This is a genomic window from Citrobacter sp. RHBSTW-00029 (assembly GCF_014104295.1).
In the GTDB taxonomy this organism is placed as follows: domain Bacteria; phylum Pseudomonadota; class Gammaproteobacteria; order Enterobacterales; family Enterobacteriaceae; genus Citrobacter; species Citrobacter youngae.
In genome coordinates this window covers 2,233,102-2,290,772 of sequence record NZ_JABXRT010000001.1, presented here as the reverse complement: position 1 = coordinate 2,290,772, position 57,671 = coordinate 2,233,102, and the positions used below count along the sequence as shown (strand labels likewise).

Annotated in this window: 53 protein-coding genes, 2 tRNA genes, 2 pseudogenes and 1 riboswitch (1 of these 58 running past the window's edge); of the genes and pseudogenes, 32 read left to right on the top strand and 25 right to left on the bottom strand. The window is 52.9% G+C overall.

Annotated elements, in window-relative coordinates; translation table 11 throughout:
• The 15 genes in view from HV041_RS11370 to pduA are tightly spaced (at most 24 nt apart) and all read right to left on the bottom strand, a layout consistent with a single transcriptional unit that may run on beyond the window.
• Positions 1 to 160, bottom strand: partial view of a 1-propanol dehydrogenase PduQ gene (locus tag HV041_RS11370; protein WP_048212003.1) — the 5' end (the start) only. 953 nt of this gene lie to the left of the window's left edge; only the first 160 of its 1,113 coding nucleotides appear in the window; it begins with the start codon at positions 158 to 160; its stop codon lies beyond the left edge, outside the window.
• A gap of 10 nt (positions 161 to 170) precedes the next feature.
• The gene (pduP, locus tag HV041_RS11365) at positions 171 to 1,556 is read right to left on the bottom strand and encodes a CoA-acylating propionaldehyde dehydrogenase PduP (protein WP_121584489.1); all 1,386 of its coding nucleotides are present in this window, start codon (positions 1,554 to 1,556) and stop codon (positions 171 to 173) included.
• Positions 1,553 to 2,560: a two-domain cob(I)yrinic acid a,c-diamide adenosyltransferase PduO gene (gene pduO / locus HV041_RS11360; RefSeq protein ID WP_048212001.1), complete on the bottom strand. Its 1,008-nt coding sequence runs from the start codon at positions 2,558 to 2,560 to the stop codon at positions 1,553 to 1,555. The genes pduP and pduO overlap by 4 nt, the downstream gene beginning before the upstream one ends.
• 8 nt (positions 2,561 to 2,568) lie before the next feature.
• Positions 2,569 to 2,844, bottom strand: coding sequence for a EutN/CcmL family microcompartment protein (locus HV041_RS11355; RefSeq protein ID WP_048212000.1), 276 nt, complete (start codon positions 2,842 to 2,844; stop codon positions 2,569 to 2,571).
• Between the two features lie 3 nt (positions 2,845 to 2,847).
• On the bottom strand, positions 2,848 to 3,339 hold the full coding sequence (gene pduM, locus HV041_RS11350; RefSeq protein WP_048211999.1) for a microcompartment protein PduM: 492 nt from the start codon (positions 3,337 to 3,339) through the stop codon (positions 2,848 to 2,850).
• Positions 3,336 to 3,968: a phosphate propanoyltransferase gene (locus tag HV041_RS11345; protein ID WP_048211998.1), complete on the bottom strand. Its 633-nt coding sequence runs from the start codon at positions 3,966 to 3,968 to the stop codon at positions 3,336 to 3,338. Before HV041_RS11345 ends, pduM begins: the two co-directional genes overlap by 4 nt.
• Positions 3,968 to 4,438, bottom strand: a complete 471-nt coding sequence (locus tag HV041_RS11340) for a BMC domain-containing protein (protein WP_048211997.1) — start codon at positions 4,436 to 4,438, stop codon at positions 3,968 to 3,970. Before HV041_RS11340 ends, HV041_RS11345 begins: the two co-directional genes overlap by 1 nt.
• 24 nt (positions 4,439 to 4,462) lie before the next feature.
• Complete coding sequence (pduJ, locus tag HV041_RS11335) at positions 4,463 to 4,738, bottom strand: propanediol utilization microcompartment protein PduJ (protein ID WP_001057752.1); 276 nt, start codon at positions 4,736 to 4,738, stop codon at positions 4,463 to 4,465.
• A gap of 19 nt (positions 4,739 to 4,757) precedes the next feature.
• Positions 4,758 to 5,108: a glycerol dehydratase reactivase beta/small subunit family protein gene (locus tag HV041_RS11330; protein ID WP_048211996.1), complete on the bottom strand. Its 351-nt coding sequence runs from the start codon at positions 5,106 to 5,108 to the stop codon at positions 4,758 to 4,760.
• Positions 5,098 to 6,930: a diol dehydratase reactivase subunit alpha gene (locus HV041_RS11325; RefSeq protein WP_048211995.1), complete on the bottom strand. Its 1,833-nt coding sequence runs from the start codon at positions 6,928 to 6,930 to the stop codon at positions 5,098 to 5,100. The genes HV041_RS11330 and HV041_RS11325 overlap by 11 nt, the downstream gene beginning before the upstream one ends.
• A gap of 15 nt (positions 6,931 to 6,945) precedes the next feature.
• A complete protein-coding gene (gene pduE / locus HV041_RS11320; RefSeq protein WP_048211994.1) occupies positions 6,946 to 7,464 on the bottom strand; it encodes a propanediol dehydratase small subunit PduE in 519 nt (172 codons plus the stop codon).
• 14 nt (positions 7,465 to 7,478) lie between these two features.
• The gene (pduD, locus tag HV041_RS11315) at positions 7,479 to 8,153 is read right to left on the bottom strand and encodes a propanediol dehydratase medium subunit PduD (RefSeq protein ID WP_005128021.1); all 675 of its coding nucleotides are present in this window, start codon (positions 8,151 to 8,153) and stop codon (positions 7,479 to 7,481) included.
• A 10-nt stretch (positions 8,154 to 8,163) separates the two neighbouring features.
• On the bottom strand, positions 8,164 to 9,828 hold the full coding sequence (pduC, locus tag HV041_RS11310; protein WP_005128020.1) for a propanediol dehydratase large subunit PduC: 1,665 nt from the start codon (positions 9,826 to 9,828) through the stop codon (positions 8,164 to 8,166).
• Positions 9,829 to 9,846: 18 nt separating this feature from the next.
• Positions 9,847 to 10,659 (bottom strand): propanediol utilization microcompartment protein PduB, encoded by an 813-nt coding sequence (pduB, locus tag HV041_RS11305; protein WP_048211993.1) that lies wholly within the window; start codon positions 10,657 to 10,659, stop codon positions 9,847 to 9,849.
• Complete coding sequence (pduA, locus tag HV041_RS11300) at positions 10,659 to 10,940, bottom strand: propanediol utilization microcompartment protein PduA (protein WP_003030255.1); 282 nt, start codon at positions 10,938 to 10,940, stop codon at positions 10,659 to 10,661. Before pduA ends, pduB begins: the two co-directional genes overlap by 1 nt.
• A gap of 525 nt (positions 10,941 to 11,465) precedes the next feature.
• Here pduA and pduF point away from each other — a divergent pair.
• From pduF to ldtA, 23 genes are all read left to right on the top strand, one after another.
• Entirely contained in the window at positions 11,466 to 12,275 is an 810-nt protein-coding gene (gene pduF, locus HV041_RS11295) for a propanediol diffusion facilitator PduF (protein WP_048211992.1), read from the top strand.
• Positions 12,276 to 12,477: 202 nt separating this feature from the next.
• The gene (gene pocR / locus HV041_RS11290; RefSeq protein WP_048211991.1) at positions 12,478 to 13,389 is read left to right on the top strand and encodes a regulatory protein PocR; all 912 of its coding nucleotides are present in this window, start codon (positions 12,478 to 12,480) and stop codon (positions 13,387 to 13,389) included.
• 332 nt (positions 13,390 to 13,721) lie between these two features.
• Positions 13,722 to 13,897, top strand: a riboswitch (cobalamin riboswitch).
• A gap of 87 nt (positions 13,898 to 13,984) precedes the next feature.
• Positions 13,985 to 15,364, top strand: a complete 1,380-nt coding sequence (locus HV041_RS11285; protein ID WP_048211990.1) for a cobyrinate a,c-diamide synthase — start codon at positions 13,985 to 13,987, stop codon at positions 15,362 to 15,364.
• Entirely contained in the window at positions 15,361 to 16,320 is a 960-nt protein-coding gene (gene cbiB / locus HV041_RS11280) for an adenosylcobinamide-phosphate synthase CbiB (RefSeq protein ID WP_121584490.1), read from the top strand. Before HV041_RS11285 ends, cbiB begins: the two co-directional genes overlap by 4 nt.
• A 10-nt stretch (positions 16,321 to 16,330) precedes the next feature.
• Positions 16,331 to 16,963 (top strand): cobalt-precorrin-8 methylmutase, encoded by a 633-nt coding sequence (locus tag HV041_RS11275; RefSeq protein WP_048211988.1) that lies wholly within the window; start codon positions 16,331 to 16,333, stop codon positions 16,961 to 16,963.
• On the top strand, positions 16,960 to 18,099 hold the full coding sequence (gene cbiD / locus HV041_RS11270) for a cobalt-precorrin-5B (C(1))-methyltransferase CbiD (RefSeq protein ID WP_048211987.1): 1,140 nt from the start codon (positions 16,960 to 16,962) through the stop codon (positions 18,097 to 18,099). Before HV041_RS11275 ends, cbiD begins: the two co-directional genes overlap by 4 nt.
• Entirely contained in the window at positions 18,093 to 18,698 is a 606-nt protein-coding gene (locus tag HV041_RS11265) for a cobalt-precorrin-7 (C(5))-methyltransferase (protein ID WP_048211986.1), read from the top strand. The genes cbiD and HV041_RS11265 overlap by 7 nt, the downstream gene beginning before the upstream one ends.
• Positions 18,688 to 19,257, top strand: coding sequence for a decarboxylating cobalt-precorrin-6B (C(15))-methyltransferase (locus tag HV041_RS11260; RefSeq protein WP_048211985.1), 570 nt, complete (start codon positions 18,688 to 18,690; stop codon positions 19,255 to 19,257). Before HV041_RS11265 ends, HV041_RS11260 begins: the two co-directional genes overlap by 11 nt.
• The gene (locus tag HV041_RS11255) at positions 19,250 to 20,023 is read left to right on the top strand and encodes a cobalt-precorrin-4 methyltransferase (RefSeq protein WP_005123046.1); all 774 of its coding nucleotides are present in this window, start codon (positions 19,250 to 19,252) and stop codon (positions 20,021 to 20,023) included. The genes HV041_RS11260 and HV041_RS11255 overlap by 8 nt, the downstream gene beginning before the upstream one ends.
• Positions 20,004 to 21,059, top strand: a complete 1,056-nt coding sequence (gene cbiG, locus HV041_RS11250; RefSeq protein ID WP_061067717.1) for a cobalt-precorrin 5A hydrolase — start codon at positions 20,004 to 20,006, stop codon at positions 21,057 to 21,059. Before HV041_RS11255 ends, cbiG begins: the two co-directional genes overlap by 20 nt.
• Positions 21,059 to 21,784: a precorrin-3B C(17)-methyltransferase gene (locus tag HV041_RS11245; RefSeq protein ID WP_048211983.1), complete on the top strand. Its 726-nt coding sequence runs from the start codon at positions 21,059 to 21,061 to the stop codon at positions 21,782 to 21,784. Before cbiG ends, HV041_RS11245 begins: the two co-directional genes overlap by 1 nt.
• On the top strand, positions 21,781 to 22,566 hold the full coding sequence (locus HV041_RS11240; protein WP_121584491.1) for a cobalt-precorrin-6A reductase: 786 nt from the start codon (positions 21,781 to 21,783) through the stop codon (positions 22,564 to 22,566). Before HV041_RS11245 ends, HV041_RS11240 begins: the two co-directional genes overlap by 4 nt.
• Positions 22,567 to 22,576: 10 nt before the next feature.
• Positions 22,577 to 23,371 carry a sirohydrochlorin cobaltochelatase gene (locus HV041_RS11235; protein WP_116360208.1) on the top strand — a complete coding sequence of 265 codons (795 nt, stop codon included), beginning with the start codon at positions 22,577 to 22,579 and terminating at the stop codon, positions 23,369 to 23,371.
• Positions 23,368 to 24,081, top strand: a complete 714-nt coding sequence (locus tag HV041_RS11230) for a cobalt-factor II C(20)-methyltransferase (protein ID WP_005123035.1) — start codon at positions 23,368 to 23,370, stop codon at positions 24,079 to 24,081. The genes HV041_RS11235 and HV041_RS11230 overlap by 4 nt, the downstream gene beginning before the upstream one ends.
• Complete coding sequence (cbiM, locus tag HV041_RS11225) at positions 24,078 to 24,815, top strand: cobalt ECF transporter S component CbiM (protein WP_048211980.1); 738 nt, start codon at positions 24,078 to 24,080, stop codon at positions 24,813 to 24,815. The genes HV041_RS11230 and cbiM overlap by 4 nt, the downstream gene beginning before the upstream one ends.
• A 2-nt stretch (positions 24,816 to 24,817) precedes the next feature.
• Positions 24,818 to 25,099 (top strand): energy-coupling factor ABC transporter substrate-binding protein, encoded by a 282-nt coding sequence (locus tag HV041_RS11220; RefSeq protein WP_003030289.1) that lies wholly within the window; start codon positions 24,818 to 24,820, stop codon positions 25,097 to 25,099.
• Positions 25,086 to 25,763 carry an energy-coupling factor ABC transporter transmembrane protein gene (locus tag HV041_RS11215; protein ID WP_116360207.1) on the top strand — a complete coding sequence of 226 codons (678 nt, stop codon included), beginning with the start codon at positions 25,086 to 25,088 and terminating at the stop codon, positions 25,761 to 25,763. The genes HV041_RS11220 and HV041_RS11215 overlap by 14 nt, the downstream gene beginning before the upstream one ends.
• Before the next feature lie 8 nt (positions 25,764 to 25,771).
• A complete protein-coding gene (locus HV041_RS11210) occupies positions 25,772 to 26,587 on the top strand; it encodes an energy-coupling factor ABC transporter ATP-binding protein (RefSeq protein ID WP_061067720.1) in 816 nt (271 codons plus the stop codon).
• Positions 26,584 to 28,104 (top strand): cobyric acid synthase, encoded by a 1,521-nt coding sequence (locus HV041_RS11205; RefSeq protein ID WP_116360206.1) that lies wholly within the window; start codon positions 26,584 to 26,586, stop codon positions 28,102 to 28,104. The genes HV041_RS11210 and HV041_RS11205 overlap by 4 nt, the downstream gene beginning before the upstream one ends.
• Positions 28,101 to 28,646, top strand: a complete 546-nt coding sequence (cobU, locus tag HV041_RS11200) for a bifunctional adenosylcobinamide kinase/adenosylcobinamide-phosphate guanylyltransferase (protein ID WP_048211976.1) — start codon at positions 28,101 to 28,103, stop codon at positions 28,644 to 28,646. The genes HV041_RS11205 and cobU overlap by 4 nt, the downstream gene beginning before the upstream one ends.
• A complete protein-coding gene (gene cobS, locus HV041_RS11195; RefSeq protein ID WP_061067722.1) occupies positions 28,643 to 29,386 on the top strand; it encodes an adenosylcobinamide-GDP ribazoletransferase in 744 nt (247 codons plus the stop codon). Before cobU ends, cobS begins: the two co-directional genes overlap by 4 nt.
• Before the next feature lie 24 nt (positions 29,387 to 29,410).
• Positions 29,411 to 30,475, top strand: a complete 1,065-nt coding sequence (gene cobT / locus HV041_RS11190; RefSeq protein ID WP_048211974.1) for a nicotinate-nucleotide--dimethylbenzimidazole phosphoribosyltransferase — start codon at positions 29,411 to 29,413, stop codon at positions 30,473 to 30,475.
• Positions 30,476 to 30,593: 118 nt separating this feature from the next.
• Complete coding sequence (gene ldtA / locus HV041_RS11185; RefSeq protein WP_048211973.1) at positions 30,594 to 31,520, top strand: L,D-transpeptidase; 927 nt, start codon at positions 30,594 to 30,596, stop codon at positions 31,518 to 31,520.
• A gap of 23 nt (positions 31,521 to 31,543) precedes the next feature.
• Here the strand turns inward: ldtA and HV041_RS11180 are convergent, their stop codons facing one another.
• The 4 genes from HV041_RS11180 to HV041_RS11165 form a co-directional block, all read right to left on the bottom strand.
• A complete protein-coding gene (locus HV041_RS11180) occupies positions 31,544 to 32,233 on the bottom strand; it encodes an ABC transporter ATP-binding protein (protein WP_121584492.1) in 690 nt (229 codons plus the stop codon).
• 10 nt (positions 32,234 to 32,243) lie between these two features.
• Positions 32,244 to 33,932, bottom strand: a complete 1,689-nt coding sequence (locus tag HV041_RS11175) for an iron ABC transporter permease (RefSeq protein ID WP_121584493.1) — start codon at positions 33,930 to 33,932, stop codon at positions 32,244 to 32,246.
• Entirely contained in the window at positions 33,916 to 34,953 is a 1,038-nt protein-coding gene (locus HV041_RS11170) for an extracellular solute-binding protein (protein ID WP_048211970.1), read from the bottom strand. Before HV041_RS11170 ends, HV041_RS11175 begins: the two co-directional genes overlap by 17 nt.
• Positions 34,954 to 35,188: 235 nt before the next feature.
• Positions 35,189 to 36,061, bottom strand: a complete 873-nt coding sequence (locus HV041_RS11165; protein ID WP_121584494.1) for a LysR substrate-binding domain-containing protein — start codon at positions 36,059 to 36,061, stop codon at positions 35,189 to 35,191.
• Positions 36,062 to 36,168: 107 nt separating this feature from the next.
• Here HV041_RS11165 and HV041_RS11160 point away from each other — a divergent pair, with 107 nt between their 5' ends.
• The 5 genes and pseudogenes from HV041_RS11160 (at position 36,169) to HV041_RS11140 (ending at position 40,554) form a co-directional block, all read left to right on the top strand.
• Complete coding sequence (locus HV041_RS11160; protein ID WP_121584495.1) at positions 36,169 to 37,347, top strand: MFS transporter; 1,179 nt, start codon at positions 36,169 to 36,171, stop codon at positions 37,345 to 37,347.
• A gap of 151 nt (positions 37,348 to 37,498) precedes the next feature.
• Positions 37,499 to 37,708 (top strand): 4-oxalocrotonate tautomerase family protein, encoded by a 210-nt coding sequence (locus HV041_RS11155; RefSeq protein ID WP_061067728.1) that lies wholly within the window; start codon positions 37,499 to 37,501, stop codon positions 37,706 to 37,708.
• A gap of 75 nt (positions 37,709 to 37,783) precedes the next feature.
• Positions 37,784 to 38,809, top strand: a complete 1,026-nt coding sequence (locus HV041_RS11150) for an AbrB family transcriptional regulator (RefSeq protein WP_121584496.1) — start codon at positions 37,784 to 37,786, stop codon at positions 38,807 to 38,809.
• Positions 38,810 to 38,908: 99 nt separating this feature from the next.
• Positions 38,909 to 39,007: pseudogene (locus tag HV041_RS11145) on the top strand (type II toxin-antitoxin system PemK/MazF family toxin); the annotation flags it as partial.
• A gap of 461 nt (positions 39,008 to 39,468) precedes the next feature.
• Positions 39,469 to 40,554 carry a hypothetical protein gene (locus tag HV041_RS11140; RefSeq protein ID WP_226813995.1) on the top strand — a complete coding sequence of 362 codons (1,086 nt, stop codon included), beginning with the start codon at positions 39,469 to 39,471 and terminating at the stop codon, positions 40,552 to 40,554.
• Between the two features lie 897 nt (positions 40,555 to 41,451).
• On the opposite strand, the gene HV041_RS11130 is transcribed toward HV041_RS11140, so the two are convergent.
• The 5 genes from HV041_RS11130 to HV041_RS11105 form a co-directional block, all read right to left on the bottom strand.
• Positions 41,452 to 42,333 carry an integrase domain-containing protein gene (locus HV041_RS11130; protein WP_121584498.1) on the bottom strand — a complete coding sequence of 294 codons (882 nt, stop codon included), beginning with the start codon at positions 42,331 to 42,333 and terminating at the stop codon, positions 41,452 to 41,454.
• A gap of 940 nt (positions 42,334 to 43,273) precedes the next feature.
• Positions 43,274 to 43,495: a helix-turn-helix transcriptional regulator gene (locus HV041_RS11125; RefSeq protein ID WP_121584500.1), complete on the bottom strand. Its 222-nt coding sequence runs from the start codon at positions 43,493 to 43,495 to the stop codon at positions 43,274 to 43,276.
• Positions 43,492 to 43,953: a hypothetical protein gene (locus tag HV041_RS11120; RefSeq protein WP_121584501.1), complete on the bottom strand. Its 462-nt coding sequence runs from the start codon at positions 43,951 to 43,953 to the stop codon at positions 43,492 to 43,494. The genes HV041_RS11125 and HV041_RS11120 overlap by 4 nt, the downstream gene beginning before the upstream one ends.
• A gap of 793 nt (positions 43,954 to 44,746) precedes the next feature.
• A complete protein-coding gene (locus tag HV041_RS11110) occupies positions 44,747 to 46,009 on the bottom strand; it encodes an integrase arm-type DNA-binding domain-containing protein (RefSeq protein WP_121584502.1) in 1,263 nt (420 codons plus the stop codon).
• Between the two features lie 165 nt (positions 46,010 to 46,174).
• Positions 46,175 to 46,250: transfer RNA gene (locus HV041_RS11105), tRNA-Asn, on the bottom strand.
• A gap of 160 nt (positions 46,251 to 46,410) precedes the next feature.
• Between HV041_RS11105 and HV041_RS11100 the strand changes: the two genes are divergently transcribed.
• The 3 genes from HV041_RS11100 (at position 46,411) to HV041_RS11090 (ending at position 49,497) form a co-directional block, all read left to right on the top strand.
• Positions 46,411 to 47,898, top strand: coding sequence for an EmmdR/YeeO family multidrug/toxin efflux MATE transporter (locus HV041_RS11100; protein ID WP_121584503.1), 1,488 nt, complete (start codon positions 46,411 to 46,413; stop codon positions 47,896 to 47,898).
• 99 nt (positions 47,899 to 47,997) lie between these two features.
• Positions 47,998 to 48,073: transfer RNA gene (locus HV041_RS11095), tRNA-Asn, on the top strand.
• Between the two features lie 161 nt (positions 48,074 to 48,234).
• A complete protein-coding gene (locus HV041_RS11090) occupies positions 48,235 to 49,497 on the top strand; it encodes an integrase arm-type DNA-binding domain-containing protein (RefSeq protein WP_121584511.1) in 1,263 nt (420 codons plus the stop codon).
• A 257-nt stretch (positions 49,498 to 49,754) separates the two neighbouring features.
• Here the strand turns inward: HV041_RS11090 and HV041_RS11085 are convergent.
• A pseudogene (locus HV041_RS11085) lies at positions 49,755 to 50,642 on the bottom strand (integrase domain-containing protein).
• 1,457 nt (positions 50,643 to 52,099) lie between these two features.
• Here HV041_RS11085 and HV041_RS25190 point away from each other — a divergent pair.
• On the top strand, positions 52,100 to 57,355 hold the full coding sequence (locus HV041_RS25190) for an autotransporter outer membrane beta-barrel domain-containing protein (protein WP_182294217.1): 5,256 nt from the start codon (positions 52,100 to 52,102) through the stop codon (positions 57,353 to 57,355).
• The last annotated feature ends 316 nt before the right edge of the window (positions 57,356 to 57,671 follow it).

Here is a 57,671-nt window from a genome sequence, read left to right as displayed (position 1 = left end):
GATTATCCGCGGGCAGCGTATTTCGCAGCTTTTCAATCAAGGGAGAACGCGCGAGAAAACTATCGCAGATAACCCAGATGTGCTTATTTTTGAAGCGCTTGAGCACATCCAGACTTCCCTGGCCGCTGTACAATCGAGTTTGCAGTGAAAAGCTTTTCATAACGGCCCCATTAGCGAATAGAAAAACCGTTGGTGAGCACACAACGACGAGAGCGTGCGAAAGTTCGCGCTGACGTTGTGCCTTCACCGGTTGGAGTAGCGATAGTAAAGGTGGTAAAGCCTTCACCGCCGACACCAATACCGGCGTAAGAGGGGCCATTTTTCACAAAGATTGAGGTCTGAAGGGTGCGGGCGGCAAGATTCAGACGTGACACGTTTTGTGAATGCATGATGGCAGTGTGATGCAGTCCCTCTTCAACTTTCAGTGCCAACGCCAGTGCACTGTCAAAATCCTTTACGCTCACGATGGGCAGCATTGGCATCAACTGTTCGCTGGTGACCCATGGATCGTCAGCATTGACGATGCCAATCAACAGGCGAGGTGTTTTTGCCGGAACCGGTATGTCCGCAGCTTCAAGCAGGGCTGCTGGACTCTTTCCAACCAGTTTTTTATTGGCTATGCCTTCAGGCAGACAGGCGGCGCGCAGTTTGTTGATGTCTTCGTTGTGCAGAAGTAACGCGCCAAAAGACTGCATTTGTTGGACCAGTCGTTCAGCAACAGCATCGACAACAATCAGGCTTTTCTCAGCAATACAGGGCAGGTTGTAATCAAAGGATGCGCCGTTGATGATATCTTCCGCCGCCTTAACCAGGTCGGCAGTTTCATCAACAATACAGGGCGGATTTCCTGCACCTGCGCCAATGACTTTTTTCCCGCTTTTCATACCCATAGCAACAATGCCAGGGCCGCCGGTAATCGCCAGAACTGCGATTTTAGGGTGTGCCATCATCTGCTGGGTAGCCTCAAAAGTGGGTTCTGTGACCGTGACGACAAGATTCCGGATCCCGCAGCAGCGGAAGGCTATATCTTCAATCATGGCAATCAGTTTCAGTGATACTGCTTTTGCGCCAGGGTGCGGGCTAAAATAAACGCTGTTTCCCGCGGCCAACATACTGATGCTGTTATTGATGATGGTTTCCGTCGGGTTGGTACTTGGCGCAACGGAGCCAATCACACCAAATGGAGAGTACTCAAACAACACCATGCCACCGTCACCGGTTAGCGCCGTGGTAGTGAGGTCTTCGATTCCCGGGGTGTTGTCCAGCGCGGCTTTGTTTTTGAGGAATTTATCCTCTTTGTTGCCCATTCCGGTTTCGGCAGCGCTCTCGGCGGCCAGTGAAGCCAGGTGAGGCGTCAGTTCTTCTCGCAGGGCATTGATGATGGCGCTGCGGGTTTTCAATGGACACTGCTGATAACGCAGAAAAGCCTGATACGCGGCATCAATTGCTTCGTTAACGGAAGGAAAAATTCCATTACCCTTAACTTCTGCTTTTACCGGGGCGAGTTGTTCACTCAAAATGTTACGAATAAGCGTTTCAAGTTCTGAAGTATTCATTGATGTGTTCTCACGTTAATCGCCGCAATGGCCGTTTCTGCAATGTCCATATCCTGCTCAACGCTTCCCCCGCTGATGCCAAGACCCCCAAGGAGTAAACCCTCTCGCCATAATGCGTACCCGCCACCGAAGGTGACGACTTTTCCCTGCATATGGCTTTCCAGACCGTAAAGCGCGGCCCCTGGTTGCACCGCTGATGTCAGCTCGTGCGTGGCGGTTTTCATCGCCACGGCGGTCCAGGCTTTTTTCGGTGCCAGTTCGCTACTGACGAGCAATGCGTCAGGCATGCGCCAGGTCACCGTTTGAGTTCCGTTCGCATCAACAATGCAAATGACGACCGGAACCTGAATTTCTTCTGCTCTCGCCACCGCCGCGCGAGTCAGTTGGTGGAGCTCCTGAAAAGACAGTGACATAGTCGGCTCCTGGGTGGCTGATGTGCGGATGGCTGCGAGATAGCGCTCCGTCACTTTCTGAATAATGTGGCTTTGATGGGCGTCATGATCTTCTGCTCGTGCAAGCGCATATAAGCAGTCGGACAGGCGATTGATGTAACGCATCAATACATGTCTGACGGAGATCTCTGTGGAGAGTTCGACCAGTCGCCGCTCTGCGCGGCGAGCCAGTGTGCGGGCGAAGTGTAGTCGGCTGGCGGCTTCGCTGCGGCCTGGTAAAATAAAGCTGCGTAGGGGCGGTACTCTCCCCATCGCGGTATCGATGGCGGCTTCCAGTGCAGCAATTTCTTCTGAGCTGATGTAGCGCTGTTCTGGCGTTGGCTGTTCGCTTTCGCTTGCCAGTTCGGCGCTGAACCAAAAAAGCTGCAGCTGAATATTTTCAAGCAACTGGCGGTGCTGCGGGTTTTTCGCCGCGCAAACGCACAGGCTAAGCGCTGCATTAAGCTCATCCAGCGTACCATAAGCCTCGACGCGCGGATGCGTTTTACTCACGCGTTGTCCGGTAAAGAGAGCTGTTGTACCGGCATCGCCCGTTCGGGTATAAATCGCCATAGTTCCTCCTAACGAGAAAGCGTGTCGACAATGCCGACGATAGCCAGGTCGATGGCCTCATTCGGGCCGGAAAAAACGTGTCTGGCGCTGGATCCACTGCTGAGTAACACCAGTTCGCCCGTTCCTGCACCGACTGAGTCAACCGCGACTTCATCTCCGGTAGCGGGGGAGGCGGGGAGCTCTCCGTCAGCACTCACCCGACGTACCAGCAAGAGTTTTTTTCCCACCAGTGATGGGGATTTTTGCGTGGAAACCACAACGCCTGTAACCCGGGCCAAATGCATAGCTCACTCCTGCTTAATTAATTGGACATTTCGCGTACCGACAGCTTCCTGAGCCAGAGCCGTCACGACACATCGACGGCGTAGTACCAGTACACCACCCTTCAATTGGGCGACGTCGGCGTAGCTGAGAAGCGTTTCAGGATGCAGCACGATGATTCGTCCCAACTCGTCACTGAACTCCAGCGGCAGACGCGCGAGCTTTTTCACGGGGAGTGCCGGTAGCAGCCGATGCTGTAGAGAGATTTTTACGCGAAGCCCGCATGCCAGCGCCTCGTGGATTGTTACCACTGCGACACTGGACGGACTGCAATCTGCAATTTTTTCCAGTAAAGGCAGGTCTGCCTGAAGGAGGTGCAGTGACGAGTACTGACAACATAATGTCCGGGAATCGATTTCCCGTAACTGTGCGACGCTCAGCGTGATGGTACTTTCCGCGCGTTTTTTTAATCGGGAAACAACCTCCTCGATAATGCGTTGCAGCAGTTCGTTGTTCATCGTGAGGTCACCAGTGTGGCAAATGCCTGCGGATTATCAGCGCCTGCTGCATTGGCTTCGTCTGTATCGATATGCATCTCAAGGCGCATATCCGGCGAAACACGTACGGCGACGTTATCGAAAATCAGTCGGCGTTCATCGCCATTGATTGCCACGGAGACTTTATCTCCATGAGAGACACGCAGTATCAGCGCATCCAGCGGCGACATATGGATATGTCGCTGGGCAACAATAACCCCGGAGGGTAACTCCAGTTCAGCAAAGGGGCTGATAAGACGAATGCCAGGCGTACCCTGAATATTGCCGGACATGCGCAGCGGCGCAGCGATACCTAATGTGCGGGCGTCGGTACGAGATATCTCCACCTGGCTAGTACTACGCAGTGGACCAAGCAGACGCACATTCTTTAACTGACCTTTCGGTCCGACCAGCGTGACGGTCTGATCTGCGGCATATTGTCCGGGCTGCAACAGACCCTTTTTCTCGCTAATCGGCTGATTAGGAAACAGGCGAGTGTAGTCCTCGGCGCAAAGGTGGATGTGGCGATTCGAAATCCCGAGAGGGATAGGGCGTTCACGCATTTCATCCAGTATTTTACTGACCGTTGTTTCCAGTTGCTGTTTATCCATTACGCTTCACCTCGTTTACCAGAGTGCAGACAAAGAGTGCGCGGCTCGCCCTTTTGACGGGGACAAGCAGGGTCAAGACACAGATTGCAGCTAATCAACTCTGCCTGTTGCGCGGCTTCAGGTAATGCAATTTCTGTAGCCATCTCTTCTTGCTCTTGCGATAGATAAGGTATCGGTTCTGGTGCTGGCTCTGGCTGCACGGGCACACTGTGGGAAAGAATGCCTTCTCCGGGCCTGGAAATGACCCTGTGCGCGACCAGTCCATTTCGCAATTCTGCTAAATTAGCACCGGTGGATATAGCCGCCTGAACGGAGGCCACATCCCCGATTATCTTGATCACCGTCCAGCCTGAGCCGTTGGTTTTTTCGAGGCCCACCAGCGTGATGGAGGCGGCTTTCGCCATGACGTCCGCGCAACTGATGGCTAATGCCAGACCACTAACTTCAAGTAATCCCAGTGATTGCTTCACGCTGTGCTCCTTGTTTGCAACGACTTATGCAGATTTAGGTAAAATGGCTTCAACGTCGCTATGCGGACGCGGGATAACGTGGCAGGATTTCACCTCGCCAACGGCGCTTGCTGCTGCGCTTCCTGCATCTACCGCTGCTTTTACGGCGCCGACATCCCCGCGGACCATCACGGTGATCAGGCCTGAACCAATTTTTTCGTAACCAACCAACTGCACGTTTGCGGATTTCACCATGGCATCAGCGGCTTCAATAGCGCCGACAAGCCCTTTTGTTTCAACCAGTCCCAGTGCGTTATTCATACTGCTTTTCTCCTGTGGATTATGAGTGGCATTCGCGGAACGGAATGCCTTTAACCAGCCGCGCAGCGTTATTGCCAATGCTGCGGCGATCATGGCTATTTTGTTGATACGTCAGCGTAAAAAGTGGCGCTGATGTAGGTAAGTTTTTGTAGTGCACGACCAGTTTTTCATGACTGCAGCCAATGCCAACCAGCAATGGTGATTGGCAGGCAGCCAGCCATGCATTGTGGATAACGTCAGTTGAATGGCTCTCCTGAATCACAAAGGGGATCCCTTCTTCCTCAATACCCAGCAGCACGTCATTCCAGACTTCAGCGCAGCCGGTAGTAGTGAAGATAACAATGGCTGGCGTGGTGAGATTACTTTCCATGAGCGAATGCCTTGTACCAGGAGAGAATCAACCCTGTGGCAACCGCATTGCGCGGACCTTCGGTGCCACGAATGTTGCCGCGCCCGGCAACGAGGCGATAATGAGCCAGTGCATCGGTGACCAGTTGCGGAACTTCGAAGTCCAGCGAGGAACCGCCAACCAGCACGACAAAAGGAATGTCCCGAATATTCCCGGTCGGACTTACCTGACGTAGCGCTCTGAGCGCGTTGGTGACGAAAACGCGCTCCTTGGCGCTGCGGCGAATGGCGCGAACTTTCTCCAGCGCCAGTTCGCCCGGCAGTGGCACCAGTTCATCGGGTTTCACCACGCACACGCGGGCAAACACCGTTGGCGGGAGCGGGGTGGGGAAGAACTGGACGCTGCCGTCTTCGTGGCGAAGATGGAACAAGCTTTCAACTTTCGCCAGCGGGTATTTTTTAATTTCTTCAGCGAGATAACGATCATCCAGCCCCAGTTCTCGGGCAATGATCATTGTGACCATATCGCCGGCCCCTGCCAGATGCGTGGCAATAATTTCGCCTTTCGGGTTGATGATAGAGGCGTCAGTAGATCCGGCCCCAAGATCCAGAATAGCCAGTGGACGTGTAGTACCCGGTGTGGTTAAGGCACCCAGAATAGCGGCTTCGGCTTCAGCACCACCAACCTGCACATCAATGTTGAGTTTTTGCGTTATTTCCTGGGCAATCATCGCCATTTGCAGGCGATCTGATTTCACCATAGAAGCAATACCAACGGCCTGTTCCAACGAAAACTCGCCGGCAAGTCCCCCGGTCACGCTGACTGGGACTGAAGTATCAACTGCCAACAGATCCTGAATAAAGATTTCATGACTGGGTTTGTTGGTTAATTCAGCCATTGTCTGGCGTACGTGCTCCAGCATGCCACCAATATTGGTTCCCGCCTCTCCGGTGACGTTATCCAGTTTCGGGCATTCGCCAACCGCTTTCATAATCGCGTCGGCACCTGCCGCGACGTCGACGCGTACTGTTCGTCCTTGCGATTGCAGTTCCAGGTTTCCGGCAGGTATTGCACGAGCTTTCACATCACCTGACGGCGTTTTCACCACTACCGCAGAGCGGTTGCCAATCAGTGCGCGGGCCATGGGGACAATGTTCTTGGTCTCCTCTGCGCTAAGGCTAAAGACAGTCGCGATTCCGTACGGGTTGGAAAGGGTTTCGATAACCTTGCCTGGAACAGCGACCTCAATAGCGGCCAGCATACCCAACGGGATGCGGTCGATATGAAGCACTTCATCGACGATGGGCAGGGGATGAGTCAGACGATTGCTGACCAACACGCCATCGTCCTGCTGCAAAATAACGCCAGTTAACTGGTACCCGGCGCGGACGGAGGCATTTATCATCGTGGCGACATCGGCGAAATCAAATGCAGATGACACTACCAGAATATAGGGCGTATCCGCCGGACGACTAAGCAGGTCTTCCGGCGTAATCGTGATGCCGACGCCTAACCCGACGCCGCCTGGCGTTTTAGGGTTATGACCGATCATAGTGGACTCAGTGATGATGGTTTCGGTGATCGTTTCCATCGCCACGTCGCCAATGACCGGAGTAGCTTCGTTAATACGGATGAGCGCAATATCGCTGACATTGATTCCGGCGTTTTTAGCCGCCAGCGTAAGCGCCTCCTGAATGCCAAACACATTACGCAATGTGCCCTTAATCCCGGTGGTTTCCGCCAGCGCACTGCTGGTGATGCTCAGTGCGCCAGACTCATCCAGGGTAGCCAGAGCGACTTCCGTGGATGAGTTGCCTATGTCAATGCCAGCTATATATCGCATGATCCTGTCCCTGAGTTAGTCGTCGCCTTTGAGTTTTTTACGCTCAACGTACAGCGCTGCCGCTTCACGAACGAAAGCTGCGCAGATCTTTGCCTGATAACGATTTTCGAGATCGTCGGCGATGGCCATCAGCTCGTCTTTCGTTGAGCGGTACGGGCGCAGTGCGTTGTAGATCTCAAGAATACGGTCGTCAGGTACGGCGGTTAGCTCAGCGGCGCGCTCGAAGTTCATCGCCAGCCTGTCACGTCCGGCATCCTTGGCGATTTCCGCCTGGAGGCGCAGCGTTTCAGGGGTGATGCGCATGTCTTGCGCCGTCACTTTATTGCTCAGAACATTTTCGAGCGTGAAGTCATCCAGGGTTTTGTTGGTTGCGGTTTTTACCCACTCAGGATGTTTATTCGCGAGAGGGTAGTCCGAGACTTTCGCGGTATGAGCTGATGAACTCGCCGTGGTCGGAGTTGCGGACTCTCCCTGCAGGCTGTTCATCCGGCTCAGCACATCCCGAACCATCGATTCAATTGCGTCGGTATTCATGGAGTTATCCTTTATCAAAGCGCCACGCGCAGTTCCTGCGGGTTTTTGCCCGTCACGACGTATTTGGTCTCTTTAATGTGCAGAATGGCTGATTTCGCCTGGTACTTAGGACGAGCCATCTGGTCATTCAGCGTAGGGACCGGTTGCGGAGATTCACGCTTGGCATAACGCGCGGCGTTTTTACCGATCTGACGGTAGGTTTCCAGCGTCAGAAGCGGCGCCTGAGGGAACAGCTCCAGGTTAGAAAGCGGCGGTAATCCCTGCTGATGAATAACCGTGGTGCCTTTTGACTGGATGCCGATAGAGATCCCGGAGCCACTCAGGCGGTTACCTTCCACGGCAACAAACGCCACATCAGAGGATTTAAAGCAGCGGATAACGCGCGCTTTAATGCCTTCTTCTTCAATACCGGCAATCACTTCGCGTAAGATATTTTTGTGCGGTATACCGACGATATTGACGGTTTGCGACAGACCAAACGCTGGCCCTACGGCAATAATCACTTCATCCTGCTGCTGGCCCTGTTTGGCTTCGCCAATCTCAGTCAGAAAACTGTCGCCTTGTACCGCTGCAGCCTGTGGTGCGCTAGCCGCTGTCGTTGAGCGGAATGAGACAGGTTTGTCGCTGGTTTGCATTTCAGACAGTACGTCTTCAATTATCTGGCGCAGCAGCTTTTCATTGATTTCCATTTTTCACCCCTTAGCCAAGTTCGTTGGGATCAAGTGCGCCAGGGATGTTTTTGATCTCTTCCCAGCGTTCGCCTTGCAGGCGATAACCTGTTGCCGGACCGGCATAGTCATTGACGTCATTTACTGCGGACAGCACCTGTCCGTCGCCAACGATAATGGCGGAGGTATGCAGATAATCCCCGGTTAACTTGGCTTTCTGGATGTTGAGCATGTCCTGAGCGACATCGGTAAACCCGCCCTGAGCAAGAGCTTTCACCACTTCCAGACCGTTACGGTTTTTATTGATGATCTCTTGCGCAAATTTGATGTCTTCAACGATGTTACGCTCTGGCATATCTTTTGAACCGTGGGCGTAGGTCGCGGCCTCGACTTCTTCGTCGGTGATTGGCGGTAATCCCATCCCGGCGAATACGGCCTGCAGTGCGCGAGCTGCTTTATTGCGAATGGCGATAACGTCTTCTTCACGCACCGGACGCAGACCACCGTCGACTTTCAGATCGCGCTGGATGACGTTGTAATCGTCAAAATCTTCGGCATCCTCGTTGGAACCGGCGAACATGTTGTCGTAGTTCGGAACAGCGGAATAACCAGATGAAATGAAATCTGTACCCGGCAAGAATTGCATCAGCAGACGAGCAGTACGACGCATATCGGAGTGGGTAAAGGTCTGGTCATTACTGGAGGCACACTCCAGATCCAGTGACGAGCAGATCAGGTTTTCTGCCAGCACCGCGCGAATACCCGATGGCACGGCTGAAGGTACGCCAATGCAACTTACTGAACCGTTTTGCAAACCCTGAACGCCAGCTGCCTTGGTGATGTAAATGCAGCGCGCTTCCAGATAAAGCATCGATTTGCCTTCGGCGTAGCCCATCTGAACTTCTGAACCGGAGCCAGACGTGAAGCGCATTTTCAGGCCGCGTGAAGCGTAAGAAGAGGCCAGAAAACCTTTTGACCATGGCGTGTCGTCACCGTCTGTAAAGACGGGTTCAGTACCGTAGACGGAGATGGTTTCTGCGTAGCAGGTGTGGCCCAACATGCCGAGTTTCAGCTCGGTGGCTTCTTCCAGAGAACACTGAGTTAACACACCTGGGCGTCCAACCTGCGAACCTACCAGCAGTGCAATCGCGTTAAACGGCGCGTAACGTGCAACAGCAACGGTCGTTTCCTGCTCATCAAAGCCACGCCAGGCACCCTCTGCAGCATCGGCGGCAATCTGTACCGGGTTATCTTTGACGTTAGTCACGTGCGCTTGTTGAGATGGGGTACGGCGGGCACGCATTTTCTGCATGGCCATCATCATCTCAACGACGTTCATGTGTGAAACCACTTCCACAATTTTCGCTGGCGTCATTGCCGTGGTCAGAGGAACAATGTCCATACGCTTGACGTTGGGGTCGCAAAGCATATTGGCGAGTTTAACCGAGTCCATCGCCATCACCTCTTCAGCGCGAGCCAGGTTAATGCCGTAGCGCGCGATGAAGTGGTCAATCAGATCAAATTCACTGGCGGATTTGCCGTCCAGTTCAGTGACCATCCCGTTGACGATTTTAATCGACGGCTTAGGGTCGTTCGGGCTTTCCATCGCAATGAAGCCTTCTTCGATCCACTCCTTAACGAAGCCGTCCTGATTCACAGGGCGTTTCGCCAGTGCTTCAAATCTTTTCGATCTCATGAATCAGCCTCACTGATATCAGATATAGGACGGACGGTCGTTTTTGGGATCTGAGCCGAGGGTCGCCAGCACGGTTTTACCGATTTCACGGGCTGAGATAACAGCCTGACGCACGGCCCCTGAGTCACCGGAAATGACCAAAATGGCTTCGTTGCTGAAACTGGTGCCATGGGCGGGGGAGCTGTAGGCCACCACTTCAACATTGGCGGATTTCAGCGCCGTATCGGCCATCAGGACACCTACGGATGCGGGTGCGCCGACGATGACGCCACAAGCACGACCAATCGGTGCGCCAAAGGCTTTTTCCAGCGCGTAGCTGGCGCGTGCGGTGTATTGCATCTCGATGTGACCGGCTTCGTTGGCATAAACGTCGCCAAAGGTGCGATCCAGCTCTTTCAGCGCAACTTCAATCCCGCGCTTCACGTCAGAAACGTCATTACCGCCGAGAATTATTAGCGAACCATGACCAGCGCCGCCTTTGGTATCACGCGGCAACTCGATGCTGACGACTTCAGTATTTGTGGCTTTCACCGCTTCATCAGCGGCCATGATGTGTGGACCCGCACCAGTACGTGCGCCAAGGATGCCAATGGAGCGATAACGCTTTTCAAGTTTCATCGCGTCCAGTAAGGCGCTATCTACGTTGGCGATCACCAGACCGACGGTGTCGCCAATCGCAGTACCGACAAATTCCGTTAAACTGCAGCTCTTCTCTGCCATAGCCGTTTCTCGTGTTGGAGGATTATTTTCAGGGATAGCCTGCTGTTCTGGCGTTGCCACACGAGCAATCACCTGCGCCATGATCTGTTCAACCAGCTCATTGCTGCTCATTAGCTAATTCCCTTCGGTAAGATTTTTTCGACATCGGTATGAGGACGTGGAATGACGTGTACGGCTTTCACTTCTCCCACGTTACGGGCCGCGGCGGCACCGGCATCTGTTGCTGCTTTAACCGCGCCGACATCACCGCGGACAATGACTGTTACCAGTCCCGAACCAATTTTTTCGTAGCCGACCAGCATTACATTGGCTGACTTCACCATTGCATCTGCGGCCTCTATGGCTGCAGTTAAGCCTTTGGTTTCTACCATTCCTAACGCTTCTTGTTGCATAAAGACCTCGCCTGGGTTGTCCCGATTTTCATGACTATAAAAAGAAGCGAGGAAAAAGAATGGCTGACTTGAATGTATGAGAGAAAAAATAGTGAGGAACTGGTGATATAAAATTGCTGTTAATTATTTTATTGTGTTGTTTTTATTGATCATTTTTAGATTTGTTGATGTGATTATTTGGTTATGTTAATTCCATATTTACACTTTTGAACGTGACAGGTGAAATATCATTTGCTATGCGGGGAAAATGAATTTGTGACGGTTATCTGAAAACAAGATTATGCTATTGGCAATATTTTATTATTTCTAAAATGTACAAATAATAGAGAAATTCCCCGTCATTTGGCTTTGTTTAATAAAAGTGATGGCAAGAATTTGCTATCGCAACACGATTTTTAAAGTCATACCGCCCGCAGATTGCCAACAATTTGCCGACATGGCTTTTTATAGTAAGCCTCGAAGTATTCTACTTGCCAGCAAGGAGTCCGCTGGTAAAGACACGAACTCTGCTTAGAAGGTGTCACAATGAACGATTCACTAAAAGCGCAATGCATTGCCGAGTTTTTGGGTACCGGGTTGTTTTTGTTTTTTGGCATTGGATGCCTGAGCGCCCTGAAAGTAGCCGGTGCCAGTTTAGGGTTATGGGAGATCTGCATTATATGGGGACTGGGGATCTCTCTGGCAGTTTATCTGACAGCAGGGATCTCAGGTGCACATCTCAATCCCGCTATCACCATTGCACTGTGGTTGTTTGCCTGTTTTCCAGGTCGTAAAGTGTTGCCGTACTCCATTGCTCAGGTGGCTGGTGCCTTTGGTGGCGCTCTGCTCGCCTATTTGTTGTATGGCAGTTTGTTTATCGAGTACGAAACCGCCCACCACATGGTGCGGGGTAGCCTCGAAAGTTTGCAGCTTGCCAGCATATTTAGCACTTATCCTGCCGCTGCACTCAGCGTCTGGCAGGCTGCACTGGTGGAAGTTGTGATTACCTCCATTCTGATGGGGATGATCATGGCGCTCACCGATGATGGCAATGGGATTCCCCGGGGGCCGTTGGCACCACTACTGATCGGTATTCTGGTTGCCGTTCTTGGGGCATCGACCGGACCGCTTACCGGATTTGCCATGAATCCGGCTCGTGATTTTGGGCCAAAATTGTTCGCATGGATGGCGGGCTGGGGGGATGTCGCGATGACTGGGGGGCGTGATATTCCTTACTTTATTGTCCCGATCGTGGCACCTATCATTGGCGCTTGTGCGGGGGCAGCAATTTATCGTTACTTTATTGGCAAAAACTTACCGTGTAATAGCTGTAAGCTGGAGGAAAATGAGCGTTAGCTTCACGGAAAATGTTTATTTTTGAAATGTAATAACTGTTTTCGTGATCAGGTTTCCTGAACCGCTTAAAAAGTCTCCCAAGAATGGGAGACTTTTGTTATGTTCGAATACGCCTTTTATCATTGCTCTGGATAGCGAGATGAAAAGCAGATGTAAATAATGTGTTTTATTTATAACAATAAATTAACTGAGAGGTTTTATCATGATTTCTGCGAGTGCCCTGAACTCAGAACTTATTAATAAAATCGCACAGGATTTTGCGCAGGCCACCAGTCTGGCTGTTGTGGTTGTCAATATTCACGGTGATGAAATTTCTGAGCTTTTTAATTTCACTCCTTTTTGCCAGTTGATGCGCCAGCATCCTCAGCATAGTACACGATGTCGTATGAGCGATCGCTGTGGGGGACTGGAAGCTTCAAAATCCGATCAACCCTGCATTTATCGCTGCCATGCCGGACTTACCGACTTCTCCATTCCGCTGGTCATTGCGGGACATCTGGTCGGGTTTGTCTTATGTGGCCAGGTGCGCCTAAGCAATGACGTGGGGCTGGTGGATATTCTGAACGTGGACGACCGTTGGCAAGCCGATCCCGAACTGGTGAGTGAATTTCGTAATGTACCGGAAATGGACTATTCGCGGGTTATTGCTTCCGCGGATTTGCTAAAGCTCATTGTAGAAAATTGTCTTAAAAAACAACTGAATTTCGTCGTAATCAAAGACAATCCGCAGCAGTCAGAACCGGTACGCGCTAACCGCAGTACCAATCCGCATGACAGTAAAATGAAAAAAGCCCTGCGCTATATTGATGCGCATTTATCAGACGAGCTGCGTCTGGAAGATGTTGCCTCTCACGTTTATCTCAGTCCTTACTATTTCAGCAAATTGTTCAAAAAATATCAGGGGATAGGGTTTAACGCATGGGTAAATCAACAGCGAATGGCAAGTGCCAAAGAGTTGCTTTGTCATAGCGACTGGAGCATCGCCAGTATTGCGCGAAATTTAGGCTTTTCACAAACCAGTTATTTTTGCAAAGTATTCCGTCAAACGTACCAGGTTACGCCGCAGGCTTTCCGTCAGCAAATAAATGTCACCTCATCTGAAGAGACAGCTTAAATAGCAATAATTTGCTATTGCCGATTTTTGATATCGTACGCTATGTCAGTCATTATAAAATGAAAAATAACTACAGCAGTCAATAAATTGTCATAGCGCAACAAAATAATAGTATTTGAGGGATAAACTGCACCAGTTTTTATTTTTGTGATGAGATACAGTGTCTGAGTGAAAGACTTTCTTTATTCTTTAATGACGCTTTCATTCAAAAAATGAACATATGAATAAACGGGTTGAGGCCATAACATTGGTTGAATGTACCCGGCAAGATATTAAATTGAATTATTGTCATGAGGTCGTGAATTTGCCTCAAGACACAGAGCCAAATTAAATCGGCTCTTGAACTGACAGGTTTGCCACATTTGTGGTAGGGAAGGGGGTGAGAATCCCCCGCAGCCCCCGCTGCTGTGATGCTGACGACCCCGTATAGACCACTGATCGTAAGATTGGGAAGGACGGGCGAGGACGACGCTAAGCCAGAAGACCTGCCTGTCGGTGACTACCAACAACTTCGGTGGGAAGTGGGTTGCGCAGATGCATACAGTCGAGAGACTGGGTATCTATACACCCCTACCACCCTGAACAGGATCAGGGTATGGCGGCCAGTTTTCACGCATTTGTTCTTGCAGGTACCGGTAGCGGCTGTGGCAAAACCACGGTGACGCTGGGCTTGTTGAGCCTGATGAAAAAGCGCGGTTTACGCGTCCAGCCATGCAAAGTCGGTCCTGATTACCTTGATACTGGCTGGCACACCGCGGTGTGCGGCACGGCTTCCCGTAATCTTGATAGCTTCATGCTACCCACCTCTACACTGAATGCCTTATTTTGCGAGCAGATGCAGCACGCGGATATTGCCGTTATCGAAGGCGTTATGGGGTTATATGACGGCTATGGTACAGACCCTGATTACTGCAGTACTGCGGCGATGGCGAAACAGTTAGGTTGCCCGGTCATCTTGCTGGTTGATGGTAAGGCGGTTTCCACTTCGATAGCCGCCACGGTGATGGGATTCCAGCATTTTGATCCCAGTCTGAACATTGCAGGCGTGATTGTTAATCGGGTCAACAGCGAAACACATTACCAGCTACTCAAAGTTGCCATTGAGCGTTACTGCTCCGTGCCTGTATTAGGCTACGTTCCCCGCATGGAGGGCGTCGCGCTTCCTGAACGTCATCTGGGTTTAGTTACCGCTCGTGAGTCAGTTATCAACCAGCAGCCGTGGCAGGATTTTGCCGCGACGCTGGAACAGACGCTGGATATCGACGCGTTGTTGGCATTAAGCCAGTTAAACACCCTTCCTGTTGGCGAATGGCCCGCGCTACCGGCAGCAGACGCAGGGGTAGGGCTAACGCTGGCCATCGCTGATGACGAGGCGTTCAACTTTTATTATCCGGATAACATTACATTACTGGCGCGTACGGGCCTCAATATTGTTCGTTTTAGCCCGCTGCATGATACCTGTTTACCAGACTGTCAGATGATTTGGTTAGGCGGCGGATATCCGGAACTGCATGCTGCGGCTCTGGCCCGTAATGTCACCATGCTGGAGCAACTGCGAGCGGCGCATCAGCGTGGCGTCGCTATTTATGCAGAGTGCGGAGGGTTGATGTATCTCGGTAGCTCGCTGGAGGACAGCAACGGCGATTGCTGGCTAATGGCGGATATCATTCCAGGACACAGCAAAATGGGCAAACGGCTGACCCGGTTTGGCTACTGCGAGGCACAAGCCACACAGCAAACATTGCTGGCAACGGCCGGTGAAGTCCTGCGCGGGCATGAATTCCACTATTCCGACTTTACCCCTGAAACCCCGGCGGTGATGAATTGCCGCAAGGTGCGTGATGGCAAAACGCTGCAGGCCTGGTCAGGTGGATGGCAGGTCGGAAATACCTTCGCCAGTTATCTGCACGTTCATTTTGCCCAGCGCCCCGAAATGCTCAATCACTGGCTGGCCGCTGCGAGGAATGCGCTATGACGATACTCGCATGGTGCGTTGCCTGGCTGCTGGATTTTATCATTGGTGATCCGCAGAACTGGCCTCACCCGGTGCGCTGGATTGGCAATCTGATTTCTGCCGTGCAACGCGTTGTTCGTCGTTACTGCCATAGCGACCGCGCGCTTCGCATTGGTGGTGCAGTGATGTGGATTGTGGTGGTTGGACTGACCTGGGCTGTGTCCTGGGGGGTACTGGCGCTGGCGCAATCAATTCATCCCTGGTTTGGTTGGGTCGTTGAGGTGTGGATGATTTTCACTGTGCTGGCGGGGCGTTGTCTGGCAAATGCTGCGCTGGATGTAGAGCGTCCATTGCGTGCCAATAATCTTGCCGAAAGTCGGGAAAAACTCTCCTGGATTGTGGGACGTGATACCTCACAGCTGCAACCAAAACAGATCAACCGCGCCGTGGTGGAAACCGTGGCGGAAAACACCGTTGACGGCATCATCGCGCCGTTGTTCTTCCTCTTACTGGGCGGTGCGCCACTGGCGATGGCCTACAAAGCGGTGAATACCCTCGATTCAATGGTGGGGTACAAACATGAAAAGTACCGTGCTATCGGCATGGTCAGCGCCCGTCTGGACGATGTCGCTAACTTTATTCCGGCAAGACTGAGCTGGCTGTTGCTGGGTGTGGCGGCGTTTTTATGCCGCCAGGACGGCGTACGCGCTTTGCAGATTGGCTGGCGTGATCGCTACAACCATAGCAGTCCAAACTGCGCATGGTCGGAAGCTGCTGTGGCCGGCGCATTAGGTATTCGCCTGGGGGGACCCAATGACTACTTCGGCGAGCGCGTTGAAAAACCGTGGATTGGCGATCAACAACGAGACATTTCTGTAGACGACATTTCCCAAACGATTCGATTGATGTGGGTAGCATCGACCCTGGCACTGGCGCTTTTTATTGCGCTGCGCTGGCTGTGGCTCGGTGTCGCCTGAGGACAACAAAATGCACTATATCCAGCAGCCTCAAGCAATTGAGGCCAAAAGTTTCGACATCATTGGTGAGATTATCAGTGAAACCCGCCCGGACTATCAGTTTGCCAGTCCGTTGCATGAAGCCATCATCAAGCGGGTGATCCACACCACCGCGGATTTCGACTGGCTGGACATTCTGTGGTTTTCCAGCGATGTGCTGGAACAGTTTTGCGCTGCATTGAGTCGCCCGAGCGTGATTTATACCGATACCACGATGGCGCTTTCCGGGATCAACAAAAACCTGCTGGCAAAATTCGGTGGCGAATGCCGCTGTTACATCAGCGACCCACGTGTGGTGCGGGCAGCAAAAGAACAGGGGATCACTCGTTCAATGGCTGCAGTCGACATTGCCGTGAAGGAAGAGGGCGAAAAACTGTTTGTCTTTGGCAACGCGCCAACCGCGTTGTTCCGACTGCTGGAACATGATGCACCTGTCAGCGGTGTGGTTGGCGTACCGGTAGGATTTGTTGGCGCGGCGGAGTCGAAGGATGCCCTGACACAAAGTCATCTGCCCGCCATTGCCGCATTAGGTCGCAAAGGTGGCAGTAACGTCGCCGCCGCTATCGTCAACGCCATGCTTTATCACATGCAGGGGGCGCGATGAGCGACCAGTCCTTCGACACGCCAGTGTGGCACAACGGTAAAGCGCTGCGTAAAGGATACACCACGGGATCGTGTGCGACGGCGGCGGCAAAAGTCGCTGCGTTGATGGTGCTGCGCCAGCATCTGATCCATCAGGTTTCCATTGTGACGCCTTCCGGGGTGACGTTATGCCTGAACGTGGAGTCACCGCATATCGAAGGGCAGCAGGCGATTGCCGCCATCCGCAAAGATGGTGGCGATGATGTGGACGCCACGCATGGGATGCTGATCTTTGCCCGCGTGACGTTAGACGATAGCAAAGAGATCGTCTTACAGGGCGGTGAAGGTGTCGGTACGGTGACCCGTAAAGGGATTGGTTTGCCGGTGGGCAGTTCGGCGATTAACCGGACACCTCGTCAGACCATTGAGTCCGCAGTACGTGAAGCGATTGGACCAAATCGCGGGGCAAAAATTGAGATTTTTGCGCCTGAAGGTGAAGAACGGGCGCAAAAAACCTACAACTCGCGGCTGGGGATTCTGGGCGGTATTTCGATCATTGGTACCACGGGCATTGTTACGCCGATGTCAGAAGAGAGCTGGAAACGTTCGCTATCGCTGGAGCTGGAGATCAAACGCGCGGCAGGGCTGGATCGCGTAGTACTGGTACCGGGTAATCACGGCGAACGTTTTGTGCGTGAGCAAATGGGGATCGACACACAGGTTGTGGTCACTATGAGCAACTTTGTCGGTTACATGATTGAAGAAGCGGTACGCCTGGGATTCCGCCAGATCGTGCTGGTCGGCCACCCCGGCAAACTTATCAAAATCGCGGCAGGGATCTTCCATACCCACAGTCATATCGCTGATGCCCGCATGGAAACGCTGGTGGCTCACCTCGCATTACTTGGCGCGCCGTTGGAACTACTGACGCTGGTCAGCGACTGCGATACCACCGAGGCGGCGATGGAACACATCGAAGCGTATGGTTTCCAGCACATTTATGACCATCTGGCCAGGCGCATCTGTATGCGCGTCCTGCAAACGTTGCGTTTTACCAAAAATCCCCCGACCTGCGACGCCATCATGTTCTCTTTTGATAACCAGGTGCTGGGGAGCAATCGCCCGATCGCCGAGATCGCTGAGGAGATGCAATGTTAACCGTTGTAGGGATGGGGCCCGCAGGGTTGCATTTGATGACGCCGGTGGCGCGCGATGCGGTTGCAATGGCCGATGTGCTGATCGGTGGCAAGCGACATCTGCAGCAGTTCCCGGATTTTGCCGGTGAGCGGTTTGCTCTTGGCGCCAATATTCCGGAGCTATTGAACTGGATAGGCGAACATCAGGCGCAAAACGTGGTGGTGCTGGCATCCGGCGACCCGCTGTTCTACGGCATTGGCACGCGGATGGTGGCGCATTTTGGTATTGAAAATGTGCGCATTATTCCCGGCATTAGCGCGGTGCAGTATCTGTGTGCGCAAGCTGGTATTGATATGAACGACATGTGGCTCACCAGTAGCCATGGTCGCAGTGTCTGTTTTGATGAACTGGCGCGACATAACAAGGTTGCGATGGTGACCGACGCGCTGTGTGGTCCGCGTGAAATTGCACAGCAGTTGGTTGCCAGAGGCAAAGGACATCGCTGGATGGTGATTGGCGAAAACCTGGCGATGGACAATGAGCGTATCCACTGCCTGCCTGTGAGCAAAATTACAGCCGACTATGACATGAATGCAGTGGTGATACTCGATGAAAGATGAGCTTTTTCTACGTGGAGAGAAAGTGCCGATGACCAAAGAAGCGGTACGCGCACTTGCCCTCTCAAAACTTGAATTACACCGCGCCAGTCACCTGATTGATATTGGTGCCGGAACCGGCAGCGTGTCGATAGAAGCCGCGCTGCAATACCCAGGATTACGCGTGACGGCAATTGAGCGTAATCCGGATGCGCTCAGGCTGCTGGACGAAAACCGTCAGCATTTTGCCTGCGCAAATATCGACATTTTTCCAGGTATCGCGCCGATGACTATCGCGGAAAAAGCTGATGCCATTTTTATGGGCGGCAGCGGCGGCCATTTGACCGAACTGATTGACTGGTCAATGCGTCAATTGCATCCCGCAGGGCGGTTGGTGATGACATTTATCCTTCAGGAAAACCTCAACACCGCGCTGGCTCATCTGGACCGTCCTGGCGTACAGGGCGTGGATTGCCTGCAACTGCAGGTTTCCTCACTTACCACGCTGGGTAGTGGTCACTATTTCAAACCGAATAACCCCGTATTTGTTATCGCCTGTCAGAAGGAAGGAACCCATGTCTGAGATTTTTGATCCCCGTAGTGTGTGGTTTGTTGGCGCAGGTCCTGGCGATCGCGAGCTGATTACCCTCAAAGGGTACCGGTTGCTCCAGCAGGCACAGGTAGTTATCTATGCCGGATCGCTGATTAACACTGAATTACTGGAATATTGCCCGGCCGGAGCGGAATGTCATGACAGCGCCGAACTGCATCTGGAGCAGATCCTTGATCTGATGGAAGCGGGTGTGAAAGCCGGTAAAACCGTCGTGCGTTTGCAAACCGGTGATGTTTCCTTATATGGCTCCGTGCGTGAGCAAGGCGAAGAGTTGACTAAACGCGGGATCGACTGGCAGGTGGTGCCTGGCGTTAGCGCATTCCTGGGCGCGGCTGCGGAGTTGGGCGTCGAGTATACCGTACCGGAAGTGTCGCAGAGTTTGATCATTACCCGTCTGGAAGGTCGCACGCCGGTACCGGAACGTGAACAACTGGAGTCGTTTGCCAGTCACCAGACATCGATGGCGATTTATCTTTCCGTCCAACGTATCCACCGGGTTGCTGAGCGTCTGATTGAAGGCGGTTACCCGGCGGCCACGCCAGTGGCGGTGATCTACAAGGCAACCTGGCCGGAAAGTCAGACCGTGCGCGGTACCCTGGCAGATATTGGCGACAAAGTTCGCGACGCAGGGATCCGTAAAACGGCGCTCATTCTGGTCGGTAATTTCCTGGGCTCGGAGTATCACTACTCCAAACTCTATGCGGCGGATTTTAGCCATGAATACCGTAAAGCCTGAATCACTTGCGCTATTTTGCCTGACCCCCGGCGGCGTTGTGCTTGCTAAACGTCTGGCGGCGATGCTGCCGGTAACCTGTTTTACCAGTGAAAAGCTGCTGGAGGAGGGGTTTATTCCCTTCGAAAACGGCTTTGCTAATACCGCCCGCGAAGCGTTTGCGAATTACTCGGCGCTGATTTTTATCGGGGCGACCGGCATTGCGGTGCGCGTGCTGGCCCCGCTGGTCAACGACAAATTTTGCGATCCGGCAGTGGTGGTCATTGATGAACGTGCCCAGCATGTCATTAGCCTGCTCTCCGGTCATGCGGGAGGAGCTAATGCTCTGGCGCGTTATCTGGCGGGGATGCTGGGGGCCGACCCGGTCATTACCACCGCGACGGATGTTAACGATATGGCGGCGCTGGACACGCTGGCGTTTCAGTTAAATGCCCGTATGAATGATTTCCGCTCGGCGGTCAAAATTGTTAACCAGATGCTGGTCAGCAACAAACGGGTTGGTCTGTGGTGGGACGACGAACTGGCACAGGACGTCAGCCATTGCGACCGCCGTGGATTTATCACGGTGACCGACCTCAATCAGCTTCCTGAACTGGATGCGCTGATTTGTATTACCTTGCGCAACAATCTGCCTGAGCTGCCAGTTGTGCACTGGAAGCTGGTACCGCAGCGAGTGGTTGCCGGAATTGGCTGTCGTCGGGATACGCCGTTTCCACTGTTAGCAGCGCTACTGGCACGTCAACTCGAAGCACAGCGCTTCGACCCGCTGGCGTTAAAAGCCATTGGCAGCATCACGCTGAAAAAAGACGAACAAGGGCTTATCCAGTTGGCCTCCTGTTGCCGCGTGCCTTTCGAAACCTTTACCGCTGACGCGCTGCGTGAGCATGAACACCGTTTTCCGGCCTCATCGTTTGTTCGCAAAACGGTGGGTACAGGAAGCGTTTCCGGTCCTGCAGCCTGGCTGCTGAGCCACGGACAACTGTTAGGCGAGACCCTGCGAGAACAGGGCGTCACGATCACTTTGGGAGTTTCACACTGATGTTAAGCGTAATTGGAATTGGCCCTGGCTCGCAGGCAATGATGACCATGGAAGCCGTTGAAGCATTGCAGGCAGCGGAAATCATCGTGGGTTATAAAACCTACACCCATCTGGTAAAAGCGTTCACAGGCGACAAGCAGGTGATCAAAACCGGGATGTGCAAAGAGATTGAACGCTGTCAGGCAGCGATCGAACTGGCGCAGGCGGGTCACAACGTGGCGTTGATCAGCAGCGGTGACGCTGGGATTTATGGTATGGCCGGGCTGGTACTCGAACTGGTCAGCAAGCAAAAGCTGGACGTTGAGGTCCGGTTGATACCTGGCATGACCGCAAGTATTGCCGCCGCTTCTTTGCTGGGTGCGCCGCTAATGCACGACTTCTGCCACATCAGCTTAAGCGATCTGTTAACGCCATGGCCGGTTATCGAAAAACGCATTATTGCTGCCGGTGAAGCTGACTTCGTTATCTGTTTCTACAACCCACGCAGCCGGGGTCGCGAAGGACATCTGGCGCGTGCATTTGAACTGCTTTCCGCCAGCAAGAGCGCACAAACGCCGGTTGGTATTGTGAAGTCAGCCGGACGTAAAAAGCAGGAAAAATGGCTGACCACGCTCGGTGATATGGATTTTGAACCGGTGGATATGACCAGTCTGGTGATCGTGGGCAATAAAACAACCTATGTTCAGGACGGCCTGATGATCACGCCACGAGGTTATGTGCTGTGAATTATGGTGATGTGCTGGTCATGGGCGGCACCAGCGACGCGCGCATGCTGTGCCAGCAACTGGATGCGGCAAACGTGGCTTACACCCTGTCAGTTGCGACCCCGACGGGAAAGCAGCTTGCGGGAGACATCAAAGGTCAGGTGCGCTGCGGGCGTCTGGAACGTGAGCAAATGATTGCCTGGCTTCAGGAAAATCGGACGCGCTGGGTGATCGATGCCTCGCATCCTTACGCCGAGGTAGTGAGCCGCAACATCATGAATGCCTGCGAAGCGGCGGGCGTACTGCTGAGTCGCTATCAGCGCCCTGAACAGTTAAGCGGTTTAACCCACCCGCACCTGTATACCGTACAGAGCATTCAGCAAGGCAGCGAGGTTGCGCGGCGCTTCGGTGACCGCGTGCTGCTGACGACCGGCAGTAAAGATCTGGCCATCTGGCGCGAAGAGTTGCCTGAAAAAACGTTGCTGGCGCGCGTCCTGCCTGTACCCGAAGTCATTCAGCAATGCGCGGACCTGGGATTTGGCGTCGGTGAGATCTTTGCGCTGTGCGGACCGTTTAGCGCCGAGTTCAACGCTGCGTTTTATCGCCAGTGTCAGGCTGATGTGGTGATCACTAAGGCATCAGGCGCGGAAGGGGGTTATCAGGAAAAAGTGCAACCCTGTCTGGAGGCCGGTATCCCCTGCATCGTGATTACACGCCCGGCACCGTTGGTGACGGGAGAAGAATTACTGGAAAGTCAGGCTGCCTTTGCGGCGCGTTTAACGCGCTGGCTGGCCGCGGCTTAAGGAGTTAGAGATGAAAAAGGCGCTTCTGGTGGTCAGCTTTGGCACCAGCTATCACGACACCTGCGAGAAGAATATTGTGGCCTGTGAGCGCGATCTTGCAGCCAGTTGCCCTGACCGCGACCTGTTCCGGGCGTTTACCTCAGGGATGATTATCCGCAAGCTCAAGCAGCGTGACGGCATTGAAATCGACACGCCGCTGCAGGCGCTGCAAAAGCTGGCGGAGCAGGGGTATCAGGATGTCGCGATTCAGTCGCTGCACATCATCAACGGCGACGAATACGAAAAAATTGTCCGCGAAGTACAAAGTATGCGCCCGCTGTTTTCTCGCCTGACGCTGGGTGTACCACTACTGAGCAGCGTTGAAGATTACGCACAGCTGATGCTGGCGCTGCAACAGCAGATGCCGGCGCTTGGCGAAAATGAAAAAGTGGTCTTTATGGGGCACGGGGCCAGCCATCACGCCTTTGCTGCCTATGCCTGTCTTGACCACATGATGACGGCGCAGCGCTTCCCGGCTCGCGTAGGTGCCGTGGAAAGCTACCCGGAAGTTGAGGTGCTGATCGAAAGTTTATCTCAGGAAGGGGTGACGGCGGTGCATCTGATGCCGCTGATGTTAGTTGCTGGTGATCATGCCATCAATGATATGGCCTCCGACGAAGACGATTCGTGGAAAACATTGTTTAATGCGGCCGGGATACCGGCTACGCCATGGCTCAGTGGACTGGGTGAGAACCCGGCGGTTCGCGCCATGTTCGTGGCACATTTACAGCAGGCGCTTAATGTTGCGCTGGAGGAAGCAGCATGAGCGGAAAACTGTACGCATTAAGCACCGGGCCTGGTGCTGCCGATCTGATAACCGTGCGCGCAGCACGCACGCTTGGGGCGCTGGATATTCTTTATGCGCCAGCCGGGCGTAAAGGTGGCGATAGTCTGGCGTTGTCGATTGTGCGGGAGTATATCGGTGAGCAGACCGAGGTTCGCTGCTGCCATTTCCCGATGAGTGCCGACAGTGCTGAAAAAGAGGCCGTCTGGGATGAGGTCGCTGCTGCGTTGGTACAGGAAGTGGAAGCGGGTAAACAGGTAGGTTTTATTACCCTCGGCGACGCCATGCTGTTCAGCACCTGGGTCTTTTTACTGCAGCGCATTGGTTCGCCTGACTGGTTAGAAATCGTCCCGGGCGTGACCTCTTTCGCTGCGATTGCCGCGCGTTCGAAAACTCCGCTCGCCATGGAGCAACAATCGCTGGCAGTGGTCTCCTGTACCGCGCCGGAAGCTGAAATTCAGCAGGCGTTAAAGCAGCATGACAGCCTGGTGCTGATGAAAGTGTACGGTCGTTTTGCGCGCATCAAAGCGCTGCTGCAACAAGAAGGCTTGTTGGACTGTGCACTGATGATGTCTGAAGCCACGCTGCCGGGCGAGCAGTGCTGGCGCCATCTCGACGAGGTGAGCGACGATCAGCCGCTGCCTTATTTCTCGACCATTCTGGTCAACAAACAGTGGGAGTATGCACAATGAAGCTTGAACAACAGCTAAAACAGCTGTCTTTCAGCGGGTTGGCAGCGGCGCTATTACTGATGATTGTTCCTGAGCAAGCGTTCGCGATGCACATTATGGAAGGCTTTTTGCCACCGATGTGGGCGCTGGCATGGTGGCTGCTGTTTTTGCCCTGCCTGTGGTACGGGCTGGTGCGCCTGCGCCAAATCGTGCAGGAAGATAACCACCAGAAAGTTTTACTGGCACTGTGCGGCGCCTTTATTTTTGTGCTGTCGGCGCTGAAAATTCCTTCCGTTACCGGAAGTTGTTCACACCCTACCGGCGTAGGCCTGGCAGTTATCCTGTTTGGACCAGGCGTAGTGGCCATCCTCGGGGCAATCGTTTTGCTGTTCCAGGCTCTGCTGCTGGCGCACGGTGGTTTGACGACGCTTGGCGCTAACGGTATGTCGATGGCGGTAATCGGCCCGGTTGTTGGGTATATGGTGTGGAAGTTGGCCTGTCGCGCGGGGTTCCGCCGTGATGTTTGCGTCTTCTTGTGTGCGATGCTGGCGGATCTTGTTACCTATTTCGTCACCTCAGTGCAACTGGGCGTGGCGTTCCCGGATCCGTCTGCTGGCGCTACCGGTTCAATCATTAAGTTCATGGGAATTTTCTGTCTGACGCAGATCCCCATCGCGATTGCGGAAGGGTTACTCACCGTGCTGATTTACGATCAGCTAACCAAACGCCAGTTAATAACCGCACAAGGACATTAACGATGAAAAAGACGCTGATTATATTGGGCATGGTAGTGGCGCTGGTGATCCTGCCGTTCTTTATCAACCACGGTGGTGAATACGGCGGCTCGGACGGTGAGGCGGAGAGTCAGATTCAGGCTATTGCCCCGCATTATGAGCCGTGGTTCCAGCCGTTATATGAACCGGCAAGCGGTGAGATTGAAAGCCTGCTGTTTACGCTCCAGGGATCGCTGGGCGCAGCCGTAATTTTCTACATATTGGGTTATACCAAGGGCAGGCAACGTCGTGATGACCGGGCTTGACAGGCTTAGCTATCAAAGCCGCTGGTTTCATGTCTCACCGGTGCGGAAATTTCTGCTCTGGCTAATGATGATGATTCTGGCCTTTACTCTGCCCCCGCTGGGGCAGGGTATCGAGATGTTGCTGATAGCGGCGCTCAGTTGCTGGCTGCTGCGGGTTTCTTTCTGGCGCTGGTGTCGCTGGATGGCGCTACCATTTGGCTTTCTGCTGGTGGGCGTCGTGACGATTTTGTTTAGCGTCAGTCGCGACCCGCATAGCTTACTGGCCAGCGTACCCGTGGGCAGCTACTGGTTGGGCGTTAGCGCCCCAGGACTTGTCACCGCCAATGAAACCTTCTGGCGCAGCCTGGCTGCGCTGGCGGCAACGTTCTGGCTGGTGCTGAATTTACCGTTTCCGCAGTTAATTATCCTGCTCAAACGTGCACATGTCCCACGACTGATGACCGAGCTGATTCTGCTGACCTGGCGCTTTATTTTTATCCTGTTAGACGAGGCACTCGCCATTCATCGCGCACAAACGCTGCGTTTTGGTTATCGTAGCTTGCCATTAGGCTATCGCTCGCTGGCGATGCTGGTGGGATTATTGTTTACCCGCGTGTTGATCCGTTATCAGCAAATGACCACCACACTGGATATCAAACTGTATCAGGGTGATTTTCACCTGTAAGGAAAAGTATGCTTGCCACCTCAGCGCTTTGGTTTCGCTACCAGGATGACCCGATTCTCAAAGGGCTAACGCTGGACTTTTCTCAACATGCCGTCACCGGACTGGTGGGGGCCAATGGCTGTGGGAAGTCCACGCTGTTTATGAACCTGAGCGGTTTACTGCGCCCACAACAGGGGGCGGTGATGTGGCAAGGAAAACCACTGGATTACAGCAAGCGCGGCCTGCTGGCGCTACGTCAGCAGGTGGCAACGGTATTTCAGGACCCCGATCAGCAAATCTTTTATACCGACATCGACAGTGACATCGCCTTTAGCCTGCGCAATCTCGGGGTGGACGAGGCTGAAATTGCCCGTCGGGTGGACGATGCCTTGACGCTGGTCGACGCCCAGCATTTTCGCCATCAGCCCATTCAGTGTTTAAGCCACGGGCAAAAAAAACGCGTAGCGATAGCCGGGGCGCTGGTGCTGCAAGCGCAGTATCTGTTACTGGATGAACCCACCGCCGGTCTCGACCCATCAGGGCGTACGCAGATGATCGAGATTATCAAACGCATTGTGGCGCAAGGAAATCATGTGGTTATTTCCAGCCATGATATTGATCTCATCTATGAAGTCAGCGATGCGGTGTATGTTTTACGTCGCGGAGAAGTGCTGACGCACGGTACGCCGGGTGACGTGTTCGCCCGTACCGATCTTATTGAACAAGCCGGGTTAACTCAGCCATGGCTGGTGAAATTGCACACCGAGCTGGGCTTCCCGCTGTGTAAAACAGAGGCTGAATTTTTTAGTTGTATGCGAGAGAACGCACTGAAGGAGGCGTCATGACGCAGGCGATAATGTTGCAGGGAACGGCATCTGATGTGGGTAAAAGCGTGTTGGTCGCCGGGCTGTGTCGAATTTTTTATCAGGATGGGCTGCGTACCGCGCCGTTCAAATCGCAAAACATGGCGCTGAACTCTGGTATTACGCCAGAGGGCAAAGAGATGGGCCGCGCGCAAATTTTTCAGGCTGAAGCCGCTGGCATTACGCCAGATGTGCGTATGAATCCGGTGCTGCTTAAACCGACCAGCGACCGTAAAGCGCAGGTTGTGCTGATGGGCAAAGTGGCAACCGATATGGATGCGGTCAGTTACCACGAGTACAAACCGCGTCTGCGGGATCAAATCCTGTCAGTTTATAACAGTCTGGCGCAAGAGTTCGATGTGCTGGTGCTGGAGGGGGCGGGAAGCCCGGCCGAGATTAACCTGCGCGATCGCGATATCGTCAATATGGGCATGGCTGAAATGGCGCAATGTCCTGTCATTTTGGTGGCGGATATCGACCGTGGCGGGGTGTTTGCCTCCATTTACGGCACGCTGGCGCTATTGCACGATCATGAACGCGCCAGGGTCAAAGGGGTGATCATCAATAAATTTCGCGGCGATGTGGCGCTGCTGTATTCCGGTATTGAGCAAATTGAAGCGCTGACCGGGGTGCCGGTACTGGGCGTCATGCCATGGCTGGATGTGGATCTGGAAGATGAAGATGGCGTTGCGCTGCAAAAGGGCAAATATTTGCGCACTGATAAACGCGACATCGACATCGCCGTGGTGCAAATCCCGCACATTTCTAACTTTACTGATTTCAATGCGCTTGCCGCACAGCCGGATGTGCGCGTGCGCTATGTGCGCCAGCCTGAAGAACTGGCGGGGGCCGATCTGGTGATTCTGCCCGGCAGCAAAAATACGCTGGGCGATCTTGTGTGGCTGCGTGAGAGCGGAATGGCGCACGGCGTCGTGCAATTGCATCGTAATAATGTGCCGGTGGTGGGGATTTGCGGCGGCTATCAAATGCTCGGCGATACGATCATCGATGAAGTGGAGTCAGGGCTTGGCACGCTGCCGGGTCTGGGCTTGCTCAATACCGTCACCCATTTTGCCCAGCACAAAACCACCACTCTGGTTGAGGGAAAAATGTCCTCCTCGCTGCCTGACTGGCTGGCGGGCGCGGCAGGGTTATCCGTTCGTGGTTACGAAATCCATATGGGCGAAACGACGTTAACCGAAGAATGCCGGTCGGTGATGACGCTGCGCAAAGACGGCGGCAATGTGGCTGACGGCGCGGTTACGCCGGATGGCCTGGCGTTTGGTACTTATCTTCACGGTGTGTTCGACAGCGATGAATTTACCCGGGCGCTGGTTAATGGCCTGCGCGTACGTAAAGGGTTAGCACCGCTGGATTCCACCTTCCATTACGCGCAATATAAATCGCAGCAGTTTGATCTGCTGGCGGATGCGATGCGGCAACACATCGATATTGAGAAAATTTATACCATCATGCAGCAACACCGGGAGCCCGTATGATGATTCTGGTTACCGGCGGTGCGCGTAGCGGCAAGAGTCGACATGCGGAAGCGCTGATCGCGGATTCTCCAAACGTTTTGTATATCGCGACTTCGCAGATCTTTGATAAGGAGATGGCGGCGCGAATTCAGCATCATCGCGATGGACGCCCTGCGCACTGGCGTACAGCTGAACGCTGGCAACATCTCGATGAACTGATAACGGCAGAAAACGATCCGCAGGAAGCCATTTTGCTGGAGTGCATTACCACGATGGTGACCAACCTGCTGTTTGCACTGGGCGGTGACAGTGACCCGGATAGCTGGGATTACGCGGCGATGGAGCAGTCGATCGAGGATGAGATCCGTTCGCTGATTGCTGCCTGTCAGCGCTGCCCGGCAAAGGTTGTGCTGGTGACCAACGAAGTGGGAATGGGGATTGTTCCGGAGAACCGTCTGGCACGGCATTTTCGCGATATTGCAGGACGCGTGAATCAGCGACTGGCGGCAGCAGCCGATGAGGTCTGGCTGGTGGTATCAGGAATTGGAGTCAAAATTAAATGAGTAAGTTGTTCTGGGCAATGCTCTCTTTTATCAGTCGCTTGCCCGTTCCTGCTCGCTGGTCGCAAGGACTGGATTTCGAGCACTATTCACGTGGCATTGTTATGTTCCCGCTGATTGGCGTGGTGCTGGGCGGGCTTACGGGGCTGGTCTTTATGGCGCTACAGGCCTGGTGCGGTATCCCACTGGCGGCGCTGTTTGCAGTGTTGACCCTGGCGCTACTGACCGGCGGTTTTCATCTTGATGGCCTGGCGGATACCTGTGACGGTATTTTCTCTGCCCGTCGACGCGAACGGATGCTGGAGATCATGCGCGACAGCCGGCTGGGAACCCACGGCGGACTGGCGCTAATTTTCGTGTTGCTGGCAAAAGTGCTGGTAGTGAGCGAACTGGCTTTGCGTGGCACACCGATGTTGGCGGCGCTTGCTGCGGCTTGTGTCGCCGGGCGGGGCTGTGCTGTTTTGCTGATGTATCGACATCGTTACGCGCGCGAAGAAGGGCTGGGCAACGTCTTTATCGGCAAAGTCTCCGGGCGTCAAACCTGCGTCACGTTGGGATTTGCGGCGATCCTTGCCGCCGTACTACTTCCCGGTATGCGTGGTGTGGCAGCACTGGTCGTTACGTTGGTGGCGATCTTCATTCTTGGGCAGTTATTAAAACGCACGTTAGGTGGGCAAACCGGCGATACGCTGGGTGCGGCCATTGAACTTGGCGAGTTGGTTTTCCTGCTGGCTCTGCTTTGAGTCAGTCAACATACTGGAACCCTTATGCAGACTTTATCCTCTTTACTTCACGCGATCCCTTCTCCCGATAGCGCTGCAATGTTGCGCGCGCAGCAACATATTGATGGCCTGCTTAAGCCGCCGGGAAGTCTTGGGCGACTCGAATCTCTCGCTGTGCAACTGGCCGGTATGCCAGGCCTGAAGGGTGTGCCGCATGTGAATGGCAAAGCGATGCTGGTGATGTGTGCCGATCATGGCGTGTGGGATGAAGGGGTTGCCGTTTCGCCTAAAATCGTCACGGCTATTCAGGCTGCTAATATGACGCGTGGGACGACCGGCGTTTGCGTGCTGGCTGCTCAGGCGGGGGCAAAGGTACATGTGATTGATGTCGGCATCGATGCTGAACTCATTCCCGGCGTGGTGAATATGCGCGTGGCGCGCGGCTGCGGTAATATTGCTCAAGGCCCGGCAATGCGCCGTTCTCAGGCCGAGGAACTGCTGCTGGAAGTTATCCGTTATACCCATGAGCTGGCCAGGGATGGCGTAACGCTGTTTGGCGTCGGTGAACTTGGTATGGCCAATACGACCCCCGCGGCGGCAATCGTCAGCGTATTGACCGGCAGCGATGCCGAGGATGTGGTCGGTATCGGCGCTAACCTGCCGCTCTCGAGGGTAGGCAATAAGGTTGATGTTGTACGGCGAGCCATTGCCGTCAATCAGCCGGATCGCAATGACGGTATTGATGTGCTGGCAAAAGTGGGTGGTTTTGATCTTGTCGGTATGGCGGGGGTGATGTTAGGTGCGGCGTCTTGCGGTCTGCCGGTCATCCTGGATGGTTTCCTGTCTTATTCGGCGGCACTGGCTGCCTGTCAGATAGCGCCGGAGATTAAACCTTATCTGATCCCGTCGCATTTCTCCGCCGAGAAGGGCGCTCGTACTGCACTGGCGCACCTGGAACTGGAGCCGTATCTCAACATGGGAATGCGTTTAGGCGAAGGCAGTGGTGCCGCGCTGGCGATGCCCATTGTTGAAGCGGCCTGCGCGATGTATAGCAATATGGGGCAGTTAGCTGCCAGTAATATTGTATTACCGGATGGCAAAGAAGCGTAGCCGCTCACGACCCCGCTTTATGGCGGGGGTTTTTATGTGCATTCTCGTCGTAACCCCCTAAAACAGATAAAAAAGCTATACTTAATGGATATCTGCTGCGACGAAGGAAAGGAAAAAGATGCGTCGTGTAAAACTGCTGTGTGCTCTTGTTATGCTGCTCGCGAGTCAGGGATCGCAGGCGGTGAGCTACCCATTGCCTCCTGAGGGCAGCCGTCTGGTGGGAAGCCCTTTGACGATAACGATTCCCGCTGGTAATACTCAGCCCCTGGAGGCTTTTGCCGCACAGTATGGACAGGGATTGAGTAATATGCTCGAAGCCAATCCTGGTGTGGACGTATTTCTGCCAAAGTCGGGTTCCACACTGGTGGTGCCACAACAGTTGATATTGCCTGATACCGTACGTGAAGGCATCGTCATCAACGTCGCAGAAATGCGGCTCTACTATTACCCTGAGGGTGCTAATACGGTAGAGGTATTACCTATTGGTATTGGGCAGGCCGGGAGGGAAACTCCGCGCAACTGGGTCACAGCGGTCGAACGTAAACAGGAAGCACCAAGCTGGACGCCCACGGCAAATACCCGGCGGGAGTATGCTGCTCGTGGGGAAAGCTTACCGGCGTTTGTGCCTGCCGGGCCTGACAATCCGATGGGACTGTACGCTATCTATATCGGCAGGTTGTACGCCATCCATGGTACTAATGCCAACTTCGGTATTGGGCTACGCGTGAGCCAGGGCTGCATCCGTCTGCGTAATGACGACATCAAATACCTGTTTGATACTGTGCCAGTTGGCACGCGTGTTCAGATTATTGACCGACCGGTAAAATTCAGCACCGAGCCAGACGGTAGCCATTGGGTTGAGGTTCATGAACCGCTGTCCCGCAATCGCTCCGAATATGAATCTGACAGAAAGGTTCCGCTGCCCATCACCCCCGTTTTGCGTACTTTTATCAGCGGGAATGACGTGGATGTGAATCGTGGGAATCAGGCGCTGGAACGCCGTTCCGGGATGCCGGTGAATATCAGTCTGGTGCAGACACATTAGCGATGCCACTACGCGGCTCTTTCTTAGCCCTGACTATGGTGGGCCGCTTTTTTAAGCTGATACTGACCCATTTTCACAAAACCGATATGGTCCGCCATCAACTGAGCTTCGTGCTCGCTGTGGGTAACCAGCAGCGCGGTCTGGCCTGCGGCGCGTAAAATATCCCGAACCTCATTACCAAGGCGCTCGCGTGTGCGCTTATCCAGGCTGGAGAAGGGCTCATCCAGCAGTAAAATTTCTGGGTGTGGCGCCAGCGCGCGGGCTAACGCGATGCGCTGCTGCTGCCCGCCAGAAAGTTCATGAGGGTAATGGTTAGCATGACTGTGCAATTCCACCATTTTCAACAGCTCCGTCACTCTGGCCTGTTGCGCTTCACGTGGCATACGCCGTAAACCGAAGGCGACGTTTTGTTGTGCGGTCAGATGGGGAAATAAGGCGTATTCCTGAAAGACCATGCCGACATGACGTTTTTCCGGGGGCAAATGAACGCCGGGACCAGCGATACGCCGCTCTGAGACATAGATCTCTCCACACAGCAGTCGTTCAAAACCGGCAACTGCACGCAACACCGTTGTTTTCCCGCAGCCTGAAGCACCAAGCAGACAGGCAATTTCTCCTTTGCGTACCGACATTGAGAATCCGCTCAGGACCGGTTGCTGGCTGTTGCCGTAGGCAACGTGCACGTCCTGGAGTCGTAATGCGATTTCTGACATTGTTGCTCTCTTAACCACGGCGAGTCATCTGGTGACGCACCAACAATATAACGGGCAGTGTACCTGCTAAAACAATCATTAGCGCGGCGATAGCACCTTCTTCATAGGTCCCGCGGGCCGCTTCTGCATACAGCAGAGTGGCCAGCGTTTCGAAATTTACCGGGCGCAACAGCAGCGTTGTTGGCAGTTCTTTCATCGCATCGGCAAAAACCAGCAATGCGCTGCTCACTAATGCCGGACGCAGTAACGGAAAATGAACGCGGGCAAATGTTCCGGCACCGTTTTCGCCGAGCAATCGTGAAGCCTGTTCGAGTGACGGCGGGATGCGGCCCAGACCGGAGTCCAGCGCGCCGATGGCAATTGCCTGGAAACGCATCGCGCAGCAAATGACCAACAAAATACCGGCAGACATCAGCGGTAACCCGCGAATATCCAGTAAGTCGGCCAGCCAACGATCGACAGCCATCGCTGGGGGCAAAAAACCAATCGCCAGAATCGTTCCGGGCACCGCATAACCGAGGGAGGCCAGACGCATCACGCCACGACGAAAGCCAGGCATCGCGTTGTCTGCTGCGCTATGGCGTGCGCTCCAGGCCACCAGCAAGCTGACGCAAATCACCACCAGCGTGGTGCCTGCTGCCAGCAAGAGCGTATTTTGTAATGCTGAAAGCAACGAGGCGGAAAGGGGGCTCGTGTCCCCTAAGCGTTTGGCACTTTCCCACATCAAAAAGAGAACCGGGGCCACAAAGCCCAATATAACCGGTAGCGAAATGACCGCGCCGAGTAGCCAGCCACGCCAGCCGGGCACGCGAGTGGGTTGGATTTCCCGCAGGCTTCGGCTGCTGAATCCTTGCTTTCTGCGCCCGTAAAATTCCAGCGTCAGAATGAAGAAGATAAACATCAGCATCATGCAGGCGATTTGTGCGGCGGCGGATAAATCAGAGCGAGAGATCCACGTGGTGTAGACGGTAACGGTTAACGTTTGTACGCCGAGGAACTCCGATGCACCAATATCGTTGAGCGTTTCCAGAAGTGCCAGGCTGATGCCGACAGCCAGTGCCGGGCGCGCCATTGGCAGGGCGACCCGGAAGAACGTCCCGGCAGCGCTGCATCCCAGCGTGCGGGCAGCCTCAAGTAAATGGGCCGGTTGACTGATAAAGGTGGCGCGGGTCGTCAGGTAGACGTAAGGATAGAGCACTAAACCGAGCAAAATAATCGCGCCGGAAAGCGAACGCAAATCCGGTAGCCGGAACTGCCGTGGACTGTCAAAGCCCAGCAGGAAGCGGATAAAGGTTTGCAGAGGGCCAATTGGATGCAGTAGATCGAGCCAGGCAAAGGCGACGATGTAGGTTGGCATCGCCAGCGGCAGCAGCAACGCCCAACTGAGGATCTTACGTCCAGGAAAGTCCCATGCTGTGATGGCCCAGGCGCTGCCTACGCCAATCACGCCAACCAGCACTGCCACACCGGCTAACAGCAGTACGGTATTTTTTAATGCTGCAGGCAGCACAAACGTAATGAGATTGTCCCAGTGCGATAAATCCGACTGGGTAGCTTGCCAGATAAGCGCAATGATGGGAGTCAGGACGCCAAGCGCAATGCAAAGCGCCCCAAGGTGCAACGGCGTTAATAATGACTGCGGCCCGGAAACTAGGCCGCGTAACGTCGGAAACTGTAGAAGTTTATTGATCGAATCCAACTTTATCTACCAGCAGACTTGCTTGTTTACGGTATTTCACAATTTCGGTTAACGGAATTTTATCGACATCGATCTCACCAATTGTGGCGTTGATCACCGGATCGAGAGTGACACCTTTCAGTACCGGGTATTCGAAGTTCGCTTTTGCGTACTGCTGCTGGGCAGGTGCGGAAACCAGATATTCCATCAACTTAACGGCATCGGCTTTATTGGGGGCATAGCGTGCTACTGCCGCGCCGCTGATATTGACGTGCGTGCCGCCATTTTCAAAGGTTGGCTTAACGACTTTAATTGCATCGCCCCACTGACGTGCATCGCTGCCTTCTTTGGCGTTTTTCATATGGCCGACGTAATAGGAGTTCGCCAGGCCAATATCGCAAATACCCCCGAGGATATCGCGGGCAACGTCACGGTCGCCGCCAGTCGCTTTACGTGCCAGATTCGCTTTCACGCCACGCAGCCATTCTTCCGTTTTTGCTTCGCCGTGATGGGCAATCATCGCGGCGATCAGCGCCGTATTGTACGGATGCTGACCGGAACGAATACAAACCTTACCTTTGTACTCGGGGCTGGCGAGCTGTTCGTAATGCCAGTTATCGATTGGCATTGACTTCTCGGCGTACAACACTCGCGCACGCATTGACAGCGCAAACCACTGATTATCCGCACCGCGGAGATTGGCCGGAATAGCCGCTTTCAGTGCTTCTGACTCCACGGGTTGTGTCACACCCGCTTCGACTAAATCGATAAGGTTCCCGGCGTCAACGGTCATCAGCAGGTCGGCAGGGGAGTTTTTACCTTCCGCTTTAACACGCTCAAGCATGCCGTCCTTGATATAGACCGTGCTGACTTTTATACCGCTGGTTTTCGTCCAGCTATCAAGCAGGGGCTGAATCAGGCCCGGTTCACGGGTGGTATACAGCGTTAACGCATCCTGGGCGAAAGCCGGCAGGCTGACAGAGAGGACGAGAGCAGAAGCAAGCGTGATACGGCGCAGTCCAGTGCGAGGCAGAGCATTCATCGTTTATATCCCAGCGTAATTGGAACGTACAGTGACCCGGGCAGGGGCTCATTTTTTGCCTGCGTACAATAAATGATAATCACTAGCAATTACAATCATTGCAAAGTGTAAATAATTTACATTTACATAACTTTAATCAACGGTGTGAAGTGGCCTGTCCCTGTTATGGATAAGATATTTAGCATCCATGAATACACTGGGTCGCCGGCTGCCTGGCGTTACCAGGCGTAATCACTTAAGCCCGCGTAATAAACGAGACAAAGTGATTAAGTACCCGGCTGACTTCGCGGCTTTTTAGCCATATCATCATGGTGTTCACTTTACCTATCTGTGGCGTAATCATATGACTGCGGACAGGGAAGTTATTCTCATACTGTCTGACAACATTTTCCGGCAACAGCGCAATCCCCATCCCGGCACTCACACAGCCAAGGATCGCCTGAAAAGAGCCAAATTCCAGAGGATCGGCGTAATCGACCCCCTGTAGGCGCAGCCATTCTCCCAGGCGGGAGCGATAGTTGCACCCTTTAACAAAAACCAGCGGCCTTGTCACCTGGAGGTCAGCGCCAGTAATGACATTCTGGTGCTCTGCCGCTGTTACCAGTACCAGCGTTTCCTGACATAACACGTGTGATTGCAGGGGCGAATTTTCCATATGCAGTCCCTGATGATCGGCAACGAATGCGATTTCCAGTTCATTGTTCAGAATGTGTTGCACCAGCGCCTCAGTAGGGGAGGTTTTCAGGTTTAACTCAATGGAAGGCATTTCGCGGTGGAAATTCGCCAGTATCGAAGGGAGACGTACCGCTGCGGTCGTTTCCATTGCACCAATTCGCAATGGCCCCGCCACTTTTGTTCCCAGCATCGACAATTCTGCTTCCTCTAACAACGCCAAAATTTTGTTGGCGTAACGCAGAAGCAGTTCGCCCTCAGGGGTAATGTAGAGTCGATTTTTCTCGCGCACAAACAGAGAGACATCAAGGCTGGCTTCCAGCTGTTTAAGGCGGGTTGTGACATTCGAAGAAACGCAGTTCAGACTACGTGCAGCAGCGGATATGGAGCCCGTTTCCGCCACCGTTTTAAACAAGTTCAGAGAGGTACTGTTCATAGAAGCATCACTCAAAGTGAATGTTTTCGTTATTTTTATTAACTTTTTATTATCATTTCCTTGTGTAAGATAACAATCAAACTTAATTCGTCTTTTGAGGCCAAAATATGGATCTCGATCACAGTGCTGTTGGCCTCCGTCAGTTGAGTACTGCTGTATTTGGTATGATCGTCTTGACCTTAGGAATGGGCATTGGGCGCTTTTTATATACGCCTATGCTCCCGCTTATGCTTCATGAAGGACTGTTTACCTTTTCACAATTATCCATAATTGCCAGCGCCAACTACGCAGGTTACCTTGTTGGCAGCCTCCTTTTCTCTTTTGGTATTTTTAGCGCTGTCAATAAGTTAAGAGTGTTGTTACTGGTCTCAGCACTACTTACCGTCGTGCTGATTTTTTTGATGGCAAAAGTGACCCAGCCAGAAATTATTTTGTTAATCAGGTTCCTCGCAGGTGTGGCAAGCGCGGGAATGATGATATTTGGTTCAATGCTGGTCCTTCAGCATACTCATAACCCTTTTGTTATCGCCTCTTTGTTTTCGGGCGTAGGAATGGGCATTTTTATCGGCAATGAATATGTCATTGCTGGCGTATCCTACGCCTTAAATTCACATGTGTTGTGGATTGGCGCAGCCATAGTTTCAGCGATACTTTTCGTCATACTGACGATGCTATTGCCGAAAGATAAGTATATGATCTCCTCAGTAAAAGCTGCCGCAGGTGCGGAGTCGGATATCCAGTGGTGGAATTTAGCCTTACTGTATGGCCTGGCGGGGTTCGGTTATATCATTGTCGCCACGTATTTGCCGTTAATGGCCTGGGGGGGTGGCAACACTTTTTTAGCCGACCATATCTGGTCTATTGTCGGCCTTGCTGTTATTCCTGGCTGCTATGGCTGGCTCTGGGCTGCTCGCAAATGGAATATATTATCCTGCCTGAGCGTTAACTTAATTGTGCAAGCGAGTTGCGTAGTCATGGCCATATTTATTAACTCGCCACTGCTGTTAACCATTAGTTGTATTGGATTTGGCGGCACATTTATGGGTACAAGCTCTTTGGTCATGCCGCTGGCTAGAAAAATAAGCGCACCCGAGAAGATTAATCTCCTCGGTCTTGTTACGCTGACATATGGGATAGGGCAAATCCTCGGCCCATTAGTTGTCAGTGTCTTTCAGAGTAATAAAAATGGGATGACCTACTCCATATTGCTGGGGGCAGCCTCGTTATTTATCGCAGCAGCGATTAGTTATTGGCAATACAACAAAGTTAAATATTCTGGAAAATAATGATAATAGTTATATTCCAGCTAATAACCTTAATAGTTCTTGCGGCAGAACTCGTTTTCAAAAGCAGTATGACTCTGTTCTGCTGTTTAACGGGTTTGCGCTCTTCTCTCTGTGCGCATTTCCCATAATTATCTGGTTTACAGGAGTTTTTATGCCCTATGTAAATATTAAGATCACCAATGAAGGTGTTACCGATAAACAAAAGAAACAGCTGATGGAAGGTGTTACTCAGCTACTGGTGGATGTGCTTAACAAAAATCCTGACACCACTATTGTGGTTATTGACGAAGTCGATACTGATAACTGGGGAATTGGTGGCGTACCGGTGACCGAATTGCGTGAAAAAGCCAGCAAAGAGTGAATCTGATGGCGGGGGGCGTGGGCTCCTCGCCTGATATCAGTTTGTGATAGAACAATTGACCTGGAGAGGGCGTCGATGAGAGTGTTGGCAGGTATTATCCTCTGTTTTCTCGTCGGGCAGGGATTCACGTTCTGTAATGTTCCACTGGGTATGATGTTTGGTGCCCTCTTTACCGTGATTATACTTAAGCGGGTTGGGATCTCCGTAACCTCAATGCCGGGGAGTATAACGGTCATCCAGCTTTCTCTCGGTATCTCAATCGGGATGATGTTTAGGGATTTTTCATATGGTGAACATCGCCAGTTCAGTCTTTTTTTTGCTCTGTTATTACTTTGCTTATCTTTGCAATTTACCTTGAGCTACTTCTGGTGTGTGCGGCGGTTGGGCTGGAGTAAAGAAGAGGCGCTTTTGGGTGCGGTGCCCGGAGCGATGGCGGCGGTGCTGGCGCTAGCCTCCCATATTAAGACTCCGCCACAAAAGATTGTTATCTCGCATTCTCTGCGTCTCATTACCCTGACGTTTCTGGCTGGCTATATCACCCGTGGCGCATCCGTAGATATTCTGGCATCGACTCCAGCCGTTTTTTTCTCCGGCCACAATCTGCTGTGGTTGGTGGGAATGGTAGTAGCAGGATATATAACGGGGAACTTCCTAGAGCGCTTACATTTTCCGGCGCCCTATATGATCACCTCGCTGATCTGCGCGGCGGCGTTGCACACTTTATCCTCGCAGCCGCTCACTTTTCCCGATCTCTTCAACCAGCTTAGCATGGTGTTGATGGGGATCGTGCTGGGGCACCATTTTACGACGTTTTCTATGGCTGAATTTGGCCGTCATCTCTGGTCATCGGCTCAGCTTGTCTTGATAGGGGTAGGGGCGACGGTATTCATGGCATTTATCTCCGCGCGTTTGCTGGACTATCCTTTCCCGGTGTTAATGCTCTCCTGGGTGCCTGGCAGCGTGGAATCGATGTCATTTGCTGCGCTGGCGTTAAAAGCAGATGCGAGTTTTGTTATGGCTAACCACATTATTCGTATGCTGATTATTCATACAGTACCTGCATTGGTGTTATTTCGAAAAAGGCAGATAAGAGTAGGTTAACAACCGCAGACGAAAGCCAGCCTGGCCTGAGATGGGCCATCCCATGCCTCAAGCACGTCGGTCAAACTATGCTCCAGTTTGAGCTCTCGACTCAGACCTTCAATTGATATGGGCACCCGGAGCGGTAAGCGACTGGAGCGTATACCCAAAGTCGTAGTGAATGAAGTGCTGGTCCGACTGGAAGCCATTCTGGCCTGATGCTTTAGTCGCAATTCCATAATAACAAAAAGCCTGCTCAAGTTTCCTTAAGCAGGCTTCTTAAATATGGCTCCTCCGACTGGATGCGATATCTAATGTATCCAATTGAATATTAATAAGTTAAATTTCAAAAATTAAAATGAGGCCCTCAAAAAAGCCCCAAATGTAATCCCTGTTTTAAAATGTGATATAGGTCACGCTGTAGTAAACAAATATAACTAATCGGCTTAGTGTCAGAAGTGGGTTTATCAAATCTAAATTTACCGGGCTTATCCCTTTTAACATGCAAAAATATCTACCAATATTACTGTGTAAATACACAGCATTACTGGCTGGGTAACATTTGAACAACATGCAAATCACCAATATTGCCGAAGTGTGATAACAGATCATTGATCTATGCTGAACTTGGTTTGCACAGGGTAAGGTGCTAACCTTTAATTCCGAACCTTGTGACAGATATGGAAAATATGTTCAGTTCAATAGATTTACACCGCAAACAACCAGATGTAACTTTAGAGCAACATGTAAGAAGAAAACGACTTGAGCTTGGGATAGAAGTTACAAATAAGTATAAAATTTATTTGGATTTACGGTTTTGGATACTTCTTAGAGAAGTTGAGCTTGGACGAAATAACAATCAAAATTTAATTCAACTCCTTCATCGTATTAAATGTCTGGTTGATGATGGTGTGGGCATTTGTCCTATATCTGAAACTGTCTATGTTGAGCTTATGAAACAGAGTGACAACAAAACAAGACTTGCCACTGCAAAATTAATAGATCGCCTAAGTCTTGGTGTCACACTTATTGTTAATCCAGCAAGGATTAATCAGGAATTATGTAGTGCCATTTATTCTCTGGCTGGTGCTGAAAACCTTATCCCATTAGAATATTTAGTATGGACGAAACTAAGTAATATATTTGGTGAAATCCACCCACATCAAACATCTTTTGGATTATCCGAAGAGTTAGTTATTCAAAAGTCTTTTTTTGATCATATGTGGAATGTTTCACTCACAGAAATGATGAATTATATCGATTTCGAAAGTTGGAAACAATCAGATTGGCAAAAAACAGCAGATAACCTTAACTTAGGAAATAAAGAAAATGCTAGCGAAATTAAAAGTTATCAACATGCATATCGTATTGAATTTGAGGGTGGATTAAGCCTCTTCAAAGAGGAGTTACAGCAACTATTTAAGAATGCCGATAATGCAGGATATAACAAACTTGAAGTCAATAGCGAAAATCTTTCTGAGCAAGAGCGATTTAGAAAATTTTCAAAATTAGTTCGAACGCTGCATATAAGCGCTTGTTGTTATGCAGCAGTAAGATGGGACCAAAAACGCAAGCTTACAGGTAATGATCTTCTTGATTTCCATCATGCCGAAGCAGCTCTAGGATATTGTGATTTATTTTTGACTGAAAATCCTTTGAAGACTTTAGTAAGTCAGAAAAATTTAGAATTACGACATGATTTTTCATGTATTGTTGAATCATCAGTCATTGGAGGGCTCAACGTTCTGGATGCCAGAAAAGGCTGACAAGGGTGTAGCTATGAAAATATTTGCCCACCCGCTAATTCTAATCGTGAACAATATACTACAAAATCACTTAGGTAGGGATTGTGCAACAACATTCCCTAATTGCACTGGCAGCGGTATCAATATCTCCCAGTAGGGCTGGTACCCTGGCCGTAACTCATATGTTTCACTGCACCAATATGACATGGCATTTCGTTCGACTTGCCACATATTACCTGTAATATTCAACAGGTTCATATCCCCTCTATGAACCTGGCCTTCATATTCTAATTCAAATATTTTATAAGGGGAATTCCAGTTAGTTGTGCGCCTAAAATTTTCTGCACTTTCTATGCTGTCAGATGCAAACATACAGCAAAATCTTGTTGTTTTATGCGGAAAGTGGTGCCTCCGAATTAGTTCAAATATGAACTCAATGGCAACAGATGTAGAATTAGCGTTGTTAACTAGCGAACTATTTAGATAATGATTTCCATGCCGTGAAACAGGAAATTGCATAAGGATTCCATTATCATCTCGTAACCAATCATTTGGGCTTGTTATTTGATGTGTAAATGTTTGTCCAGGATGACACTGAGCCGTTCTGTCAAGGGTGTAATAGGTTGTCATAAGCATCTATTAATCATTTTTTAAAGAAAAGCAATTCTATCATTGCGTTGCATACAATGTCTTGATTATGTATTACAAAATAATTAGATGCTTTTGCAATCAGGACAATCTCCAGATACTGCAAAAATTTATGATTGCGCCAAACCCTGAAAAATATGCATACATCTGCACCAGTATCGTCCCTTTCAGTCCTTTCCGGTCTGGCGCTGTTACCCTTAGCGAACCTTTACCCCTTCGTCCTTTTTCCTTTACTGGCAGATCACATCATGATTGCACCAGAACAGAAAATTATTCCTCTTCCCGCCGCCCGTAAACCTGTACCACATACCGCCCACGCCCGTCGCCGTGGCCCAAATCCATTGAGGTCAGCGCCAGTACTTCTTTATCGCTGAATCCCTGCGCCTGATGGTGGCGGAGCGCATCCTGCGCCCACGCATAGCGCAGTGAGTGCGGGGTATAATTCCCCGTCAGTCCGGCTTCAGCGAGCGCTCCCCGCCAGTAATTCATGGCTTTCTGGAGATTCGGCTGTTCGATCAGCCTACCGTCACGTTGCTCTGCGACAGATAAGGCATTATCCAGCGCTTTTTTGACTGCGCCAGCATCAAGAATAACGGTTTCGCGCGGACGATGGCCTTTGGTGCCAAACACCACGGTTAAGCGGGTTTCGCCGCGCTCCAGCGCCTGTTTCCACGTTTTCAGTGACTGACAGCACTGAACCGCTTCCTGCGAGCGCAACCCCATCAGCCTTGTCAGTTCCAGCGTTACCGCCAGCCCTGCATCTTTATCGCGGACGGCTTCCAGTACATTGCTGTAATACTCCGCCGTGATGGCCCGGTTGGTGCCGTTACGCGATGCGCCAGCCAGCCCTAATGCTTTATTGGTCAGTCGCTCATGTTCGGCTACCTGCTTACGTCCGGCCTGTTGCAGTACGCCACGCAGTGCGGCCATTTCATTTTGCAGCGTCCGTTTGCCAATCTGCTGCGCCAGCCGCGCCTGAATGTAGCATTCAATATGACGAACCTTGATCTGCTCCACCCGCTGGATCTGGATATTCAGAGAGCGTAAATGGTGGCTGAACCGCTGCACGATATGAATGCGATCATCCACCGTTTTAAAACTGCCGCCAGCCTTTTTCGCCAGCGCCTTCATTTCACCGCCTAATTTGCCCATAGCTACCCCTTGCCGCTGTTAAAAAGCACAATCTGGCCCCGGCGTATGCTGTGTGGCTGCGCCAGAACGATACCTTCACGCCGGGGTGGCAGGTTGTTGAGGTGTAGGGAGTTTCAGACTGTACGCGGTACAGGCTGCCTGCCGTAGCAGGAAATTCTCCGGGGCGTCATGCCCCCCTCGGTATCGATCTTTTTCTCCTTTTCTGAACCGACAGCGGCCTGAAAACGGCGTGTCAGTGTGGGGGATTGAGGGCGCAGGCCAGATTTTCCGTGGCTTGCGTTGGCGTGGTGGAACGGCGTCACTTGTGTCCGCGATACGGGACTCAAGTGACGCCCAGTCAGGTGTCGTGCCCTGAAAGAGCACATTCTGGTGCAGTTTTACGGTCACGCGGCAGCAAAGCCTTACGGCAAATGCAGGCCGCAGCCCGTAAAGTAAAAGGCGCTGGTGTGGCAGCAGATGCAGGATTTACCGAAAAGTTTCCGGCGCGGTGCAGCATCGACCAGTGGACTGGTGCAGGTAAAAGGCGCTGAAATTCAGCAGGTATAAGTGGGCCTGGAAATCGGGTGATTTCCGACAAGGTGGAACAGTAGCCAGCGAACTGGCGCAGTAAAAGGATGTAGCGTGTATAACTTCGGGCCTCCGCCGCGATGTTCTGCGACCCGGTGTTTGCAGAGGTTAGCACCGGTAAAGGGATCAACCGTCCTGATAACAGGTGCTTCTTTCAGGTTGTGAAGCAAAGGGAGCTGTCGACGACAGCATATTGCAGGAGGGAGATTACACCCGGTTTATGAGGATGAAAAGGGGAAATCTTTTTTCTGGAAATTGAGTTGTTTGTGGATTTTTTCGTCATTTTGTGAATGACAGTCTGCCGCGCTTCGCTTGTCTTCTCCCGCTCTTCCGCCAGCAGAGCTGACAGAAGAGCGGGAGAGTCGGTTTAGCTTCAACGGTATTCCGGCTTGCGATAACGGGACGGCCAGATTTGCTCAGGAGCAACACCTAACTTTTCAGCTATCAGTCTCTCACCTTTGGGCCAGTGCCTTATCAGCGCATTCGCCAGCGTGGAGGATGCCAGCCCCGCCTGACGGGAAAGTGCAGAAAGCGACGTTCCCCGCTTTTTAAGCGCCGCGATAATGTCGGCAGAATGCCAGTCCTGCGGCATCATGCTGCCACCCCGTCAATAAATTTTACGCCTTCAGGAGTGCGCAGCCAGCGTGGGGCTTTCATTTCCGCCGCGAAGTAGTTGAGCAGGTCATACAACAGCCAGCTAAGGAATTTCTCCGTTTCAGAGGAAAATCCCTGTCCTGCCAGCGTTTGGGTCAGGGCGAGGCAGTAGTTGCAAATTTCGGTACATTCAGGTTCGAAGCGGGGGATACTGACGGGAAGGGTATCGACGGTCAGGCTTTCAACAAGATGGGGCGGGACGGGGTCTAGCAGCGTGGGCTGGAGCAGCGTCAGGCAGGTATTGATCCTGCCGCAGAGCGCCATTTTTAACGCTATATCGTTACTTTCAATCAGGGTTTCGGCGAAATTTTCGCAGTGGCTGGCAAGGACGGTGAAATCCGTGGCGGCGTTGAAGGAAATGTTGAGTAACGGGTGAGTCTGGTTGAGGGTTGTAGCCATAGGCAACCTCCAGTGAGAAGAAAATTATTCCCACCACCAGAGAGGTCAATCTCATGGGTGGTGGAACCGGACGGGGTTGACCTTACCGGCCTCACTGACACCGGCGCGCTTTGCAGCGCCCCCGCCCGGCCCACCATTGAGGTGCAGCAGAACGCACGACACAAAAAAAGCGCAGACGCGCCTTTGTGTCGTCAGTGAAGTATTTTCAGGAGGTCAATCCCGGCACCTGAATTTGCAAGTGCGAGTAAAAGATACCGCGATTAGCCGCCAACATCAAGAGACACTCTGGAAGGCCGATCGCAGAAAATAAAAAACCCCACTGGTGAGGTGGGGTTCTTTATTTTTCGCTCTCAGGCTACAGGTGGCAGTCTGAGCGACATTGCGTGATAATACAACCTGACAGGGAAAGTCTAACCTGCTTCAATGACCATTGCAAATGCAACCACAGAAATTATAATACCAGCCGTCAGGTTGTCACGCTTCAGACCAAGCCGATTTCAAGCCCTGACTGCCGGACGGGTGGTGCCGCAGGCGGTGCCCCGGTCTGGAGCGTGATAATATAACCTGATAATTGTAAACCCGCTCTGACAGGCAATGTAAGGGTAAAGTGCGGGTGTTGCGCTCCTTTTAAAAGGAGAGCGAATGGACACGTTGATGCGTAAGCTGATTGTGCTCATTGCCGTACTGGAGCTGTTACTGGCTCTGCTACGGTTGATTGATCTGCTGAAATAATTCACGGATTGAAACGCACTTAAGGGGAAACACCCGTTTCCCCTTTAATAAAGTCTTTGTATTACGATACTTTTTTCAGCCGACTGGCAAACTGATACGGTGAAATATACCCGCCAGTGTTCGCATCCAGATAATCCGCCCACCACTGCATCATCGCGATCCGTTCCTCCAGATATTCCGCTTTATGGATATAGGCGGCGCGAACGCTGTTTCTTTCCTGATGGCTCATCTGCTTTTCAATGGCTTCTTTGCTCCACAGTCCCGACTCACTCAGTGCGCTGCACGCCATCGCCCGGAAGCCGTGGCCGCAGACCTCTTTTTTGGTGTCGTAACCCATCACGCGCAACGCCTTATTAACGGTGTTGTCGCTCATGCATTTATCCTGATCGTATTCGCCGGGGAAGACAAACACCAGATGGCCGGAAAGTGCTTCAACCTGCTTTAATATCGCGATAGCCTGATCGGACAGCGGAACGATATGCTGTGTTTTCATTTTTGTGCCGCGGTGAGAAAACTTGACGCTCTCTATCTGCTCCCGCTCTTCCGGGATCACCCATAATTTCTGCTGCCAGTCGATTTCACTCCAGCGGGCAAAACGCAACTCGCTTGAGCGTACGAAGAACAGCAGCGACAGCTTAAGCGCATATTTCGTCAGCAGTCTGCCGCAGTAACTGTCCGTCCAGGATAATAGTTCAGGCAACTTATCCAGCGGCAGGGCCGGGTAATGGCTGGTTTCCGGTGGAGTAAACTCACCGCCCAGATCCAGCGCCGGGTTTGATTTGATTAACTGCTTTTTCACCGCATAGCGCATGATTTCGGTGACATAGTTTTTCAGTCGTGCAGTGATTTCCAGAAAACCTTTGTTCTCCACTTTGCGCAGGGTGAATAACAGCGTCTCCGTGGTGATCTGATCGATAAGGCAGTCCCCGATATCCGGGAAAACATACATTTCCAGCCTGCGCTGAATGGTGTTTGCATAATGTTCAGACCAGCGCCTGTGCTCGCCGTGCCAGTTCATGGCGATCTGGCTGAACGTATGCCCGTTTTTCTTTTTCTGCTGCGCAATTTTCTTGTCAGCAGAGGGATCAACTCCTTCACGTACTTTCGCACGTGCGGCATCGCGTAACTGTCGTGCCTTAAAGAGAGAAACGTCCGGGTAGGGGCCAAAGGCCAGCTTTTTCTCTTTCCCGTCGATGCGGTACTTCATGTACCAGAGTTTCGAGCCGTTGGGTTTAATCAGCAGGTACAGTCCTGAACTGTCTGCCAGTTTGAAGGGTTTTTCAGTGGGTTTAGTCTTGCGGATAGCGGTATCTGTTAATGCCATAGCGGGGGGCTCCATTTTCTCACCGAACCGTGAGGCCCCCGATTAAGCCCCCAAAAACTATGGATGTCAAGAAACCCGGCAATCCTTCACAGGACAACCGGGTCAAGATAACTTCTTGTTTTTTAAACGCTTCAGGACTTATAGGAACGTCATGAAACTAAAATTTGGCTCCTCTGACTGGACTCGAACCAGTGACATACGGATTAACAGTCCGCCGTTCTACCGACTGAACTACAGAGGAATCGTTGTGGAGGCTTATCTTAGCGGCGAAAAAACTTTTGTCAAACCCCAATTCCTACATTGGGGATCAATTGGTGCTTCTCTCGACAGTTTGTTGCATTTACAGACATTTTAAATGGAAAAAACTTTGCAGCTTTTTTGATTCTCCCTCATCATTTGAAATGAGGTTTCAACTTTCTTCATTAAGGTCCACTTTGAACGTCTCCGCAGCCTTACGCCAGGTCGCATCCCGCACGCCCTGGTATGCCAAACGCAAGCGTTATAAAGTTCTCTTTTGGCGCGAAATTACCCCGCTTGCTGTCCCCATTTTTCTGGAAAACACCTGTGTACTCTTGATGGGAGTACTGAGCACCTTCCTGGTGAGCTGGTTGGGTAAAGAAGCTATGGCAGGCGTCGGACTCGCCGACAGCTTCAACATGGTCATCATGGCATTTTTCGCCGCCATCGACCTTGGCACGACGGTGGTGGTTGCTTTTAGTCTCGGAAAGCGCGATCGCCGACGCGCCAGAGCCGCAGCCAGACAATCACTGGTTATCATGACGATATTTGCTGTCGTACTGGCGGCGGTGATTCACTATTTCGGTGAGCAGATTATTGATGTCGTTGCAGGAGAAGCCACCCCTGATGTAAAAGCACTGGCACTTACCTATCTGGAATTAACAGTGCTCAGCTACCCTGCGGCGGCAATTGCGTTAATTGGCAGCGGCGCACTGCGCGGTGCCGGAAATACCAAAATACCGTTATTGATTAACGGTGGTATGAATATCCTGAACATTATTATCAGTAGCATCCTGATCTACGGCATTTTTTCCTGGCAAGGGCTGGGATTCGTCGGCGCAGGTCTGGGGTTGACGATTTCACGTTACATTGGTGCCATCGCCATTATATGGGTGCTGATGATTGGATTTAACCCAGCGCTGCGCATTCCCCTGAAGAGCTATTTTAAGCCGCTGAATCTTGCCATCATCTGGGAAGTCATGGGGATTGGTATTCCTGCCAGTATAGAGTCAGTCCTGTTTAACGGTGGCAAGTTACTTACGCAGATGTTTGTTTCGGGTATGGGTACCAGCGTAATTGCCGGTAACTTCATTGCCTTTTCGATAGCGGCACTGATCAACCTGCCGGGAAACGCTTTAGGTTCCGCGTCTACTATCATTACCGGCAGACGTCTGGGAAATGGACAGATTGCTCAGGCGGAAATCCAGTTGCGGCATGTATTCTGGCTCTCCACAATCGGATTAACCGCCATCGCCTGGCTAACCGCCCCGTTTGCTGGCGTGATGGCTTCGTTTTACACCCACGATCAGGATGTAAAAGAGGTCATTGTCATCCTGATTTGGCTGAACGCGGCATTTATGCCGATATGGGCAGCATCATGGGTTCTTCCTGCTGGATTTAAAGGTGCGCGTGACGCCCGTTTCGCTATGTGGGTCTCCATGTTGGGAATGTGGGGCTGTCGTGTTGTCGCCGGCTACACCCTCGGGATCGTATTAGGCTGGGGTGTCGTTGGCGTCTGGATGGGGATGTTCTTCGACTGGGCAGTACGGGCCGCGTTATTTTACTGGCGTATGGTCACAGGCCGTTGGCTGTGGAAATACCCTCGTCCTGAACGTGAAAAGTGTATAAAACAACCGTCTGCGTCTGAATAAGCGACGAAATGAAGAATATTTCAGCAAACGATCGCAAATATCCATTCAGGCTTTGACAATGCAGACAGGCATCGCTAATATTCGCCCCGTTCACACGATTCCTCTGTAGTTCAGTCGGTAGAACGGCGGACTGTTAATCCGTATGTCACTGGTTCGAGTCCAGTCAGAGGAGCCAAATTCCGATTCTTACGCTTCCTTATGAATCCTTATTCGATTGTGATTCAATAAGTTAGCGTAAAAATCTTTCCCGATGCGTATCTGGTTATCCCTCCGCATCCGGTTAATTTGGTGGTCAGATTTGGGGTCAGATTGGTTCGATTCTGGAGTGCCCCCCAAATGTCTTTAAACGATTCAAAAATCCGCAACTTAAAACTTTCTTCCCGTCCTGTAAAACTCTCCGATTCACACGGTCTGTATCTGCTGGTCAATCCGGGCGGTTCGCGTATCTGGTACCTCAAATATCGTTTTGGCGGCAAAGAATCCCGCGTCAGTCTCGGCGCTTATCCGCTCATCTCGCTCTCTGAGGCAAGACAGAAACGTGACGATATCCGTAAATTACTGGCGCAGAATATCAACCCTGCACAACAGCGCATGGCTGATAAGGCCGCCGCTTCTCCGGAAAAGTGTTTTAAAGCTGTCGCGCTGGCATGGCACAAAACCAACAAAAAGTGGTCGGCTGATTATGCCGCGCGTATTCTCGCCAGCATGGAAAATCATATCTTTCCGGCGATTGGTCATATGCCCGTCACCACGCTGAAAACGCAGCATTTTACTGCATTACTGCGGGTTATTGAGGATAAAGGCTTTCTCGAAGTCGCGTCCCGAACCCGGCAGCAGCTTTGTAACATCATGCGTTACGCCGTTCAGCAGGGACTCACCGAAAACAACCCGGCGCAGCATCTGGAAGGCGTCACCGCACCGCCGGTTAAAAATCACTATCCCGCCCTGCCGCCGGAGCGGTTGCCCGAATTGTTTGAGCGTATCGGCGATTATCAGCAGGGACGGCAGTTAACGAGGCTGGCGGTGGTGCTGACCCTGCATCTGTTTATCCGCTCCAGCGAACTGCGCTTTGCCCGCTGGAGCGAGATTGATTTCAGACACAAAATCTGGACCATCCCCGCCACCCGCAAGGCCATTGACAAAGTGCGTTTCTCTGGTCGTGGCGCAAAAATGCGCACCCCACATATCGTGCCGCTTTCCCGGCAGGCCATTGCCATTCTGAAACAGATACAGGAAATATCTGGCCATCTGGATTTAGTTTTCCCCGGTGACCACAACCCGTACAAGCCGATGAGCGAAAACACCGTCAACCGGGCGCTGCGTTTAATGGGCTATGACACCAAAACGGATGTCTGCGGGCATGGTTTTCGGGCAATGGCCTGTAGCGCACTGATGGAATCTGAACTCTGGTCGCGGGATGCAGTGGAACGGCAGATGAGTCATCAGGAGCGTAACAGCGTAAGGGCGGCGTACATCCACCACGCTGAACACCTCGACGCCCGTAAGACCATGATGCAGTGGTGGTCGGATTATCTGGACGTCAGCCGCGATGGATACGTTGCGCCCTATATTTATGCGCGCCAGCATAAGGCGGCCTGAGCCAGCGGCAATGTAATCTGTTGAAAATGAAAACGCAGATCCAGGTTGAACCGGATCTGCGTTTCTGCATTAAAAGGTTTTATCTTCAATATTCCGGTGATTAATCGGAAAGCATACAAAATTATTTGGGGCCAAATAATTATATGGCAAAAACTATCAATTTTAATAAATTAACAGGTAAATACCACAAATCATTCACGCGTGAATAATTTTGTACGAAAACCGATGAATGGTGCAATTTTATAAGGTAATGGCTATCAGTCAGCCTCTTCCCGTCGCCCGTAAACCTGCGCCACATATCGCCCGCGCCCGTCGCCGTGCCCCAAATCCATCGCCGTCAGCGCCAGTGTTTCTTTCTCGCTGAATCCCTGCGCCAGATAATGACAAATGGCGTCCTGCGCCCAGGCATAGCGCAATGAGTGCGGGGAATATGCGCCAGTTAAGCCAAGCCCCGACGCCTGACTATGCCAGTATTTCATCGCGCTTTTCAGGTCGGGTTTATCGATCAGCCTGCCGTGTCGCTCTTCTGCCACAACCAGCGCAGTATCCAGCGCTCTTTTGACAGTGCCAGCATCAAGAATCACGGTTTCACGCGGGCGGCCGCCTTTGGTGCCGAACACCACAGTCAGCCGGGACTCGCTCCGCTCCAGCGCCTGTTTCCACGTTTTCAGCGACTGCGCACTCTGCACCGCTTCCTGCGAGCGCAACCCCATCAGCCTTTAGAGTTCCAGCGCTGCCGCCAGCCCCGGATCTTTTATGCGGGCGGTTTCCAGTACATGGTGGTAATACTCCGGCGTGATGGCCCGTTTCGTGCCGCTACGGGATGCGCCGGACAGACCCAGTGAACGGTTGTTCAGCCGTTCACTCTGCGCCAGCCTGTCAGGTCCGGCCTGTTTCAGGATGCAGCGCACCGCCGCCATCTCGTTTTGCAGGGAACGCTTCGTGATACCCTGCGCCAGCCGTTCACGGATATAGCCTTCAATATGCCGGGCCTTAAGCTGCTCCACCCGGCGGATCTGCACATTCTGCGCCAGCACCAGACGCTCACAAAACCGCTGAGCCAGCCTGATGCGGTCATCCACAGTTTTGTAGCTGCCGCCCGCCTGCTGCGCCAGCTGCTTCATTTCCTGCTCCAGTATCCCCATATATTCCCCTTTTCATGATTGCCGTAAACTCATCCCAAAAACCAACACTGATACAGCTTTCCCCGGCGCGTCGGCCGATAGCCCCTGTTTTTTTGTCGGGGCTGCGAACGATACCTGAGCGCCGGGGCGGCAGCCGTTGAGGTGTGGTGGGGCTTCGGTTGTGCTCTCTGAGCAGCCGCCCGCTTGCGCGGGTTATCCCCCGGATCGTCCGGATCCGCCTCGGTATCGGTTCATGTTCTCCTTATGGGTCAAATGGCCTGAAAAGGCGGTGCCAGAATCCAGCCAGTAGCTGGCGCAGTTGAGTTTTCTGGTGCAGGTCGAAAAGGCTGCGTGCGTCACTTTCCCGCTCTGCGCGGGTAAAGTGACGCACTGGACTGGTGCAGTGCTCAAACGTTGCGTTTCTGGTGCAGTTTTACAGTCACGCGGCAGCAAAGCCTGACGGCAATGAAGGCTGCAGCCCGTCAGGTAAAAGGCGCTGAGAGTGTCAGCCAGTATCGGTTGGCCAGGATAATTCCGGCGTGGTGCAGATAAGGCCAGCATTCTGGCGCAGTAAAAGGCGTTGTGATGTGGAAACGTTGGCCTCCGTCGCAATAATCCGCGACCCGGTGTTTGCAGAGGTCTGCACCGGTAAAGGGATCAACCGTCCTGAGGGTTCAGGTGCTTCTTTCAGGTTGAGAAGCGTTGGGCGCTGCCGAAGCAGCGGAGTGCAGAAATGAGATTACACCCGGTTTATGCGGATGAAAAGGGTAAACTTTTTTTTCGGAAAAATAAATTCCCCGGGATTTATTACTGAATTTGTACCCCGGAGATAAAAGCAAACGTTCTCAATACAGATAAATTCCCCGTAGCTTCAGACAACGACCGAAAGGGGAATTTGCGGAATGATAAAACGGCTCCTGGTGCATCAGTCGGGTAAAAAGGATTTACCCGTTGTTGGAATGCCATATGGTGGCGCACAGCACTTCTTATATTTCTTTCCGGTACCAAATAGACAGGGGATTTCATTTTGTTGCAACGCCTTCTGTTGCCGGTATTTAAGGAATTTATAATGCAAATGAGGGGGGCATGGAAATTATATGAAACGTAAAATGATGCTGTCAGTCACGATATAAAACGGAATGGTTGTTGCCGTAATTGTTTATGGCCAAACGGATTTAAATATTCATATGACGAATAAATATATTTTATATATTCACTAGATATATAAAATAAGCAAGCAGGGCGAGATACCATTGACTCTCATGCTAAAAATATTATATTGAAACAACCTGACAGATAAAAACTACAAACCTTACAAGTTGACGTGTGTATGTTCGCAATAGAAATAAAATAACAGCATGTTACCGCGCTGTTATTTTATGGGCTGTTTTGTTGCATTGCCATTATATACATGCCCTGCAGTAGTTGTTACCGATAAATACTACAGGTGACAGGGAAAATAAACCAAGGGAAATAAAATGAATAAATGCTTCAGTATTGTCTGGAGTGAATCACAACAAAAATATGTTGTGGCTTCCGAACACGCCCGCAGTTACGGCAAACCCCGCACACTTCGTTGCCTGGCACTGACCGGTCTCATTGCCGCACTGTGTTATCCACTGGCTGCGCAGGCTGGTACCGGTATGCAGTCCGGGCCGGACCCGCTCGCCCAAAAAGGCTCCCCTTTATCATGGTTTCCGGCTGATGGGGGTGGCAATGCCGTGGGCAGTGATAACAGCCAGACCCTTTCTGCGGCAGATGTGACAACAGCAGGCAGTGATATCTGGCGTATCTACGGCGGGCTGGATGTTGCGTCAACGCCTGATGCAACTGACGCGATTGCCGGCGAGAGCATCGCAAACAACAATACCCTGACCCTGTCCGGCGATACCATCTCCTTGACTGGCGGGCTCTACGGCGGCTACGCGCTCAGCCGGGCAGTTAATGGCCTGAACACTGAGGATGCCGATGCGTCTGTGAATAATCAGTTTGTTGATAACTCAATAAATTTAACCAGCGCAACAGCAAACGCAAACCAGGCAACGGCCTTCGGCAATACCGTTAACGGAGAGCATGTGCAGATTGTCTCTGGCGGCGATACGGGGCTTACCCTGAGCGGCGGCATGGCACAGAGTCAGGCCGTTAACGCATGGACTCTGGGGGATGCAACCGGGGGGAACGCCAGCACTTACGCCGACGTCTACGCCAGCGCCTACGCCCACGCCACTAAATCCGCTGCCACGGCAGGCAGTGCCACGGCAGAAGGTAATACACTGACGGATATCACGGCAGGTGATAACAGTACCCTGAGCGGCGGCATGGCACAGAGTCAGGCCGTTAACGCATGGACTCTGGGGGATGCAACCGGGGGGAACGCCAGCACTTACGCCGACGCCTACGCCGACGCCGACGCCGACGCCTACGCCTCCACCGCCACGGCAGGCAGTGCCACGGCAGAAGGTAATACACTGACGGGTATTACGGCGGGTGAAAACAGTACCCTGAGCGGCGGCATGGCACAGAGTCAGGCCGTTAACGCATGGACTCTGGGGGATGCAACCGGGGGGGCAGCCTACGCCAGCGCCTACGCCTACGCCCGCGCCACTGAATCCACTGCCACGGCAGGCAGTGCCACGGCAGAAGGTAATACACTGACGGATATCACGGCAGGTGATAACAGTACCCTGAGCGGCGGCATGGCACAGAGTCAGGCCGTTAACGCATGGACTCTGGGGGATGCAACCGGGGGGAACGCCAGCACTTACGCCGACGCCTACGCCGACGCCGACGCCGACGCCTACGCCTCCACCGCCACGGCAGGCAGTGCCACGGCAGAAGGTAATACACTGACGGGTATTACGGCGGGTGAAAACAGTACCCTGAGCGGCGGCATGGCACAGAGTCAGGCCGTTAACGCATGGACTCTGGGGGATGCAACCGGGGGGGCAGCCTACGCCAGCGCCTACGCCTACGCCCGCGCCACTGAATCCACTGCCACGGCAGGCAGTGCCACGGCAGAAGGTAATACACTGACGGATATCACGGCAGGTGATAACAGTACCCTGAGCGGCGGCATGGCACAGAGTCAGGCCGTTAACGCATGGACTCTGGGGGATGCAACCGGGGGGAACGCCAGCACTTACGCCGACGCCTACGCCTACGCCTCCACCGCCGCGGCAGGCAGTGCCACGGCAACCGACAATACACTGGCCCCCGGCAAGTACAGCGGCAGCAACAGCCAGCTCTATGCCGGTCACGCGCTGTCGGCAGCCGATAATGCCCGTACCGACGGAAAAGCACAAGCCGGGGCAGATGTGAATGCTCATGTCACTGATGACGGCGTACAGGCCGGTACCGCCACTGCCACAACCAGTCACCTGACGCTGGCAGGCACCACGCTGACTGGCAGCAATCTGCTGTATGGCGGTTATGCCGCCAGTACCGCCACCAACGCCCACACCACAGGCAGTGGCGATGCCATGCTGAATATAGCATCTGATGCATCCCATCTGTCTTCCGCCACTCTGGAAGCCCACAGCGGTGATGCAACCGCCAGCGACAACGATATTCTGGTCAGCGACAGCAGCAACATCAGCGGCGACCTCTATGGCGGCTATGCCGTCTCGCAGGCTTATAACGGCTGGACAGAGGGGGCCGGCACGGTACAACTGAGTACCGGGGGCGGGAACAGTTATACCGCCACAGCAGGCAATACTGTGGCCAGCAACAACATCGTCACGCTCGGCAACGGCACCGTGTCGGGAGATATCTACGGTGGCTATGCCCTTGCTGAGGCCTGCGTCAGTAAAAGTGTCAGTGGTGGCTGCTCTGATAATGTCAGCAGTACCGATACCGTGAACGTCACCACGGGCACCGCCACCGCCAGCAATAACACCGTTATTCTGGATGGCAGCAACGGCAGCGGCAACCTGAGTCAAGCTAATCTCTATGGTGGCGTGGCGCTGACCCGCCAGGGGGCGGCTGAACAGGCCGGCATCACAGAAGGCAACACGCTGGCTGTTCAGGGTTTTGATGGCACGGTCAACAGCGTGCAGAATTTCCAGAAATATCAGTTTGAGGCTGACGCCAGCCCGCAAACTGAGGACACCGTGCTGACCGTCACGTCAGCCGTGGATTTCACCGGAGTGACAGACATGACGGTTGACCTGTCGGCGTCGGACTACAACAGTATTACCAGCGATGCCATGCTGACGGACGATATACTGATGGCGTCTGACACGGGGATAACGGGGTTTGACCCTGCCACAGTGTCCTTTACCGGCACCACAACAGATGTTCCGGATTACCTCACGATTGACCCACAGGTTGTGCAGAATAACAATCAACTGGTACTGAATCACCCCGGCCTGTCCTGGAATGCCGCGCTGAACGCCCACGGCACATTCACGCCGGATAAGGATAAATCCTTTGAGGTCACCAGCGTTCTGGCGGATGTGACAGACAGCAGCAAACGGGACAGTCTCTGGGACGGTACCACCCTGACCAAAGCCGGTGACGGCACGCTGATTCTGAGCGGCGACAACACCTACACCGGCGGCACCAATATCAACGGCGGCACCCTGGATGCCAACAGCCTGACGGCGTTGGGCACCGGCGATGTGACTAACCATGCCACCCTTAACCTCAACGCTGCCGGGGAGTACATCACCGCCAGCCTGACCACCGATGATGGCGGCGTCACCTCATTGGCCGCAGGCACCACCCTCACCACCGGCACGCTGGACCAGCAGGACGGCAGCACGCTGAACATCAACCTGGGCGATAGCGCCAGCAGTCCGGTTATCACCGCCGACAGCGCCAGCCTTGACGGCACGCTGAATATCACCGGCATCGGTAATGTTGCGGACTCGCTGACCAGTGACCCGTACACCTTCACTCTGATCGATACCGACAGCGCCATCAGCGGCGATTTCGACACCCTGACCATTGCCGGAATGGACGCCAGACAGACTGACTTCCTCACCGTGGACGGGCGCGTTGACGGCTCACAGTACCAGCTTGCCGCCTCGCTCTCCTGGTATGCTGACGTGGATGGCGCCGCTACCGACGCTCACGGCACCTTTACCCTGAGCGACCCGGATGGCAGCTTTGAGGTCAGCAGCGTACTGGCGGATGTGAGCGCCAACAGCGGCTGGGATGGCAAAACCCTCACCAAAGCAGGCGACGGCACGCTGATTCTGAGCGCGGCGAACACCTACAGTGGCGACACCGACGTCAACGGCGGCACGCTGTGGCTGACCGACACCGGCGTGATTGGCGCCACGGGCAGCACGCAGAACGTCAACGTCGCTTCCGGCGCGACATTCGGCGGCACCGGCGTGGTCAACGGCAACGTCAGCAACAGCGGCAGCATTGCCATGAGCCAGAGCGCCACGGAAACCGGCCACACCCTGACCATCAACGGCGATTACAGCAGCAACAACGGCAACCTGTATATGAACACCTATATGGGCGACGACAGTTCACCAACCGATAAACTGGTGATTAGCGGCGACACCTCAGGCAAAACAACGGTTTACTTTACCGCCACGAACCCCGGCGAAGACGGGGCGGCCACCAGCAACGGCATTGAGGTGATTGATGTCGGCGGCAGCTCGGGGAGTGAAGATTTTACGCAGGGCAACCGCGTGGTGATGGGGGCGTATGAATACCGTCTGTATCAGCATACCGACAGCGACTGGTATCTGGAGTCGAAGGCGAACGACGACGATGACGGTGGTGATGTCATACCGCCGGATGGCGGTGGCGATGTGACGCCGGGCGTGCCACAGTACCGTGCCGACATCGGTGCCTACCTCGGCAACCAGTGGATGGCGCGCAACCTGCAGATGCAGACCCTGTATGACCGCGAAGGCAGCCAGTTGCGCAGCGACGACGGCAGCGTCTGGATGCGCTTCAGAGCCGGTCGCGCCGACTCCGGCGCCGCAGGGGGCAGTATTGATATCGACCACAACTACTCGCAAATCCAGTTTGGCGGCGACATCGCGGCCTGGGGCAACGGTGAGCAGAGCCTGACCGTCGGCCTGATGGGCAGCTACATCAACGCCGACTCCGACAGCACCGGCAACAAAGGCGCGGACGGCAGCCAGTTCTCCGCCAGCGGCAACGTCGATGGATACAACCTCGGGGTGTACGCCACCTGGTTTGCCGACGCCAGAAACCACAGCGGGCTGTATGTTGACAGCTGGTATCAGTACGGCTTCTACAACAACAGCGTCAGCAACGAGGGCCTCGGGTCAGAAGACTACGATTCCAGTGCCAGTGCCGTCTCGCTGGAAACCGGCTATCGCTACGACATCGGGCTGAGCAACGGCAACACCGTCAGCCTGACCCCGCAGGCCCAGGCCACCTGGCAGCATTACACCGCCGACAGCGTGACCGACCACAGCAACACGCGCATTGACGGCCAGGACAGCGACATCTGGACTACCCGTTTAGGTCTGCGGATTGACGGTAAGCTGCACAACAGTAAAGCGGCAGTCATCCAGCCATTTATGGAGGTGAACTGGCTGCACACCAGCGACGATACCAGCGTGTCGTTCAACGACATGCAGGTGGACCAGGATATCCCGGCCAACCGCGCCGAGCTGAAGGTGGGTATCCAGGCGAACCTGAACAGCCAGTGGAGCGTCAGCGCCCAGGCGGCAGGGCAGACCGGCAGTAACGACTACCGTGACCTGAACGGCAGCCTGAACGTGCGGTATAGCTGGTAACGACGTTCATAATAAAACGCCCCCGGACATCAAGACCGGGGGCGTTAAGGTGTCAAAAACCGCGAGTCGTCGCGGTTTTTTCATCTGTATGGTGGCACAGGGAATGGTATTAATTCCGTACACAGAAACCAAAGGAACTAACCCAGTTGGCGAACACCATTATGGGGCCAGTTCACAGTGAGATTAGGTTCAGTCTCCTTCGATACCTCGTTTTCCAGCCCAGAAAGACTATTTTTGAACTCTTCATAACTAGCTTCAGCCGCTGGAGGAGAATGGAAAAACAAGCCATTAATGAAGATCGGTACTATTTATCTGG

Bases quoted from the DNA above. Each gene is read 5' to 3' on its own strand.
- pduP (WP_121584489.1), bottom strand. From the start codon at position 1,556: ATGAATACTTCAGAACTTGAAACGCTTATTCGTAACATTTTGAGTGAA.
- pduO (WP_048212001.1), bottom strand. From the start codon at position 2,560: ATGGCGATTTATACCCGAACGGGCGATGCCGGTACAACAGCTCTCTTT.
- HV041_RS11355 (WP_048212000.1), bottom strand. From the start codon at position 2,844: ATGCATTTGGCCCGGGTTACAGGCGTTGTGGTTTCCACGCAAAAATCC.
- pduM (WP_048211999.1), bottom strand. From the start codon at position 3,339: ATGAACAACGAACTGCTGCAACGCATTATCGAGGAGGTTGTTTCCCGA.
- HV041_RS11345 (WP_048211998.1), bottom strand. From the start codon at position 3,968: ATGGATAAACAGCAACTGGAAACAACGGTCAGTAAAATACTGGATGAA.
- pduJ (WP_001057752.1), bottom strand. From the start codon at position 4,738: ATGAATAACGCACTGGGACTGGTTGAAACAAAAGGGCTTGTCGGCGCT.
- HV041_RS11330 (WP_048211996.1), bottom strand. From the start codon at position 5,108: ATGGAAAGTAATCTCACCACGCCAGCCATTGTTATCTTCACTACTACC.
- HV041_RS11325 (WP_048211995.1), bottom strand. From the start codon at position 6,930: ATGCGATATATAGCTGGCATTGACATAGGCAACTCATCCACGGAAGTC.
- pduE (WP_048211994.1), bottom strand. From the start codon at position 7,464: ATGAATACCGACGCAATTGAATCGATGGTTCGGGATGTGCTGAGCCGG.
- pduD (WP_005128021.1), bottom strand. From the start codon at position 8,153: ATGGAAATCAATGAAAAGCTGCTGCGCCAGATAATTGAAGACGTACTG.
- pduC (WP_005128020.1), bottom strand. From the start codon at position 9,828: ATGAGATCGAAAAGATTTGAAGCACTGGCGAAACGCCCTGTGAATCAG.
- pduB (WP_048211993.1), bottom strand. From the start codon at position 10,659: ATGAGCAGCAATGAGCTGGTTGAACAGATCATGGCGCAGGTGATTGCT.
- pduA (WP_003030255.1), bottom strand. From the start codon at position 10,940: ATGCAACAAGAAGCGTTAGGAATGGTAGAAACCAAAGGCTTAACTGCA.
- pduF (WP_048211992.1), top strand. From the start codon at position 11,466: ATGAACGATTCACTAAAAGCGCAATGCATTGCCGAGTTTTTGGGTACC.
- pocR (WP_048211991.1), top strand. From the start codon at position 12,478: ATGATTTCTGCGAGTGCCCTGAACTCAGAACTTATTAATAAAATCGCA.
- HV041_RS11285 (WP_048211990.1), top strand. From the start codon at position 13,985: ATGGCGGCCAGTTTTCACGCATTTGTTCTTGCAGGTACCGGTAGCGGC.
- cbiB (WP_121584490.1), top strand. From the start codon at position 15,361: ATGACGATACTCGCATGGTGCGTTGCCTGGCTGCTGGATTTTATCATT.
- HV041_RS11275 (WP_048211988.1), top strand. From the start codon at position 16,331: ATGCACTATATCCAGCAGCCTCAAGCAATTGAGGCCAAAAGTTTCGAC.
- cbiD (WP_048211987.1), top strand. From the start codon at position 16,960: ATGAGCGACCAGTCCTTCGACACGCCAGTGTGGCACAACGGTAAAGCG.
- HV041_RS11265 (WP_048211986.1), top strand. From the start codon at position 18,093: ATGTTAACCGTTGTAGGGATGGGGCCCGCAGGGTTGCATTTGATGACG.
- HV041_RS11260 (WP_048211985.1), top strand. From the start codon at position 18,688: ATGAAAGATGAGCTTTTTCTACGTGGAGAGAAAGTGCCGATGACCAAA.
- HV041_RS11255 (WP_005123046.1), top strand. From the start codon at position 19,250: ATGTCTGAGATTTTTGATCCCCGTAGTGTGTGGTTTGTTGGCGCAGGT.
- cbiG (WP_061067717.1), top strand. From the start codon at position 20,004: ATGAATACCGTAAAGCCTGAATCACTTGCGCTATTTTGCCTGACCCCC.
- HV041_RS11245 (WP_048211983.1), top strand. From the start codon at position 21,059: ATGTTAAGCGTAATTGGAATTGGCCCTGGCTCGCAGGCAATGATGACC.
- HV041_RS11235 (WP_116360208.1), top strand. From the start codon at position 22,577: ATGAAAAAGGCGCTTCTGGTGGTCAGCTTTGGCACCAGCTATCACGAC.
- HV041_RS11230 (WP_005123035.1), top strand. From the start codon at position 23,368: ATGAGCGGAAAACTGTACGCATTAAGCACCGGGCCTGGTGCTGCCGAT.
- cbiM (WP_048211980.1), top strand. From the start codon at position 24,078: ATGAAGCTTGAACAACAGCTAAAACAGCTGTCTTTCAGCGGGTTGGCA.
- HV041_RS11220 (WP_003030289.1), top strand. From the start codon at position 24,818: ATGAAAAAGACGCTGATTATATTGGGCATGGTAGTGGCGCTGGTGATC.
- HV041_RS11215 (WP_116360207.1), top strand. From the start codon at position 25,086: ATGACCGGGCTTGACAGGCTTAGCTATCAAAGCCGCTGGTTTCATGTC.
- HV041_RS11210 (WP_061067720.1), top strand. From the start codon at position 25,772: ATGCTTGCCACCTCAGCGCTTTGGTTTCGCTACCAGGATGACCCGATT.
- HV041_RS11205 (WP_116360206.1), top strand. From the start codon at position 26,584: ATGACGCAGGCGATAATGTTGCAGGGAACGGCATCTGATGTGGGTAAA.
- cobU (WP_048211976.1), top strand. From the start codon at position 28,101: ATGATGATTCTGGTTACCGGCGGTGCGCGTAGCGGCAAGAGTCGACAT.
- cobS (WP_061067722.1), top strand. From the start codon at position 28,643: ATGAGTAAGTTGTTCTGGGCAATGCTCTCTTTTATCAGTCGCTTGCCC.
- cobT (WP_048211974.1), top strand. From the start codon at position 29,411: ATGCAGACTTTATCCTCTTTACTTCACGCGATCCCTTCTCCCGATAGC.
- ldtA (WP_048211973.1), top strand. From the start codon at position 30,594: ATGCGTCGTGTAAAACTGCTGTGTGCTCTTGTTATGCTGCTCGCGAGT.
- HV041_RS11180 (WP_121584492.1), bottom strand. From the start codon at position 32,233: ATGTCAGAAATCGCATTACGACTCCAGGACGTGCACGTTGCCTACGGC.
- HV041_RS11170 (WP_048211970.1), bottom strand. From the start codon at position 34,953: ATGAATGCTCTGCCTCGCACTGGACTGCGCCGTATCACGCTTGCTTCT.
- HV041_RS11165 (WP_121584494.1), bottom strand. From the start codon at position 36,061: ATGAACAGTACCTCTCTGAACTTGTTTAAAACGGTGGCGGAAACGGGC.
- HV041_RS11160 (WP_121584495.1), top strand. From the start codon at position 36,169: ATGGATCTCGATCACAGTGCTGTTGGCCTCCGTCAGTTGAGTACTGCT.
- HV041_RS11155 (WP_061067728.1), top strand. From the start codon at position 37,499: ATGCCCTATGTAAATATTAAGATCACCAATGAAGGTGTTACCGATAAA.
- HV041_RS11150 (WP_121584496.1), top strand. From the start codon at position 37,784: ATGAGAGTGTTGGCAGGTATTATCCTCTGTTTTCTCGTCGGGCAGGGA.
- HV041_RS11140 (WP_226813995.1), top strand. From the start codon at position 39,469: ATGGAAAATATGTTCAGTTCAATAGATTTACACCGCAAACAACCAGAT.
- HV041_RS11130 (WP_121584498.1), bottom strand. From the start codon at position 42,333: ATGGGCAAATTAGGCGGTGAAATGAAGGCGCTGGCGAAAAAGGCTGGC.
- HV041_RS11125 (WP_121584500.1), bottom strand. From the start codon at position 43,495: ATGATGCCGCAGGACTGGCATTCTGCCGACATTATCGCGGCGCTTAAA.
- HV041_RS11120 (WP_121584501.1), bottom strand. From the start codon at position 43,953: ATGGCTACAACCCTCAACCAGACTCACCCGTTACTCAACATTTCCTTC.
- HV041_RS11110 (WP_121584502.1), bottom strand. From the start codon at position 46,009: ATGGCATTAACAGATACCGCTATCCGCAAGACTAAACCCACTGAAAAA.
- HV041_RS11100 (WP_121584503.1), top strand. From the start codon at position 46,411: ATGAGGTTTCAACTTTCTTCATTAAGGTCCACTTTGAACGTCTCCGCA.
- HV041_RS11090 (WP_121584511.1), top strand. From the start codon at position 48,235: ATGTCTTTAAACGATTCAAAAATCCGCAACTTAAAACTTTCTTCCCGT.
- HV041_RS25190 (WP_182294217.1), top strand. From the start codon at position 52,100: ATGAATAAATGCTTCAGTATTGTCTGGAGTGAATCACAACAAAAATAT.